Annotated in this window: 53 protein-coding genes, 1 riboswitch and 1 other annotated feature (2 of these 55 running past the window's edge); of the genes, 11 read left to right on the top strand and 42 right to left on the bottom strand. The window is 57.1% G+C overall.

The genetic code is table 11. The features are described from left to right. The 3 genes from H8K20_RS05025 to queA all read right to left on the bottom strand — a co-directional run. Positions 1–1,720: the 5' portion of an ABC transporter ATP-binding protein gene (locus H8K20_RS05025; protein ID WP_341480816.1), read on the bottom strand. 71 nt of this gene lie to the left of the window's left edge; only the first 1,720 of its 1,791 coding nucleotides appear in the window; the start codon lies at positions 1,718–1,720; its stop codon lies off the left edge, out of view. Positions 1,721–1,769: 49 nt separating this feature from the next. Then, positions 1,770–2,666: an AraC family transcriptional regulator gene (locus tag H8K20_RS05020; RefSeq protein ID WP_164998132.1), complete on the bottom strand. Its 897-nt coding sequence runs from the start codon at positions 2,664–2,666 to the stop codon at positions 1,770–1,772. A gap of 547 nt (positions 2,667–3,213) precedes the next feature. Beyond that, complete coding sequence (gene queA, locus H8K20_RS05015) at positions 3,214–4,257, bottom strand: tRNA preQ1(34) S-adenosylmethionine ribosyltransferase-isomerase QueA (RefSeq protein WP_186487665.1); 1,044 nt, start codon at positions 4,255–4,257, stop codon at positions 3,214–3,216. Between the two features lie 169 nt (positions 4,258–4,426). Further along, positions 4,427–4,606: riboswitch (Lysine riboswitch) on the top strand. Between the two features lie 116 nt (positions 4,607–4,722). Here queA and asd point away from each other — a divergent pair. From asd to H8K20_RS04980, 7 genes are all read left to right on the top strand, one after another. Beyond that, entirely contained in the window at positions 4,723–5,802 is a 1,080-nt protein-coding gene (gene asd, locus H8K20_RS05010; protein WP_105203973.1) for an aspartate-semialdehyde dehydrogenase, read from the top strand. A 55-nt stretch (positions 5,803–5,857) separates the two neighbouring features. Continuing rightward, entirely contained in the window at positions 5,858–6,745 is an 888-nt protein-coding gene (gene dapA / locus H8K20_RS05005; protein WP_186487664.1) for a 4-hydroxy-tetrahydrodipicolinate synthase, read from the top strand. Positions 6,746–6,820: 75 nt separating this feature from the next. After that, positions 6,821–7,570, top strand: a complete 750-nt coding sequence (gene dapB / locus H8K20_RS05000; protein WP_186487663.1) for a 4-hydroxy-tetrahydrodipicolinate reductase — start codon at positions 6,821–6,823, stop codon at positions 7,568–7,570. Positions 7,571–7,597: 27 nt separating this feature from the next. Next, positions 7,598–8,050: an ACT domain-containing protein gene (locus H8K20_RS04995; RefSeq protein ID WP_186487662.1), complete on the top strand. Its 453-nt coding sequence runs from the start codon at positions 7,598–7,600 to the stop codon at positions 8,048–8,050. 221 nt (positions 8,051–8,271) lie between these two features. Next, positions 8,272–9,015, top strand: a complete 744-nt coding sequence (locus tag H8K20_RS04990; RefSeq protein WP_105203965.1) for a MerR family transcriptional regulator — start codon at positions 8,272–8,274, stop codon at positions 9,013–9,015. 274 nt (positions 9,016–9,289) lie between these two features. Then, a complete protein-coding gene (locus H8K20_RS04985) occupies positions 9,290–10,006 on the top strand; it encodes an ABC transporter ATP-binding protein (RefSeq protein ID WP_186487661.1) in 717 nt (238 codons plus the stop codon). Beyond that, positions 10,003–10,746: an ABC transporter permease gene (locus tag H8K20_RS04980; RefSeq protein WP_186487660.1), complete on the top strand. Its 744-nt coding sequence runs from the start codon at positions 10,003–10,005 to the stop codon at positions 10,744–10,746. Before H8K20_RS04985 ends, H8K20_RS04980 begins: the two co-directional genes overlap by 4 nt. Before the next feature lie 108 nt (positions 10,747–10,854). Here the strand turns inward: H8K20_RS04980 and H8K20_RS04975 are convergent, their stop codons facing one another. The 33 genes from H8K20_RS04975 to hprK form a co-directional block, all read right to left on the bottom strand. Next, a complete protein-coding gene (locus H8K20_RS04975) occupies positions 10,855–11,688 on the bottom strand; it encodes an alpha/beta fold hydrolase (RefSeq protein WP_105203961.1) in 834 nt (277 codons plus the stop codon). 209 nt (positions 11,689–11,897) lie between these two features. Further along, a complete protein-coding gene (gene tyrS / locus H8K20_RS04970) occupies positions 11,898–13,121 on the bottom strand; it encodes a tyrosine--tRNA ligase (protein WP_105203959.1) in 1,224 nt (407 codons plus the stop codon). Positions 13,122–13,210: 89 nt separating this feature from the next. Continuing rightward, positions 13,211–13,477: a binding site (T-box leader), on the bottom strand. A gap of 77 nt (positions 13,478–13,554) precedes the next feature. After that, a complete protein-coding gene (recN, locus tag H8K20_RS04965; protein WP_186487659.1) occupies positions 13,555–15,228 on the bottom strand; it encodes a DNA repair protein RecN in 1,674 nt (557 codons plus the stop codon). A 57-nt stretch (positions 15,229–15,285) separates the two neighbouring features. Further along, positions 15,286–15,744, bottom strand: coding sequence for an arginine repressor (locus H8K20_RS04960; RefSeq protein WP_154865475.1), 459 nt, complete (start codon positions 15,742–15,744; stop codon positions 15,286–15,288). Next, complete coding sequence (locus H8K20_RS04955) at positions 15,745–16,605, bottom strand: NAD(+)/NADH kinase (RefSeq protein ID WP_105203953.1); 861 nt, start codon at positions 16,603–16,605, stop codon at positions 15,745–15,747. It abuts the gene before it with no gap. A 41-nt stretch (positions 16,606–16,646) separates the two neighbouring features. Then, entirely contained in the window at positions 16,647–17,453 is an 807-nt protein-coding gene (locus H8K20_RS04950) for a TlyA family RNA methyltransferase (protein ID WP_186487658.1), read from the bottom strand. Positions 17,454–17,464: 11 nt separating this feature from the next. Beyond that, entirely contained in the window at positions 17,465–19,297 is a 1,833-nt protein-coding gene (dxs, locus tag H8K20_RS04945) for a 1-deoxy-D-xylulose-5-phosphate synthase (protein ID WP_207721459.1), read from the bottom strand. 183 nt (positions 19,298–19,480) lie between these two features. Beyond that, positions 19,481–20,368, bottom strand: coding sequence for a polyprenyl synthetase family protein (locus tag H8K20_RS04940; protein WP_186487656.1), 888 nt, complete (start codon positions 20,366–20,368; stop codon positions 19,481–19,483). Further along, positions 20,358–20,570: an exodeoxyribonuclease VII small subunit gene (gene xseB / locus H8K20_RS04935; RefSeq protein WP_154865479.1), complete on the bottom strand. Its 213-nt coding sequence runs from the start codon at positions 20,568–20,570 to the stop codon at positions 20,358–20,360. Before xseB ends, H8K20_RS04940 begins: the two co-directional genes overlap by 11 nt. Continuing rightward, entirely contained in the window at positions 20,570–21,781 is a 1,212-nt protein-coding gene (xseA, locus tag H8K20_RS04930) for an exodeoxyribonuclease VII large subunit (protein ID WP_186487655.1), read from the bottom strand. The genes xseB and xseA overlap by 1 nt, the downstream gene beginning before the upstream one ends. Further along, positions 21,774–22,745, bottom strand: a complete 972-nt coding sequence (locus H8K20_RS04925) for a tRNA (adenosine(37)-N6)-threonylcarbamoyltransferase complex transferase subunit TsaD (protein WP_154865481.1) — start codon at positions 22,743–22,745, stop codon at positions 21,774–21,776. The genes xseA and H8K20_RS04925 overlap by 8 nt, the downstream gene beginning before the upstream one ends. 6 nt (positions 22,746–22,751) lie before the next feature. After that, positions 22,752–23,219, bottom strand: a complete 468-nt coding sequence (gene nusB, locus H8K20_RS04920) for a transcription antitermination factor NusB (RefSeq protein WP_178089678.1) — start codon at positions 23,217–23,219, stop codon at positions 22,752–22,754. Between the two features lie 230 nt (positions 23,220–23,449). Next, positions 23,450–23,821, bottom strand: coding sequence for an Asp23/Gls24 family envelope stress response protein (locus H8K20_RS04915; protein WP_154865483.1), 372 nt, complete (start codon positions 23,819–23,821; stop codon positions 23,450–23,452). A 231-nt stretch (positions 23,822–24,052) separates the two neighbouring features. Then, positions 24,053–24,733, bottom strand: a complete 681-nt coding sequence (locus H8K20_RS04910) for a SpoIIIAH-like family protein (protein WP_186487654.1) — start codon at positions 24,731–24,733, stop codon at positions 24,053–24,055. A 131-nt stretch (positions 24,734–24,864) separates the two neighbouring features. Next, the gene (locus tag H8K20_RS04905; protein ID WP_186487653.1) at positions 24,865–25,416 is read right to left on the bottom strand and encodes a hypothetical protein; all 552 of its coding nucleotides are present in this window, start codon (positions 25,414–25,416) and stop codon (positions 24,865–24,867) included. Continuing rightward, positions 25,403–25,885 carry a stage III sporulation protein AF gene (locus H8K20_RS04900; protein WP_105203938.1) on the bottom strand — a complete coding sequence of 161 codons (483 nt, stop codon included), beginning with the start codon at positions 25,883–25,885 and terminating at the stop codon, positions 25,403–25,405. Before H8K20_RS04900 ends, H8K20_RS04905 begins: the two co-directional genes overlap by 14 nt. Before the next feature lie 15 nt (positions 25,886–25,900). Continuing rightward, positions 25,901–27,076, bottom strand: a complete 1,176-nt coding sequence (locus tag H8K20_RS04895; protein ID WP_164998129.1) for a stage III sporulation protein AE — start codon at positions 27,074–27,076, stop codon at positions 25,901–25,903. A 42-nt stretch (positions 27,077–27,118) separates the two neighbouring features. Continuing rightward, positions 27,119–27,505, bottom strand: a complete 387-nt coding sequence (locus H8K20_RS04890; protein ID WP_105203936.1) for a SpoIIIAC/SpoIIIAD family protein — start codon at positions 27,503–27,505, stop codon at positions 27,119–27,121. A 10-nt stretch (positions 27,506–27,515) separates the two neighbouring features. Then, a complete protein-coding gene (spoIIIAC, locus tag H8K20_RS04885; protein WP_105203934.1) occupies positions 27,516–27,710 on the bottom strand; it encodes a stage III sporulation protein AC in 195 nt (64 codons plus the stop codon). Between the two features lie 28 nt (positions 27,711–27,738). Beyond that, positions 27,739–28,245 carry a stage III sporulation protein AB gene (locus tag H8K20_RS04880; RefSeq protein WP_243206327.1) on the bottom strand — a complete coding sequence of 169 codons (507 nt, stop codon included), beginning with the start codon at positions 28,243–28,245 and terminating at the stop codon, positions 27,739–27,741. After that, the gene (locus tag H8K20_RS04875) at positions 28,245–29,183 is read right to left on the bottom strand and encodes a hypothetical protein (RefSeq protein ID WP_178089679.1); all 939 of its coding nucleotides are present in this window, start codon (positions 29,181–29,183) and stop codon (positions 28,245–28,247) included. Before H8K20_RS04875 ends, H8K20_RS04880 begins: the two co-directional genes overlap by 1 nt. A 2,049-nt stretch (positions 29,184–31,232) precedes the next feature. Beyond that, a complete protein-coding gene (gatB, locus tag H8K20_RS04870) occupies positions 31,233–32,663 on the bottom strand; it encodes an Asp-tRNA(Asn)/Glu-tRNA(Gln) amidotransferase subunit GatB (RefSeq protein ID WP_186487652.1) in 1,431 nt (476 codons plus the stop codon). A 15-nt stretch (positions 32,664–32,678) separates the two neighbouring features. Further along, the gene (gatA, locus tag H8K20_RS04865; RefSeq protein WP_154865485.1) at positions 32,679–34,145 is read right to left on the bottom strand and encodes an Asp-tRNA(Asn)/Glu-tRNA(Gln) amidotransferase subunit GatA; all 1,467 of its coding nucleotides are present in this window, start codon (positions 34,143–34,145) and stop codon (positions 32,679–32,681) included. Between the two features lie 15 nt (positions 34,146–34,160). Beyond that, positions 34,161–34,433, bottom strand: coding sequence for an Asp-tRNA(Asn)/Glu-tRNA(Gln) amidotransferase subunit GatC (gene gatC / locus H8K20_RS04860; protein ID WP_105203923.1), 273 nt, complete (start codon positions 34,431–34,433; stop codon positions 34,161–34,163). Between the two features lie 53 nt (positions 34,434–34,486). Beyond that, the gene (gene ligA / locus H8K20_RS04855) at positions 34,487–36,469 is read right to left on the bottom strand and encodes an NAD-dependent DNA ligase LigA (RefSeq protein ID WP_186487651.1); all 1,983 of its coding nucleotides are present in this window, start codon (positions 36,467–36,469) and stop codon (positions 34,487–34,489) included. A gap of 189 nt (positions 36,470–36,658) precedes the next feature. Beyond that, entirely contained in the window at positions 36,659–37,351 is a 693-nt protein-coding gene (yunB, locus tag H8K20_RS04850) for a sporulation protein YunB (RefSeq protein ID WP_164998128.1), read from the bottom strand. Between the two features lie 175 nt (positions 37,352–37,526). After that, entirely contained in the window at positions 37,527–38,507 is a 981-nt protein-coding gene (gene pfkA / locus H8K20_RS04845) for a 6-phosphofructokinase (protein ID WP_105203917.1), read from the bottom strand. A gap of 91 nt (positions 38,508–38,598) precedes the next feature. Beyond that, positions 38,599–42,150: a DNA polymerase III subunit alpha gene (locus tag H8K20_RS04840; RefSeq protein WP_186487650.1), complete on the bottom strand. Its 3,552-nt coding sequence runs from the start codon at positions 42,148–42,150 to the stop codon at positions 38,599–38,601. Positions 42,151–42,174: 24 nt separating this feature from the next. Next, entirely contained in the window at positions 42,175–43,113 is a 939-nt protein-coding gene (gene whiA, locus H8K20_RS04835; RefSeq protein ID WP_186487649.1) for a DNA-binding protein WhiA, read from the bottom strand. A gap of 31 nt (positions 43,114–43,144) precedes the next feature. Further along, the gene (rapZ, locus tag H8K20_RS04830; RefSeq protein ID WP_105203911.1) at positions 43,145–44,008 is read right to left on the bottom strand and encodes an RNase adapter RapZ; all 864 of its coding nucleotides are present in this window, start codon (positions 44,006–44,008) and stop codon (positions 43,145–43,147) included. 78 nt (positions 44,009–44,086) lie between these two features. Continuing rightward, positions 44,087–44,986 carry a UDP-N-acetylmuramate dehydrogenase gene (murB, locus tag H8K20_RS04825; protein WP_243206181.1) on the bottom strand — a complete coding sequence of 300 codons (900 nt, stop codon included), beginning with the start codon at positions 44,984–44,986 and terminating at the stop codon, positions 44,087–44,089. Positions 44,987–45,048: 62 nt separating this feature from the next. After that, complete coding sequence (locus tag H8K20_RS04820; RefSeq protein ID WP_105203903.1) at positions 45,049–45,771, bottom strand: phosphatase; 723 nt, start codon at positions 45,769–45,771, stop codon at positions 45,049–45,051. A gap of 66 nt (positions 45,772–45,837) precedes the next feature. Continuing rightward, entirely contained in the window at positions 45,838–46,797 is a 960-nt protein-coding gene (gene hprK / locus H8K20_RS04815) for an HPr(Ser) kinase/phosphatase (protein ID WP_105203901.1), read from the bottom strand. A 413-nt stretch (positions 46,798–47,210) separates the two neighbouring features. Between hprK and H8K20_RS04810 the strand changes: the two genes are divergently transcribed. Next, positions 47,211–48,377, top strand: a complete 1,167-nt coding sequence (locus H8K20_RS04810) for a glycosyltransferase (RefSeq protein ID WP_186487647.1) — start codon at positions 47,211–47,213, stop codon at positions 48,375–48,377. 328 nt (positions 48,378–48,705) lie between these two features. Further along, a complete protein-coding gene (locus H8K20_RS04805) occupies positions 48,706–50,106 on the top strand; it encodes an NAD(P)/FAD-dependent oxidoreductase (protein ID WP_186487646.1) in 1,401 nt (466 codons plus the stop codon). Between the two features lie 156 nt (positions 50,107–50,262). Here the strand turns inward: H8K20_RS04805 and H8K20_RS04800 are convergent, their stop codons facing one another. The 3 genes from H8K20_RS04800 to H8K20_RS04790 are packed head-to-tail and all read right to left on the bottom strand — an operon-like array spanning position 50,263 to position 53,669. Continuing rightward, positions 50,263–51,099: a hypothetical protein gene (locus H8K20_RS04800; RefSeq protein WP_186487645.1), complete on the bottom strand. Its 837-nt coding sequence runs from the start codon at positions 51,097–51,099 to the stop codon at positions 50,263–50,265. Continuing rightward, the gene (locus H8K20_RS04795; protein ID WP_186487644.1) at positions 51,099–52,175 is read right to left on the bottom strand and encodes a GerAB/ArcD/ProY family transporter; all 1,077 of its coding nucleotides are present in this window, start codon (positions 52,173–52,175) and stop codon (positions 51,099–51,101) included. The genes H8K20_RS04800 and H8K20_RS04795 overlap by 1 nt, the downstream gene beginning before the upstream one ends. A gap of 6 nt (positions 52,176–52,181) precedes the next feature. Then, positions 52,182–53,669 carry a spore germination protein gene (locus H8K20_RS04790; protein WP_207721456.1) on the bottom strand — a complete coding sequence of 496 codons (1,488 nt, stop codon included), beginning with the start codon at positions 53,667–53,669 and terminating at the stop codon, positions 52,182–52,184. 131 nt (positions 53,670–53,800) lie between these two features. Between H8K20_RS04790 and H8K20_RS04785 the strand changes: the two genes are divergently transcribed. Both H8K20_RS04785 and H8K20_RS04780 read left to right on the top strand, forming a co-directional pair. Further along, complete coding sequence (locus tag H8K20_RS04785) at positions 53,801–54,478, top strand: DUF421 domain-containing protein (protein WP_154865495.1); 678 nt, start codon at positions 53,801–53,803, stop codon at positions 54,476–54,478. A gap of 12 nt (positions 54,479–54,490) precedes the next feature. Further along, positions 54,491–54,868 carry a DUF4363 family protein gene (locus H8K20_RS04780; protein ID WP_105203889.1) on the top strand — a complete coding sequence of 126 codons (378 nt, stop codon included), beginning with the start codon at positions 54,491–54,493 and terminating at the stop codon, positions 54,866–54,868. Positions 54,869–54,950: 82 nt separating this feature from the next. On the opposite strand, the gene nrdR is transcribed toward H8K20_RS04780, so the two are convergent. From nrdR to H8K20_RS04765, 3 genes are all read right to left on the bottom strand, one after another. After that, positions 54,951–55,412, bottom strand: a complete 462-nt coding sequence (gene nrdR, locus H8K20_RS04775) for a transcriptional regulator NrdR (protein ID WP_105203887.1) — start codon at positions 55,410–55,412, stop codon at positions 54,951–54,953. Between the two features lie 151 nt (positions 55,413–55,563). Then, positions 55,564–56,520, bottom strand: coding sequence for a protein translocase subunit SecF (gene secF, locus H8K20_RS04770; RefSeq protein WP_186487643.1), 957 nt, complete (start codon positions 56,518–56,520; stop codon positions 55,564–55,566). After that, positions 56,510–57,671: the 3' portion of a preprotein translocase subunit SecD gene (locus tag H8K20_RS04765; protein WP_105203884.1), read on the bottom strand. It continues 239 nt past the right edge of the window; only the last 1,162 of its 1,401 coding nucleotides appear in the window; its start codon lies off the right edge, out of view; its stop codon occupies positions 56,510–56,512. Before H8K20_RS04765 ends, secF begins: the two co-directional genes overlap by 11 nt.

Raw genomic sequence — 57,671 nt, 5'->3', positions numbered from 1 at the left:
ATAAGCCCTGTTGCTGCAACAGCTCCCGGTGTGTGCCGCGCTCGGCAACAGCGCCGTCGCACAGCACCAATATGTTGTCGGCGTCCTGCACAGTAGAGAGCCGGTGGGCGATCATCAGCACCGTCTTACCCGCGGTCAGTTTTTCAAATGCCTTTTGTATGAGCAGTTCATTTTCCGGGTCGGCAAAGGCAGTGGCCTCGTCCAGCACTATGATGGGCGCATCCTTTAAGATCGCCCGTGCCAAAGCGATACGCTGCTGCTCACCGCCAGAAAGATACACGCCTTTGGTCCCCACTACGGTGTCTAGGCCCTGAGGCATTTTGGATAGGATATCATCGCACTGGGCAGCATGGGCTGCCGCCAATACCTGTTGTCGAGTGGCATCGGGCCGTGCGGCGCGTATGTTTTCCAGTAAACTGTCCTTAAATAAATGCGTATCCTGAAAAACGAACGCCACCTTGTCCATGAGTTCGTGGCCTGCCATGTTGCGCACATCGACGCCGCCAATGAGCACCTTTCCCTGCCCTGCATCCCAAAAGCGGGGGATCAAACTGGCGACGGTGCTCTTACCTCCTCCCGAGGGGCCCACCAGTGCCACAGTCTTACCGGCCGGTACCTGAAAACACACATTCTTAAGTGCCGGGCTTTTGGCTCCGGGGTAGGTAAAAGTGACGTCCTTCAGCTCAATATCGCAGCCGGTGGTGCTCTGTGGACGGACGTCTTCAGGCAGGGGATCTACCTCCATGATCTGGTCGAGCTTGCGCACCGCTTCATCTGCCTCCATAACTGCCTGGCTGGCATACATGATGCGGGTCATCATCATGGCGCAAAGCGGTGTGAATAAGATATAAAATACCAGGTCCACCAAAACTGCCCAGCCATTGCTCGCCGCTCCGCACAAGAGCATACCGGCGGGGATGAGTAGTAAAAAAGTGCCGTTGAGCACGGCGGTAAAGGCGGTCATCGGCCGCCCGCAAGACATGGCATAGTCGGTGGCCAGCTTGCTGTAGCGCATAATAGCGCCGTAAAAGCTCTTGAACGAGTACACCGTCTGCTGAAACACCTTGACCACTGGAATACCGCGCACATACTCAGTGGCCTCGGCACTCAGGTCCTCAATGGCTTTTTGGTAGGTGCTGAAAAATCTGGCATTTTTGCCACCCATCATCCGCGTCAACAGGTAGACTGCCAGCACCAGTGGAATAAAGCACAAAAGCCCCATCCGCCAGTCAAATACGAACAGCAGAATAATGGCTGCTACCGGGGTCACTACCGCCCCTACCAGGTCTGGCAGCTCATGGGCCAGCATCTGTTCGGTCATACCGGCATTATCGTCTATCTGCTTGCGCAGCTTTCCCGACTGGCTGACATTTAAATATCCCAACGGCACATCCAGCAGGTGTTTGGCTGCCGCTTTACGCATGTTTTTTGCGGTGCGAAAGGCGGCCAGATGGGTGCACATCAGGGCGGCAAAATAAATAGCCGCACTGCCCAGTGCAAACCACAGTGCATACCAGCCGTAGCGCACCAGATCTCCTGCCTGCCGGTAGTCGGGCATTGCAGCAAACACACCGCGCACCACGTACCAAATACATATGTAAGGTGCCATCGACAGAACTGCCGCTATACCAGACAGCGTACATCCCAATACGGTGAGCCTTTTATGTCCGCCGGCATAGTAGAGTAGCTTGGCGACACTGCTCTTCCCTTTTTCTCTCACATCGAACCCTCCCTTATTATTGTGGTTAGTTATCGCTAACTTATGGTTATTATACTGCTCCATCCCGATTCTTGCCCAGCTCCAAACAGTCGTTTTGCTCCAATTGGGCGGTCCCGCGATAAATTTTAGGGGTCATCCCGTATACCCGTGTAAAAGCGGCCGAAAATTTGCTGGCATTCTGGTAGCCCACCAGCTCGGCAATATGCCCCACCGGCAGCTGAGTGCTCTGCAGCAGTAATGCCGCCTCCTCCATGCGTCGCCGTCGCAAATACTGGTAGGGGGCCTGCCCGTACTGCTGGTAAAACAGCTTTTTTAAAGTTGTTACCCCCATGCCAAATTCTACTGCTAACTCGGTGAGCGAATGTCGGCGGCGCAAATTCTCGGTCATACGGCGCTCAATAGCGGCTACTTTCTCAGCATCATGGCCACAGTGATAGGGACGGGCCATCCGCCCCTGTTGCTCACTGCTCACCGCTAAAAACAGCAGCAGCTCCAGCGCTTTTATTTTGTAATAAGCCAACTGATAATTATCCGGCGGCTGATACAGCTCCAATACGATATGCTGGATCTTGGGGTTGGCCCGTAGCAGCAACACTTCATCGCTGTATAACTGTGCCTCTAAGCAAGCCACCAAATCGGTCGTCTGTCCCAATATATCTCGCCACGAGCGCGCCGCCTCCTTTAGCTGCAGGACTAAACTGATGCCGGTATAATCACCCGATAAAAAAACAGAGTTGCGACACGGCCTCCCCATGTCGCTGATCGAGAGGTCCTGAGCTCCCAGGGTCACCTGCCGGCCGCTCTGCAGTGTACAGCCGTAGCGGCCGCGGCGGCAGTGATTGATCTCGATGATACCCGGCCGCGCGCGCTCATTTTGAAAACCCTGCGCGGTATGAAAATCATTAAAGATGAGTAGTATGCCGGGAAAGACCTCATAGGCCTCCATGACTCCTTTCCCGTCAGAAAAATCTAACTGATATACCATGTGTTGAGCGTGTATTCGGCACAATTTTGCACCCTGTGGAAATATCGCTGTCCAGTCCATAAACTGGTTCCTCCCCCACATGACAGGATGACTGTCTATATTTTTTAGCGCGATGACGATCAGTTTATTTAGACGCAGTATCCAATATTTTATTGTGCGTCTGGCCTGACACGGCTGCCATCTTGATGACTGTGCAGACACGCATGTTTTCGCTGCCGATACTATGTCGGCGTTCCAGTCAGATCAGGCCTTTTTACCTCAGCCACGGGTAACTGGCGACTCTGCTCGACTATCGGTTAGCAATCAGTAACCACACAGTACATCTGTCCATAGCCTAGACTCTATGTGAGAGCAGACTGCGGTCATCACGGCCCAGTCACATCGTAGTACGCCCCGTACCAGCCGTCAATACAGTGTCGGGCAGAAACCCGTTAGAATAGAAAAAGAGCCTATAGACGCCGCTGGTGGCTGGCTATAGGCTCTTTTCATTTTGTAAAACGCACCGTATTTATAATATGAGCATGGCGTCGCCAAAACTGTAAAAGCGGTACTTTTCCTGTACGGCCACCTGGTAGGCGTTGAGAATAGGCTCCCGCCCGGCCAGCGCCGATACCAGCATGATCAGCGTGCTCTCCGGAAGATGGAAGTTGGTGATCATACCGTCGATAACGCCAAAGGTATAACCCGGGTAGATAAAAATGCTGGTATCATCTTCAAAAGGCACTACAGCGCCATTTTTTTGGTAGCAAGATTCCAGTGTGCGGCAGCTGGTGGTGCCCACGGCAATGACCCGTTTGCCGTTTTTTTTGGCCAGCGCGATCGCATCGGCCGTCTCCTGGGGGATCACATAGTGTTCGGTGTGCATCTTGTGGTCTAATACGTTTTCCTCTTTTACCGGGCGAAAGGTCCCCAGCCCCACATGCAGCGTAACACGGGCGATGACCACCCCTTTTTGCCGCAATCTTTCCAGCAATTCCTCGGTAAAGTGCAGCCCGGCCGTAGGCGCCGCCGCCGAGCCGCGCTCATGGGCATACACAGTCTGGTAGCGGTCCTTGTCCTCCAGCTCAGCGGTGATGTAATGGGGCAGCGGCATCTGCCCGATCTGGTCGATTACGTCGTAAAAACTGCGCCCTTTACATGCAAAGCGGATGATGCGGTTGCCGTCATCGCAGACTTTGCACACCTCACCGGTGAGCAGTCCCTCGCCAAATACCAGCTTGGTCCCCTCTCTGATCTTGCGGCCGGGCTTTACCAGGCATTCCCACAGATCCTCAGTGGCCTGCTTTTTTAAGAGCAATACCTCAGCTTTGGCCCCTGTGTCCTCCTTGTGGCCGTACAGCCTGGCCGGCAGCACTTTCGAATCGTTCACCACCAGCGTGTCGCCGGGCTGTAAAACATCTACGATATCGTAAAAGTGCTTGTGGGCGATCTCGCCGGTCGTGCGATCGAGCTGAAGCAGCCGGGAGTGATCGCGCGGGTAGATGGGGTGCTGGGCGATGAGTTCCTGGGGCAGATCAAAGTAAAAGTCTTTTTTCAGCAGTGGTTGTGACATACAAAACACATTCTTTCTATCAGTAAAAGCCGCCCGGCAAAAACAGCCAGACGTACCGCCGGCGCCGGGCGGGAGTGCGGCCCGCAAAAATCGCTGCTACAGGGCGAAATGCGCCGTATTTAAATTGACAGGCAGCTACCGTGGTGCTATGATAAGGGTAAACTTCATAGACCCGGATAGAGGTGCGGATTTGATGAGTACACACAGGCGAGGCCAGCCAGGGCTGCACGAGCGGTGTGAAAAGGCAACTCCGCCGAAGAGAGCGCAGCTGGCAGGGCGGTTCTCTGGTCGCGTGGCCGAACAGGTGCGCGACTGTCATCATGTACTTTGATGGAGAGCTATCGGCCTTTTTGTGTCCATACTTTTCTATTATATTGCATGTACTGCCGGTTTTCAACCGGTTTTTTCTTTTTGCGGGTCTATACGGTCTTTTGGCACATAAACTGAACATAGGAGGAACAGATGATGAAGGAATACAATGTTGCGGTGATCGGTGCGACGGGAATGGTCGGCCAACGCTTTATTACGCTGCTCGAAAACCACCCCTGGTTTCACGTAAAAATGCTGGCGGCCTCGGCCAATTCTGCCGGAAAAACTTATAAAGAGGCGGTGGGCAGCCGCTGGGCCATGCAGTCGCCCATGCCCCAGTCGGTAGCCGATATGGTGGTGCTCGACGCTACCGCCGACGTGGAAAAGATCACGTCGGCAGTCGATTTCGTGTTCTGTGCTGTCAACATGAAAAAAGAGGAGATACGCTCTCTGGAGGAGATGTATGCCCGCCACGAGTGCCCGGTCATCTCCAATAACTCGGCCAATCGCTCGATGCCCGATGTGCCGATGATCGTGCCCGAGATCAACGACGATCACTCCGAAGTCATCACCGCTCAGCGGGCCCGTCTGGGCACCAAGCGCGGTTTTATCGCCGTCAAGTCGAACTGTTCGCTGCAGAGCTATGTGCCGGCCATCCACCCCCTGCTCAAGTTCGGGGTGACCAAAGTGCTGGCCTGCACCTACCAGGCTATTTCCGGTGCCGGCAAGACCTTTGCTACCTGGCCCGACATGGTGGATAACGTGATCCCCTTTATCGGCGGCGAAGAAGAGAAGAGCGAGCAGGAGCCTTTAAAGATCTGGGGCCATGTCGAGGACGGCAAGATCGTAAACGCCGACTCCCCCTCCATCACCACTCAGTGCCTGCGGGTACCGGTGTCGGATGGGCACACGGCAGCGGTTTTCGTCTCGTTCGAGAAAAAGCCCACCATCGAAGAGATCAAAGCCTGCTGGAAAGACTTTAGCGGCGCGCCGCAGGCGTTGGGCCTGCCCTCGGCGCCCAAGCAGTTCCTCCACTACTTCGAGGAGGACGACCGCCCCCAGGCCAAGCTCGACCGCAACCTGGAAAGTGGTATGGCCGTGTCGGTGGGCCGCCTGCGCCCCGACACCCAGTACGACTATAAATTCGTCTGTCTCTCGCACAACACCCTGCGCGGCGCTGCCGGCGGCGCGGTACTGATGGCTGAACTGCTGGCCGCCCAGGGCTATTTAGACTAACGCTGTCAGCGGGGGAGCACTGCTGCTCCCCTCTTGTGGATATGGGAGGTTTTTTATGAAAAAGACCGTATTTACCGGCGCCGGCGTGGCGCTCGTCACTCCGTTCTTGCCCGATGGTTCCATCAACTACCCCAAGCTGAAAGAGCTTATCGAGTGGCAGATCGCCTCCGGCACCGACAGCATCATCACCTGCGGTACCACCGGCGAGTCGGCCACCATGACCGATAAAGAGCACGTCGACGTCATCAAATTCACCGTCGACACAGTGGCCGGCCGGGTGCCGGTAGTGGCGGGTGCCGGCTCTAACGACACCGCTTACGCCGTGAACCTGTCTAAAGAAGCCGCCGCTCTGGGTGCTGCTGCGCTGCTGCAGGTAACGCCCTATTACAACAAGGCCTCTCAGCGGGGCCTCTACCAGCACTTTGTCGCCATCGCCGACGCAACTGATCTGCCGGTCATCCTGTATAATGTCCCCAGCCGTACCGGTACCAATATCGCGCTCGATACCTATCTCAAGTTGTCCGAGCACCCCAATATCGTGGCCACAAAAGAGGCCAGCGGCGACATCTCGGCCATTGCCAAGATCTTTGCCGTCTGCGGCGATAAACTGGATGTGTATTCGGGCAACGACGACCAGATCGTACCCATCATGGCGCTGGGCGGTAAAGGGGTCATCTCGGTGCTCTCCAATGTGCTGCCCAAGCAGACCCACGAGATATGTGCCGCCTTTTTGGCCGGCGATACCCAGAAGAGCGCCCAGCTGCAACTGCACTACCTGGCGCTGGCAAACGCCCTGTTTATGGACGTAAACCCCATCCCGGTAAAAGATGCGCTCAATTTGATGGGCAAAGAGGTGGGCGGCTGTCGGTTGCCCCTGTGCCCCATGGACGACGCCGGGCAGCAAAAGCTGGCTGCTGTGCTCAGACAGTACGACCTGATGTAAAAATATACGGCCCCTCCCCTACATATACCGCGCCGAGGAGGAGCCACAGATAAAAAGGTTGGTGAAATAATCTCTATGACCAATATACTGCTCTTTGGCGCTATGGGTAAAATGGGCCGGGTGGTCAGCCAATGCGTGGCCCAGCGGGACGACTGTCAGATCATCGCCGGTATCGATAAGTTCAGTGATGGCAGTGCCGATTTTCCGGTCTACCCCACGATCACCGATTTTAAAGATACCTGTGATGTGATCATCGATTTTTCGCATCCGTCCGTATTTGATGAGCTGCTGCGCTACTGTATACAAAATAAAGTACCGGCCGTCATCTGTACCACCGGTCTCTCGGCCGAGCAGATTGCGGCGATCCATACCGCCGCCGAGACTGTGCCGCTGTTTTACAGCGCCAACATGTCATTGGGTATCAATCTGCTGCGGGCACTGGCCCAAAAGGCGGTGGAGGTGCTGGGTGGCCAGTACGATATCGAGATCATCGAAAAGCATCACAACCAAAAAGTCGATGCCCCCAGCGGCACGGCCCTCATGCTCGCCGACGCGATCAACACCGCCGCCGGCGGCCAGTACGAGTATGTGTACGACCGCCACAGCGTGCGGAAAAAGCGCGATAAGCGGGAGCTCGGTCTGCACGCGGTCCGCGGTGGCACCATCGTGGGCGAGCACGAGATCCTATTTGCCGGCCGCGACGAGGTGATCACGCTCTCCCACAGCGCCGCCTCTAAAGAAGTCTTTGCCGTGGGAGCTGTGCAGGCGGCACGCTTTATGCAGGGTAAAGGCCCAGGCCTTTACGATATGGCAGACATGATTTAACGGTAACCAGATAAGGAGGGACTTGTTATGCTCGGCGTTTCCAGTGTATCGGTGATCGAGGACCAGATGGTCTTGACTTTCAGCGATGTGCAGAGCGGCTCAGATTTTGTACAGGTGGTCTTTGGCCAGATGGCAGAGAGCGCGGTCAATGTAGATATGATCTCTCTCATCCCCGACCAGAGCGCCAGCTACAGTCTGGCGCTGACCACCTCAAATCAGTACTATCCCCAGCTCATGCAGCTGTTGGGCTCGCTGCGGGGCCGGTTTCCCCAGGTCAAGTTCGGCATTTCCGACGGGTATGCCAAGGTCATCTCCGCCGGCGAAGAGATGAAGAGCCAGCCCGGCGTGGCAGCTGCCGTCATCACCGCTGTACGCCGGAGCGGGGTCGATATCCAGATGATCACCACCTCCGAGACCGATATCTCGCTGCTGGTGCAATCGGTACACGCCGACACGGTAAAATCCGCATTAGAGGGCTAGCGGCTCCCCTTTCCGCTTTCATTTCACCAAGTTTGCCCCCAATATAAATTGAAGGTGTCTCCCCCTGTGGGCGACGCCTTTTTTATGTCACTTTATCGGCCATAGCTCCGCCTGGAAAAAGATAACGATCTACGGCCAAACACTCCACTATAACACCAAACTCTGTGCCTGTGCTATGATCGTGGTAGTGGATAGTATAAGAGCAGAGAGGTGTATCTCCTATGAAAACATATACTACGGCCCAGGTGGCCAAGATCATCGGCGTACACCCCAACACCGTACGGCTCTACGAAAAACTGGGGTTGATACCGCCGGCGCCGCGGCAAAAAAATCGCTATCGGGTATTTACCGACCGCCACATAGCCCAGTTTCGCTTGGCCCGCACCGCCTTTCAGGTAGAGGTGCTGCAAAATGGGCTGCGCCAACAGATGGTACAGATGGTCAAAACCGCCGCCACCGGCAAGTATGATGCCGCCATCGAGCAGTGTCGGTGCTACCTGCAGATGGTGCGACAGGAATTTGTGCGCGCACAAGAAGCGGCCTCTATCGTCACCGCACTTTTGCACGGCGACTCACCATCCTCCTACCCGGTGCTGCTCGGCCGCCGTCAGGTCTCGCAGCAGCTGCATATCTCGATGGATGCCCTGCGCAACTGGGAGATGAACGGGTTGCTCACCGTAAAGCGCCGCCAAAATGGCTATCGTGTGTACACCAGTGAAGATCTGCGCACGCTAAGAGTTATCCGCGCTCTGCGCGGGGCCAACTACTCGCTCGAGGCCATCCTACAGCTGCTGCAGCAGCTCTCCGTCGATCCGCAGACCGATGTGCCGGCAGCCCTCGATCTGCCGGCTCAAGGTGATATCGTCTCGGCCTGTGACCATCTGCTCGACTCGCTAAGCCAAGCCGAGATCAATGCCCAGACATCGCTGCAGCTGCTGTATGAGATGCGCCGTAGATTTTCGTAGCCGCCAGGGGCGGTAAAGCACTGTCTTACGATCTGGTATCGCATCGCCTTTAATCAGGCTGTGTCCCGCACGCGTTTAAGGTCTACAGCAATTTTTAAGCCCCCATACCTGCCAGGCAAAAATGCGGTCAACACCAGATGTCGGTTTTATGATCTGCAGCCAAAGTAATGGTGATTTTCCCGTTCTACCTGTCCCAAATATATAACGCTCCACTTTACCACCAGTCTTTTAGCTGGTGGTATTCTTTTTTTATCGAAAAAAGGAGGTAGAGACCATGTCACCAGTTATTCAAACAAGCCGGCTCACCAAGTCCTACGGGCCGCTGCTCGCCCTGAAGGGGTTAGACCTGTCGGTAGAACGCGGTACCGTCTGCGGTCTACTGGGTGCCAATGGGGCCGGTAAGAGCACCGCGATAGCCTGTATGCTGGGGCTGCAACGGCCCAGTAGCGGCGCCGTACAGATATTGGGCCAAGACCCCCGGATCGCGCGCAAACAGTTGTTTAAGCAAGTCGGTGTTCAGCTGCAAGAGACTTCTTTTCAGGAAAAGATAACCGCCGAAGAGCTCTGCCAGGTAAGTGCTGCGCTGTACCACCGCCCCCATGATTACCGGCAATTGCTGGCTCAGTTTGGCCTGGCTGATAAAGCTGGCCGCCCGGTAAAGGAGCTGTCAGGCGGACAACGGCAAAAGCTGTTTATTACGCTCGCGTTGCTGCCAAACCCACAGGTGGTGTTTTTAGATGAACTCACCACCGGTCTCGATCCGCGGGCCCGGCGAGAGGTCTGGGCCATCCTCTCCTCGCTAAAAGCGTCGGGGGTGACCATCCTGCTCACCTCGCACTTCATGGATGAAGTGGAGGCGTTGTGCGACCACATCTGTATTTTAAAGCATGGCAAAACAGTATTTTCCGGCACCGTCGGCCAGGCGGTAGCCGACAGTCCATACACCGCGTTCGAGGATGCCTACCTGTGGTATACGGAGGAAGATCGATGAGAGCTTTTCGCACGATGCTCAAAGTAGAGCTCAAACTTTCTCTGCGAGGAATGGATATGTTCATCTTTTCTATCTGTCTGCCGCTGGTGGTGCTGGCCGTCGTCGCCATGCTCTACGGGACTCGCCCTGCCTTTGCCGGTGCGCCTTATACCTTTGTCGAGCATTCTTTTCCGGCACTCGCCACCATCTCTATTTGTGCCGGCGGAGTAATGGGGCTGCCGCTGGTAGTATCCGATTACCGCAGCCGTGGCATCCTGCGCCGCTTTCGGGTCACACCGGTCAGTCCGGCACTGATCCTGCTGGTCCAGGTCGTCATCTATGCCCTGTATGCGCTGGGCTCGTTGTTTACGCTCTGGGCAGTGGCGGTGCTTGTCCTGGGTCTCCAACTGCACGGCTCTATTCCGCTGTTTTTACTCAGCTATCTGCTGGTCATGGCTACAATGTTCTGTATCGGCGTGCTGGTGGGCGGCGTGGCCGCTAACAGCAAAAGCGCCGGGATCTTCACCAGTATCCTCTACTTTCCCATGCTGCTCTTTTCCGGGGCAACGCTCCCCTACGAGGTGCTGCCTGCCGCTGCTCAAAAGATCGCCGATCTTCTGCCGCTCACGCAGGGCATCAAGCTGCTCAAGGCGGCCCTGCTGGGTCTGCCGATAAAAGAGGTGTGGATATCTATCCTGGTCATGGTGGTGCTCATCGTCGCCTGCGCCGTGCTGGCTATCCGCCTATTTAGGTGGGAATGACCGCGCTCTTATCATATTGCAGCGCAAAAAAGGGACCGCCCCTCTATATAGAGGGGCGGTCCCTTTTTTAATACCAGATGAGCGGTATTTGATCTCGCCGATATCGTTTTAGCCGTTTTGTTGGGGCACTTCCAGCTCCCACAGCCACGACTTCACCATCTCGCAAAAAATATTGGGGTGTTCGATATCCAGGTTGTGGCCGGCATTTTCCAGCAGCAGCACCGAGTGTTTGCGGTAATAAGAGAGGAGGCTCAGCGTCTCGGCAAATCCGACCACATTGTCCTGTTTGCCGAGCAAAAACAGCGTGGGGGTATCACAAAAACCAAAACGTTCTTCCGGGGTCACGGCATAGCCATAGCCGCGGTGCAGAATATCGGCCAGGTAATCGGCGTCATAGGCCTCCTCAGCAGGGACGATCTCATCCAGGTAGCGGTTAAAGGTGTACTGGTTTTGAATGACCATCGTCTTGGTAAATCCCTCGCGGTGCTGCTGGGGAATAGACTCTAAAAACTGGTAGTTGGTAAAGCCGGTAGTAAACTTGGGCAGCAAACGGTTTTCGTGTACCGGGTTGCTCACCGGGCAGATGAGCACGCCGCCCAACACTCTGTCGCGCAGCTTGCTGATGAGCCCGCGCACCAGATAGCCGCCATACGAGTGGCCGATCACAAAAAACGGCGTGTCGCTGCCGATCACCTGGTCAATGAAAGCGATGACAAAATCGAGCATGTCGTCGGTATTTTTAATGCGCTCGCAGCGGGGCGTGTCGCCCATACCGGGCAAGTCGGGGTAGATGCGGCGGTGGTGAGAGAGCAGATTGAACACCGGCTCAATGCTCTCTCGCATGTGCAGGTGGCTGCCGGTCCAGCCGTGCAGGGCAACGACCGGGGTGCCTTTGCCCAGCTCCTCGTAATATACTGGCGTATCCCAAACGGTGGCTGTCATGATCGATTACTCCTTTGGCGTTTTTCAAAACACAGGTGTCGATACAGATATCTATACTTCTAGTGTATCAAAAAACACCGTCAGTGTAAACGCATTTTCCCCAAAGCGCGGCCAAGCTCCGCAACACAGCGCAAAACGGCGGTACAAAAGTGCAAAAAAGTCTGGCCAAGGCATTACTGCCCCGGCCAGACTCTATGAAAGATACTATTTTACAGCGTGATCTTATGGAAGGTTTTTTTGCCCTTTTTGATGACGATGAATCCGTCGGCAAAATCCTCTCTGGCCACCATGTGCTTGACCGAGGTCACCTTCTCATCGTTTACCGAAACTCCGCCCTGATCGACCAGCCGCCGGGCCTCCCCGCGCGAAGGAGAGAGCCCTGCCGCCAGCATCAGGTCGACGATGCCGATCCCCTCGTCGCTCATCAGGTCGGCCGGCAGCTGGGTGGTGGGCATGTTCTGCGATACACTGCCCGCCGAAAACAGCGCCTGCGAGGCTTCCAGCGCCTTCTGGGCCTCCTCCTCACTGTGCACCAGTTTGGTCAGCTCAAAGGCCAGTTTCTCCTTGGCGCGGTTGATCTCCTGGTCTTTCAGGTGCTCGTACTCGGCGATCTCCTCCAGCGGCATAAAGGTCAGCATCTTCATGCAATTGATAACGTCGCCGTCATCGATGTTGCGCCAGTACTGGAAAAACTCGTAAGGAGAGGTCTTTTCCGGATCCAGCCATACTGCGCCGCTCTCGGTCTTGCCCATCTTTTTGCCCTCTTTGGTGGTGAGCAGGGTAAAGGTCAGGCCATAGGCCTCCTCTCCTTTTACCCGACGGATCAGGTCTACGCCGCCCAGGATATTCGACCACTGGTCGTCGCCGCCCAGCTCCATGGTGCAGCCCACTGCATCGTACATGTGCAAAAAGTCGTAGCTCTGCATGATCATGTAGTTGAACTCGATGAACGACAGGCCTTTCTCCATACGGGACTTAAAGCACTCGGCTGTCAGCATCTTGTTGACCGAGAAGTACACCCCTACATCCCGCAGAAAATCCAGGTAGTTGAGCTCGCACAGCCAGTCGGCATTGTTGAGCATCAGCGCCTTGCCGTCCGAGAAGTCGACGAACTTCGACATCTGGCGCTTAAAGCACTCTACATTGTGGCCAATATCCTCTTTGGTCAGCATTTTGCGCATATCGGTCTTGCCGGTGGGGTCGCCCACCAAGGTCGTACCGCCGCCCAGCAGCGCAATGGGCCGGTGCCCGGCCTCCTGCAGGCGCTTCATAATGGTAAGCTGCAAGAAATGCCCGACATGCAGGCTGTCGGCCGTGGCGTCAAACCCGGTATAGAAGGTGACACCGCCGCCATTGAGCAGTTCTTCGACCTTTTCCATATTGGTCGACTGGGCGATCAGGCCACGGGCCTGCAGTTCGTTAAAAATTCCCACAGTACATTCTCCTTTGATAAATTGTAATTGCGTGCAAGGTAAGAGGCAAACAGGTGAAAAGAAAATGCCCCCCGCAGACCATACGGTCTACAGAGGGCACAAAGTCAGCTCTTTGCGCGGTACCACCTCATCGGTCGCTGTCGCCTTGCGGCACACAGCCTCACAGGCTTCTAACAAAGCCCTGCACTGTAACGGGTGCTGCCCGTCCTCCCCTACTAATGGCCCGCTAAAACACAAGCCCTGTTGAGGGAGGCTGCTCGTGAGGTGTATTCCCGCCGATAAACGCTGCCCCTTCTCACCGACCAGAGGCTCTCTGAAGCTACATCGGAGGTACTCTTCCCCGTCTACGCCTTTTGCACGATATGTCTTTACTATACCCAGCCGAGACCAGAAAGTCAAGGCCCGCCCCCAATTTTATAAACATTTATCTCTTTTAGCGGGCGCCACCGTGGGCAAAAGCCAGTATCTCACGGGCGTTTTCCAGCGCCAGTGGGGTGATGTGATCGCCCGATACGATGCGCGCCAGCTCGGTGATGCGCTCGTCACTGCCCAGCGCCCGCACATCGGTAAAGGTCTGGCTGCCGTCGGTTGTCTTTTGAATGAGCAGGTGGCTGGCGCCGTATGCCGCCACCTGGGCAGAGTGAGTGACACAGATGATCTGGTGGCTGGCGGCCACTTCGCCCAGCTTTTGGCCAATGCGCTGGGCGGCACTGCCGCTCACCCCAGTATCGATCTCGTCGAAGATCAGCGTGTCGATACCGTCTTTATCGGCCAGTATGCTCTTGATCGCCAACATAATGCGCGAGAGCTCACCACCCGAGGCGATCTTCGAGATCGACTTGGGCTCCTCCCCCACGTTGGCCGAGATCAAAAACCGCACCTCGTCCATACCTCTGGGGTGCAGTTTGTCGGTGGGTTCTACCTGCACCACAAAGCGCACGCCGGGCATATTCAAAAAGGCCAGCTCCCGGCATACGGCCTGGGCCAATCGCTGGCCCACTTTTTTGCGCTTGGCCATCAGCTGCAGCGCCAGCTCCTTGCAGCTGTGCAGCTCGATCTTCATCCTGTCGCGCAGCGCCTCCAGCTGCTCACTGCCACCCTCTATCTGCGCCAGCTTTTGCCGACAGCTGTCGCCATAGGCCAGTATTTCCTCAATGCTCTGGCCGTACTTTTTCTTCAGGCGGTAAATGGTATCCAGCCGCGACTCGATAAAGTCGATGTCCAAATATTCCTCGTCATCCAGCTGCTGGGCCGAAATATCCCCGGCGTACTCCTCGATCTCATACCGCAGCGACTGCAGCTTATCACACACCGCCCCCAGTTCCGGCAGGTAGTCGCGAATGTTCTGCAGGGCCAAAACAGCACCGTCCAGCAGCTCCAGGGCGCCCGGGGCGTCCTCCCCCTGCAAGCTGCCCAGCGCCGTGTGCAAGTTCTGTGCGATGAGTCCGGCATACCGCGCCCGGTCCCGCTGTCCCTCCAGCGTACTGTCCTCCTCCGGCTGCAGCTGGGCGGTCTCGATCTCGCTGATCTGGTACGAGAGGATATCTATCTGTCGGTCCCGGTCGGCCTGTGCCTGTTCCAGCTCCCGCACCTGTTTTTTCAGCTGTCGCACCTTGTCAAACTGCAGGTAGTACTGCCCCAGCAGATCCTCTAGCTGGCCGTACCTGTCCAGCACCTCTACGTGGCGGCTCTCATCTAAAAGCTGCTGGCTGTCGTGCTGGCCGTGTACGGTGATCAGCGTCTCCCCCAGCTCTTTTAAAATGGTCACGTTGGCCGGTCGACCGCCGATCTTGCAGATATTGCGGCCGTCCTTGAGTATTTCCCGGGTAATGAGCAACTGCCCGTCCTCGCACAGGTAGCCCAACTGTTGCACCTTGGCTATCGCCGCCGGCGAAATGTCCTCGAATACGGCACTGATGAGTGCGCGGTCGGCACCGCGGCGAATGATATCCTTAGAGGTGCGGTTGCCCAGGATAGCGTTGACCGCTCCGATCAGCATCGACTTGCCGGCGCCGGTCTCGCCGGTCAACACGTTGAGACCGGCGATCAGCTGTAAGCTGGCCCGCTCGATCACTGCTATATTTTCGATGTAGAGTTCCCGCAGCATCTAAATCCCCCTATCGGTGGTGTGGCGGCAGGTCCACTTTTTGATCTCTTGTCTTATCTATCGGCTGATATATTTCTTTAATTCCTGGCACAGGTCTTTGGCACACTGCTCGTTGCGCATGAGGATAAAAAAGGTATCCTCTCCCGCCAGCGAGCCCACAAAACCGTTCCAGTGCATCTCGTCAAAGGCAGCGCAGGCGGCTTGGGCCAACCCCTTATAACAGGTCACACACACCATATTCATGGCGTAATCTACCTCTCGCAGAGCCTCCGAGATGATCACCGAGTAATTGAAGTCGGTGGCCTTGTTGTCGGTGCCCCGGTGTGGGACCGAGTAGCGGTAGGTCCCGTCCGACGACATCGATTTGACCAGGCGCAGTTCCTTGATATCGCGGGATATCGTGGCCTGTGTCACCTCAAAACCCTCTTTTTGCAAAAGGCCCAGCAACTCTTCCTGGGTGTTGACGGCGTACTGTCCGATCAGTTCCAGTATTTTTGCATGGCGTTTGGCTTTCATTTACCGCCACCTCCCTATAAATTTTGTCTTGAGCACCTTAAAAAATTCCCGGTCCGAGAGCATGATGAACTGCAGTTTTTTCTTGGCCGCCTTCACCACCACCGCATCGGCGTTCTGCAACTGGACCGAGCGCTCACCGTCGATGGTCACGTACATGTCACCGCCCCGGCTGATGGGCCGTATGGTCAGCGCATCGTTTTGCGAAAACAGGATGGGCCGCGAAAACAGCGAGTGGGGCGAGATGGGGGTGAGCTGCAGTGTGCGGATGGTCGGGTCGATGATGGGGCCGCCCGCCGACAGCGCATAGGCAGTCGAGCCGGTGGGGGTCGAGACGATGATGCCGTCGGCCCGATAGCTGGTCACCAGCTCCTCACCCGTATATACGTCCAGGTCCAGGATCTTCGACACCGTGCCGTTGGAGACCACTGCGTCGTTTACGGCGATATAGTGCTTTTTGCCGTACTGGCTGCAGATGCAAACGTCCAGTACCAGCCGCTTTTGGATCGAGAACTCGCCGGTGCACAGCTTTTCGAGCATATCCAGCTCATCGGGCTCTATCTGCGCTAAGTAGCCCAGCCGGCCGGTATTGATACCGATGAGCGGTTTGTCGTGCTGCAGCGCGTGTTTGGCCTGGTGCACCACCGTACCGTCTCCGCCGATACAGATGATGGCATCACATTTTGCCAGCGCCGTCTCCGCCGCGACATACTTTACCCCGGCAATGGGCAGCACCTCCTGCATGGCTTTAGCCATGTACAGGGTACTGCCGTGCTGTAGCAGCACCGCACAGGCGTCTGGCGTACACTCGGCAGTGCCGGTTTTTTCCAGGTTGGGCACCACAAAAAAGGTAGACATCTTCATAGCAAATCGCTCCGTATGTACAAAAAGAGTCAGGGAACAGATCAGGCCAGCACCTGGTGCGACTGCTCCACCACCTGCGCCGGGGCATCCAGATCAAACGGCGATACCTCTCCCTCGGTGCGCTGCAGCCACAAGAGGTACTCGATGTTGCCTTCCGGCCCCTTTACCGGTGAAAAGGTCAATCCCTTTACACAAAAACCGTGCGTCTGCGCAAAGGCGACCACTTTCTCGATCACTTCCCGGTGGGTGCTCTGCTCCCGCACCACTCCTTTTTTGCCCACCTTTTCCCGCCCCGCCTCGAATTGGGGCTTGATCAGGCAGACGATCTGTCCTGCCGGGGCCAAGAAGTCGCGGACCACCGGCAACACCAGCGTCAACGAGATAAACGACACATCGATGCTGGCCAGGTCTACCGGCTCGGTCACCTGCTCGTGGGTCAGGTGGCGGATATTCTGCCGCTCCAGATTCACCACTCGCTCGTCGGTGCGCAACTTCCAGGCCAGTTGTCCGTACCCCACGTCGATGGCATAGACCTTTCGCGCGCCGTTTTGCAGCATACAGTCGGTAAAGCCGCCGGTAGAGGCCCCCACATCCATGCACACGCTGTCTTGCAGGTCGATAGCAAAGCAGGCCATAGCCTTTTCGAGCTTTAAGCCGCCCCGGCTCACGTAGGGCAGCGCGGTACCGCGCACCTCTACCCGGTCGCCTTCCTTTACCACGTCACCGGCCTTGTCGGCTTTCTGTCCGTTTATATATACGGTGCCGGCCATGATGTAGGCCTGGGCGCGCTGCCGCGACTCGGCCAAATTGTTCTGAGCCAGATATACATCCAATCTGGTCTTCTGCATGCTCTTCCCCCCTATTGCCGCAAAAAGTCTGTCAGGCTCGCGGCATCCAGTCCCAGCTGGCAAAAGTTTCGCTCCACCGCCGCCTGGGGCACAATGCCGTTATCGATCGCGCGGATGCGCACCTCGCCGCGGTAGCCGCGCTCCATCAGCGCCGCCGCTATAGTCGCGGCAACACCGCCGGCGCGAATGCCTTCCTCCACCAAATACAGGTGGTCATACTGCTGCATCATGTCCAGCATCTCGTCACTTACCGGCCAAATGCGGCACAGCCGCAAAATATCAGCCGGCTGCTCGGCCGTAGCCGCCAGCACCTGCGAAAAAACACGCCCGTAAGTGACGACCAGCCGATCGCTGCCACATTTTTGCAGCTGATAGCCCTTTTTCAGATCGGTATCGCTCACCGGCAGCGACTCATCCTCCTTGCCGCGGGGGTAGCGCAGCGCACAGGGCCCCTCGATCTCGTAGATACAGTGCCGCAAACACTGCGAGAGCTCACGGTAGTTGACCGGCGAAAAGATCTGCATCCCCGGCACCTGGGTGAGCAGCGATACATCGTAGATGCCCTGATGGGTCTCTCCGTCCTGTCCCACTAAGCCCGCCCGGTCGATGGCGAACACCACGTGTGCCCCCTGTAGCGCCGTGTCGTGTAGGATCTGGTCAAAGCTGCGCTGCAAAAAGGTAGAGTACACCGCAAATACCGGCAACAGCCCGCCGGTGGCCAGCCCCGAGGCAAAAGTCACTGCGTGTTGTTCGGCAATGCCCACATCGTAAAACCGGTTGGGGTACTTGTGCTTAAAAAACTGTAAGCCAGTGGCGTATTTCATGGCGGCGGTGATCGCGCAGATACGGCTGTCCTTTAGCGCCAGTTTTACCAAACTCTTGCCAAAAGCCGAGGAAAACGAGTTTTCCAGGGAAATATCGGGGTTTCCTTTTTCCAGATCAAAGCTGGGCACACCGTGGTAGGCTCCGGGGTTCTCCTCGGCCTTGCTGTAGCCTTTTCCCTTCTGGGTAGCCACATGGATGACCACCGGCCGCGCCAGCCGCTTGGCCCGCTCCATCGCGGCGCACAGCTTATCGATGTCGTGGCCGTCGATGGGCCCCAGATAGTCAAAGCCCCAGTCCTCAAAAAAGGTGGTGTGATAGATCATAGTCTTCAGCCGCGACTTGGAATTCTGCAGCACTTCTTTTACCTGCTTGCCCACTACCGGCGTGTGCTCCAGCGTGTTCGAGAGCCGGTCTTTAAATCGGTAATAGGCCGGCTTGGTGCGGATGTCCGACAGGTAGTTGGCCACCGAGCCCACGCTCTTGGAGATAGACATCTCGTTGTCGTTTAAGATCACGATGAGGTTTCCCGGCGTCTTGCCAGAATTGTTGAGCGCCTCATAGGCCATACCGCCGGTCAGTGCCCCATCGCCGATGACCGCCACCACATAGCCCTCGTCGCCCTGCAGGCGCTTGGCCTCCGACAGGCCCAGCGCCGCCGAGATGGAGGTGCTGGCGTGGCCGGCCACAAAGGCGTCGTGTTCGCTCTCATACGGCTTGGGAAAACCCGACAGTCCACCTTCGGTGCGGATGGTGTCGATGCGCGACAGCCGGCCGGTGAGCATCTTGTGGGTGTAGCACTGGTGCCCCACATCCCAGACGATGGCATCTTTGGGGGTGGTAAAGGTCTTGTGCAGCGCCAGCGTAAGCTCCACCGCCCCCAGGTTCGAGGCCAGGTGCCCACCGTTTTGCGACACCACCTGAATAAGCTTTTGGCGTATCTCGTCGGCCAGAGCGTAGAGCTCGGCAGTATTGAGTTTTTTTACGTCGGCCGGACTGCCGATCTTCTCTAATCTAGACAAAAGCGTCACCTTGTTTTATATAGTCACCGGCGGCAAGATCTTCTTGGGGCAAAACCGCTACCCAAATCTGCCGGTACTCTTTAAAATACTGCGCTGCAGCCTAGGGCTGGGCGCGCAGGGCGCACCAGATCGGTGCGCGGGCCGTGAGCCGCCGTGTTTCGGGTCGTCACCGCGCGGCGGTCATCAGTTCTCTCTGTCGGTCAGCCGCCAGCACAGCGAGGCCAGATATTTGCCGCTTTCCGGAGCTACCACCTGATATAGCTTTTCGATGGCGTCGCTGGTCAACTGGCGCACTGCCTCCTGTGAGCGCTCTAAGCCGTACAGGGTAATAAAGGTTGTCTTGCCCTGTTGGGCGTCGCTGCCAATGGGCTTGCCCAGCTTTTGCTCGTCGCCGGTGGCGTCCAGAATATCGTCTACGATCTGAAAGGCCAGCCCCACCATGCGGGCAAAGTCGCCCAGTATCTCCAGCTCTTCATCACCAGTATGGCCGGCGGCCACTGCACCCAACTGGGCGGCCACCGCGATAAGCGCCCCGGTCTTTAACCGGTGCATCTGCTCCAGTACCTCGGCCGGCGTGTCGCGGTTTTCCCACCCCAGATCGATGACCTGGCCGCCGATCATGCCGTGGCAACCGGCAGCCTCAGCCAGCAGCTTTACCGCCAGCAGGCCCTGCCGGACTCCGGTGTCGGCTGTGGCCAGCGTGTAAAAGGCGTGGGTGAGCAGCCCGTCGCCGGCCAGCAGCGCATTGGCCTCGCCAAAAACCTTGTGATTTGAGGGCTTGCCCCGGCGCAGATCGTCGTCATCCATACAGGGCAGGTCGTCGTGGATGAGCGAGTAGGCGTGCACCATCTCCACCGCGGCGGCAAACGGGAGCGCCGCCTCCACTTTGCCGCCAAGCGCCCGGCACACCTCCATACAAAACAGCGCCCGCACCCGTTTGCCACCCGACAGAAGGCTGTAATTCATGGCGTCTATCACATCCCGGTACAGCGGGCTGCCGGCACTGATACTGCCGCGCAGATAAACTTCCAACAGGTCTAGGTCGGTCTTGGTGATGGTGTCAAAGTCCATTGGTATCCTCCCCCAGGGCCACTTCTTCTATCTTTTCCTGCGCTTTCTGCAGTGTGCTGTAACAGCTGGCAAGCAGTTTCGCCGCCTGGGCGTAAGCCGCAAGCGACTCATCCAGCTCCATCTCTCCCTGCTCCAAACGGGCTACGGTCTGTTCCAGCTGGGCCAGATCCTCTTCAAAACTGGCTTTTTTCTTGGCCGGCATCAATCTTCCCCCTTCCAGGTCTGCTGCACTGTACAGTCGGCGCCGCCGCGGGCAAAGCGCAACAGCAGCTTGTCCCCCGGCTGCAGTGTCGCGGCATCGGTGATGGTCTTTCCATCTTTGCTGGCAATAGCCCAGCCCCGCGCCAACACACCGGCTGGGTTTAGGCTCTCCAGCTTGCCGGCTGCCGCCTGTAGCTGCAACTTCTTTTTTTCAGTCAAGCGCGCCACCGCCAATGCCAAACGCTCCTTTTGCAGGTCCAGCTGCCGGCGGTAACGGTCGATATCCTTTTGTGGGTGCTGGGTCTGGCAGCGCCGGCGCAGTGCGTCGGTCTGCTGCACACACAGCTGCAGTTTCCCCTGTATAGCCGCCTGGGCCCGTCGCCCCAACTGTTCCAGCCGCAGGCGAATATCCCCCAGATCGGGCACCGCCAACTCCGCTGCCGCCGACGGGGTGGGGGCCCGCATATCGGCTACCAGGTCGGCCACTGTAAAGTCGATCTCGTGTCCAATGGCCGAGATGATGGGTACCGGGCAATTGTAGATAGCCCGGGCGATGCGCTCGTCATTAAACAGCCACAGGTCCTGCTGGCTGCCGCCGCCCCGGGCTAGGATCGCCAGATCAAAATCCGGACGCTGCGACAGGTATTCGATGGCCCGCACGATCGTCGGCACCGCCCCCTCCCCCTGTACAGTGACCGGCAAAAGAGATAGCTGGCACAGATCGTACCGGCGGCCGATCACCTGCAAGATATCCTGCAGAGCCGCCCCAGATTTAGAGGTGATGAGCGCGATGTGGCGGGGGAACGCCGGCAGCGGCTTTTTGTGGGCCGCATCAAAAAGCCCCTCTGCCGCCAGCCGCTGCTTGAGCTGCTCAAGTGCCATCTGCTGGGCGCCGACCCCGTCGGGGATGATCTCTCTGGCGTACAGCTGATAGGCGCCGTCGCGCTCAAATACGGCTATATCGCCGCGCACGATGACCTGCATGCCGTCCTGCGGGTCAAACTGCAGCTGGGCCGCCGCCGAGCGGAACATCACCACTTTCAGCGAGCTGCCCCCATCCTTGAGCGAGAAGAACAGGTGCCCGGTCTTAAAATGCCGGTGAAAGCTGTGTATCTCGCCCCGAATGAGCACGTCGTGCAGCTTGCGGTCCCCCTCCAGCAGCGACTTGATATAGCGGTTGAGTTGAGTGACGGTGAGCGCAGAGCTAGGCATAAACGTTCTCCCCCTCGGTATCGCGCCGCCCGGCATGGGCGCGCCGCGCTAGCAGCGCCACGCCGGCCGCGTTGTCGGCCGAGAAATCAGCCGGGGCAAAATAGCCGCCGTACTTCTCCCCCATCGCCGCGGCGATCAGGCTGTTGCTCATCACGCCGCCGGCATACACCACCGGCAGGTCGCCGTAATGCTGCAGCAGTCTCGCGGTCATGCCGTCCAGCGCAGCGCATATGTACTCGATGCAGTAGCGGGCCACGTCCTCTGCCGGCGCCCCCTGGTCCACCATTTTCTGGCACTGGTTCTGCACACCCGAAAGGCAGCAGTCAAAGCCTTTGAGCACCGGCTTTATATGAAAGCGCGCCCTGCTCTGGCAGGCCAGCGCATCCAGCTGCTTCCCGGCGGGAAACGGCAATCCCAGCATACCGCCCACCCGGTCTACCGCCTGCCCCGCCTTTAGGTCGAGCGAGCCCGCCACCTGGCTGGTCTTTAAAATACGCGTGTCGTCAGGGGTCACCAGCACCGCCTCGGTGGTGCCGCCCGACAGGTGAAAAGCCAAAAACGGTGCCTCTAACAGGGGCATGGCCCCCGCCCCATACAGGGCGGCCATAATGTGCCCCTGCTGGTGCGCCACCCGGTATACCGGCCGGCAAAGCAGCTTGCCAAAAACGTTGGCCAGCCCCTCCCCCACCAAAAAGCAGGGCATGTACGAGCCCTCGATATCCCGCGGCCGGGCCGATACGCCGATAGCAGAGATCTCCCCGGCGGAGAGATCAGCCATCAGCTCCTGCTGTAGCAGCGAGAAGTTCTTGGCGTGCAAAAAGCAGGCGTCGCTCTGGCGCAGCCCCAGCTGACCGTCTTTGACCGGCAGCGGCAGGCGAACGTTTTTGCACACCTGCCCGCCCTCATCACACAGCGCCAGCGAGGTGGTGTAGTTGCTGGTGTCGATCCCCAAAAAATAGCGCATCGCCGGTCACTGCTCGCCGGCAGTTGCGGGCTCCGGCTGTTCATCGGCCTCTGTAGCTGCCGGCTGGGGCAGCTCTTTAGAGATTGCCCCCAGTATCCCGTTGACAAACGAGAAGTCCTCGTCGTTGCCGTATTTTTTAGCCAGCTCCACCGCCTCGTTGATCGCCACCCCGACCGGGGTCAGCGCAAAGGTCATCTCGCACACGGCAATGCGCAAGATCGCCAGGCACACGTGCGAGAGCCTGTCCATTTTCCAGGCCTTCAGGTGGCTGCTGATCTTCTCGTCGATCTGCTCCTGATGGTTATTGAGCTCACTGAGCACCGTGAGCGCATAGGTGCTCATCTGCAGTTCTCCGCACTCCTCAGCTTTCTGCACGATCTCGTCAATGGTCTCCTCGGTGAGAAACGACTTCTCAAAGGCCAGTATAAAGGCGGTCTCTCGCGACTGGGTACGGGACATGGGTAAGGTGGTCATAATCATTTCCTCGCTTGATGGGTTTTGGTTTACAGGCGATGCGCGCCGCCGGCCGGCAGGTCCCCACATAAAACACACCCCCCGGTCGGCTTCGGCGGGAGGGTGGTTTTCTAGGGTGCCGGCGCACCTCAGGCGCAAAATACACTTCCGGCCCACCGGGCGTTGTACCGTCAGGCGGCGTCGCATCCCATATATTCTCTGTTTTTTATGTCTGCTGGCAGCGGTCCGCTCTAGCTCTGGGGAGCGGCGTCAGCGGGCTGCGCGATGCCCTGCACCACGATATCCACTTTCGATACGGTGATGCCGGTCATGTTCTGGATGGCGCTCTTCACGCCGTTTTGTACCGCCAGCGACACGTCAGGGATGCTGGCCCCCTGGTACAGGTCCAAAAACAGCTCCACGGTGGCAATGTCGCCGTTTAGCTCGATGTGCACCGGGTGCTGTTTAGCCGCCTTGGCCAGCAGCCCGGAAAAATTTTTGTTCTCGGTGGTGACTGCGGCCACCCCCTCGACCTCCTGGGCGGCGAACTGGGCAATAGTGGCCAGCACGTCCTCCGAGATCTTCAGGTTGCCAACGGTCTCTCTGGTGACATTTTCACTCATGAAGGTAGTCCCCCTTTTTGATCGGCGTCATCCGCCCGACGCACGGCGCGGCGGTCCGCCCTTTACTGGCAGCAGTTGGGCCCAGCCCAACACGGCACTATACAGCTGCTGTGTATAGATTTTGTCAAAAATGCATACAGGCCCACTTGGGGCCATGTCTACAGCCGGCTATCTGCATAAAGTACGGCTGTATGTATGCAACTATTATACCACAAAAAGCACGGGAGACAACTAATTTACCTCAACAATTGAAATATTTTCTGCCTCCACGCTGGCCTCTCTGATCACGATCTCCTTGATCTGATTGGCGGTCTCCGGCGTCAGGCCCTCGGTCTTTACCACGATATCGGCCTTTTCGTCGTTTAAATAGACCAGGCAATCCTCAAAGCCTTTGGCCTTCACCAGCGACTCGATCTTGCTCTCGCTCTCGATGGCCTTCACAATGTACGAGAGCTCGGCGGTGAGCTTCTCCTTCTCGTCGGCGGTGATCGAGGCGTCTTTCAGCGACTTCTGCAGCTTATCCAGCGCCTCGTCGCGGGTCTTGGTGCGGTTGGTGCGCGCCTCGGTAAAGTACTTAGTGCTGCTCTTGGCGGTGCTGGCCTGTTCTTTGGTGCCCATGTTTTCGTCTTTTTCACTCTTCTTCGAGCTGGCTTTCGACTTGGAACTGGACTTTTTGGCCGCGGTCTCCTCGGCCTCTTTCGAGCTGTCGTCGGCACTGGCGGTACCGTCTTTTTGCTCGTCGCCGTTTTGCGTGTTCACGTACTCGGCCTCCCCGTAATTGGCACTTACATCCAGCGAGTCGGTGATGGAGAAATCGTTATCGGCTTTGGCAAACTGCCAGTTCAGATAGATCGCCACGCTGAGCGCCAGCACCAGCGCCCCCAAGATGACCTGCTTTTTTCCTGCTTTCATAATCGAGCTCCTTTCTTTCCAGCGGCGTTTTCAGGGTGTGATACCGCGCCCGATCGACCGCCGCTGGGGACAATCGGAACAATCTATGCCAAAAGCGGGAGAGACCCGCTCCGAGGCCGGTGTTTGATCGCCTATTTTTTCTGGGTGATGCACACCCGGTTCGAGGGGATATCCAGCAGCGTGGTCACCGCGTCGAGCACCTGGCTCACCACCTCGCTGTCGCCACCGCCGGCGCACACGATGAGCACGCCTTTTACCAGCGGCTCCGAGGTGCTCTGGACCAGCGCGTCCTTTTGCCCGTTCTCCCCGTCGATGAGGATACAGCTCTTCTCCAGGCTCTCGCGGCTCGACACCCGGCTGCCGTCCGAGGAGTCGGTCGACTTTTTCTCCTCGTACACGTAATTTTTTTCCTCCGAGCGCTCCAAAGTGATCATGATCTCCACCTCCCCCACGCCGTCGATATGCGAGAGGATATCCTGCAGCTCGGTCTGGGTCTTATCCAGGTAGCCCTGCTGGCTCTGGCCCGTTTCTGCCGTGTCGCCGGCGGATGTCTTTTTGCCCGCTCTCTCCCCGCCGAGCACGCTCGACAAAAATATGAGGAGGATGCCCACGATGCCCAGCAGCACGATGAGCTTGGTCTTATCTACCTTTTTAAAGAGAGCTGCCAGTTTACCCGTCATCATCTTGCACATCCTCCTGTACCGCCGTGGGGATCGAGAAGTGATCCTGTACCTTTTGGGCAGTCTGTCCGCCCTGCCCGTCCGGGGCGGTGATTTTGATTTCTCTAATATCTATGCTGCCATCCTCTAAAGCATGAACAGACACCTCTACTTTTTCATAATCGAGCCCCTCCTGCTGCAAATAGCGCTCTACCTGTCCCGCCAAGTTTTGGGCGGTCAAACGGGCGATCTGGTCGCTCACAGCGGTGGTGTCGGCGCTGATGGTGCCGTCCTGGTACACCGCCGGCATATCCGGCAGCTCGCCGTTTTTCAGGTACACCAGCGGCTGCAAAAGGCAGGTGATGAAAAAGATATTGACCGCCACCTTATATATGGTCTCCATCCCCTTCGAGGGGGCGATGATGTGCAGCGTGCCGGCACAGATGCAGGCGATGCACAGAGAAAATCCCCACTGCTTAACGGTCTCGATCATGTCAGTCCCCCCTGTCTATCCGCTCACTGCCGTCATCATAATGGTGGTGGTGATGACGATGAGCAGACTGTATGTCACGCACAGCGCCGTCACCACCGACAGGCAGTTGCCAATGCCCTGTAAGCTCTCTTTCATGCTGTTTACCCCCAGCGTGTCGCAGAAGAACCCGCCGATCCACAGGGCCAGCTTATACAGCAGACAGCGGCACAGCAGCGGCAAAAAGGTGATGAGCACCGCCAATATGCCAAATACCCCCACCCCGTTTTTGAGCAGGTGCAGGCAGGAGTAGACCGATGTCATCGCGTCGCTGACGGCGCTGCCCACGATGGGCACCAGATTGCCCACCAGCAGTTTGCCGGTCTTTAGCGCCAGCGAGTCAGAGGCCCCGCCCACAAAGGTCTGCATCGAGAGGATCCCACAGAAAATGGTCAGTAGCGCCGACAGCAAAAAGATGATGGTGTTTTTGATGCCCCGGGTCAAGCTGGCGATGTGCAGCCCATCGTACAGGCTGCCAGTCACCGAGAAAGCCAAAAATAGTCCCAGCAGCGGCACGATGGTGTTGGTGCAGATCGCGCTCACCCCCTGCACCACCAGCATGAGCAGCCCTGAGTAGGCCGAGCCGGTGATGGGTTGCCCCGAGGCGGCGATGACCGTCCCGTATACCGGCACAAAACTGGCGATGAACTGGTTGCAGGAGCTCAGCGCCTGCTGCAGGTCCTTGATGAGCGAGAACACCGGCGCAATGGCCGAGGTGGCCACGCACAGCGCCGCCACCGCCGAGATGACCGAGGAGTAGTTGGCCGAAAACAGTGTGGTCTTCATACTCTCGGCCACCGCACACACCAAAATGGTGATGATGACGATAGCCAGCAGGGCCAGCGGTTGGGTCACCGCCTCTTTTAACTGGGTGTAGATGGTGTCGAGCACCTTTCCCGGCTGCAAAAAATCCAAAAAACTGCCGCTGTCCGCGGGGTCGTCCAGCCCCTGCTCATCCAAAATATCTCTGGTCTGGTCGGGCAGCTGGTCAAACAGCTCGCCCACACCGGTGTCGTCATACTGCTGCTGTAAAATATCCTGGGTGTCGGGGGCGGTATCTCCCTGCTCCCCGGCGGCCGCCACCCGGCAGCTGCCGGCCGCCCCCAGTACCAGCAGCAGTAGCAGCACTGCCAGCTGTCTTACGGCTCTCTGCATCGCGGGGTCCCCCCTCTTTGGTCGCTTACACATCTTTTGCTATTAAAAGATCAGGTCGTCCATCAGCCCAGCTATCGTGCCCAGCATCGGCATCGCAATGGCCAGTACCGCCACCTTGCCCGCCAGCTCCACCTTGGTGGCGATGGCCTGCTGACCGGCATCTTTGCAGGTGTCGGCAGCCAGCTGGGTGATGTAGCAGATGCCCAGCGCCTTTAAGAGCACCTGGATGCCCTGACTCACCTGTTCGCTCAGCTGCGCCACCGCCAGTACCTGCCGAATGACCGGCAGCAGTGTCAGCAAGATGTAGCCGAATATCAGTACCCCGGCGCCGATGGTGATGGCCAGCGAGGTCTCGGGGCTGTACTTTTTTAAGGTGAGCGCTAAAATGGCCGCCACCAGCCCAAACATCGCCACAGAAAAGATGTTCATAGCCCCTACCTTACAGGTCAAAAATGCTCTTGACGGTATCAAACAGCGTACTGATCTCGCCGATGAGCATCATCAGCACCACGATAAGGCCGGCCAGTGTGGTGAGCATGGCCTGCTCCTCCCGCCCCGAGCGTATGAGTACCTGGTTGAGCACCGCCACGATGATGCCGATGGCAGCGATTTTAAAAATAAGATCTACATCCACTGCTTTGCTCCTTTTCTCCCGCCGCCCCTTACAAAATGACGATGGCGGCTGCCAGCCCGCCCAACACGCCCAGCGTGCGGTACATCTTCCCGTTTTTTTCATAGCGCTGGCGGCTCTCCGCCAGCAGCTGCTCCAGTCGGCTCACCGCCAGCGCCGTGCGGTCTACCTCCACCTCGCTGATCTGCGAGCCAAAGCTCTGCCCAAACTCCCGCAAAATGCCCCGCAGCGCCTCGGGCTGTCCCTGCAAACAGCTGCAGCTGTCAAGAGCCTGTAAAAAACTGCTGTCAAAAGGCTCCTCCCGCATGTACTGCAGCGTCAGCGGCAAAAAGTCCAGCGCGTCAAAGCGCTCATCTTCCCGGCACCGCTGCAGCAGCGATGGGGCCGGAGCGCCGCCGTATCGCAGCTCGTCTTCGATCTCGCGAAAAAACTTGATGAGCGTCTGCACCAGCGCCACCTGCCGCCGCAGCTTGCCCGAGCACTGGATGCCCCACAAGCTGCCGCACAGCAGCAGGCAAAAGCCGCCGGCCAGCCGCATCACGATACGCCCTCCAAAAAACGCCCGGTCACGGCAAAGCTGCCGGGCTCCACCTGCAAGATGCGCTGAAAGTAGCCCTGCCGCAGCAGATCGCGCAATACCGGGTTGCGCTGTAAGTCCTCCAGGTCACGGCCGTGGGCGGTGGCGATGACCTGTACCCCCGATACTGCACACCGCTGTAGCGGCAAAATGTCCTGCTGGCTGCCGATCTCATCGCAGATAGCAATATCCGGCGACATGGTCCGCACCGCCTGCTCCAGCCCCCGCACCTTGTCAAAATAGCTGAATACAAAAGCCGAGGCGCCCAGGTCGTTTTGCGGCTGACCGTAAAAACAGTTGGCGATCTCCCCCCGCTCGTCGATCACCGCCACCTTGTAGTAGCGCTCCTGCCCCCCACACAGCCAGCGGATGATGCCCCGCAGCAGGGTGGTCTTGCCGCTGCCCGGCGGGCCCACTACCAGCGTGCTGCCCATGCCGTAACGGCGGTAAAAGGCGGGCACCTCTTGGCAGAGGGGGATATCGCCGCGGGCGATGCGGATGTTGACGGCCGAAAATTCCTGCATGCTGTGCTCGCCGGCTGCCGTCTGTATGTATTTACCGGCCAGACCGATGCGGTGCCCGCCCTGGATGGTCACGAATCCCTGCGCGATCTCGCGCTGGTAGGAGTAGAGCGAATACTCACAGGCGGTCTTTACCGTCCCCTGTATCACTTCAGAGCGCGCCACCGGCCCATCTGGGTGGGGCCGCGGCAACACCCGGCTGTCCGGCCCCAAAAAGTAGAGGCCTTGTCCCATAAATAAGCCCACTGGGGCCCCCATCTGCAGCCGCACCTCTTGGCAGCGCTGTCGCCACTGGGGCTCTATGTCCAAAAGCTGTTGCCGCAGCGCCCGGGGCACGACGCGCACTGCCTGGGCAAATGCCTGTACGTCATACATCATTCATCGCTCCCCTCTCTGGTAGTACTAACAATATATGTACAAGCCCTCAAAATAGAACTGGTACCAGCCCCGCACCTATCTGGTATTTCGCTGTATCCTGTACCGGTGTATCTTTCGCATGCAAGGCCTGTCTTTCTCCCCATATTTATGCTGCGATGGGCCCACAGATACCTGCCAAAAAGGTCCGTATCGCGGCCGGCCATCTCTTTTCCCTGCCGGCGGTGCGGCCAGCGCCTATCGCCGCCTGCGCCCCTGTCTCCATTCGGCAAAAAACGGTCGGCGCAGTACTGCTGGGTACTGTTGGGTGCTGCTGAGTCCGGCCTGTTTCACAGTCTTTCAGCTGTTCACCCGGCCGCTGTTCTACTTGCTACAAGCAGTCAGCTGGTCTTGTACTGCCGCCCACAAAGCGGTCGGTGCTCTGTTGGGTGCTGCCCGCGCTCCCGGCCGACCTGTTCCAGGAGCGTTGCTGCACTACCCGTTTATGCGGCTGCTCTTTAAAAGCGCCCCCACAATATGGCCGGTCCGACCCCAACAGACGGCACGCCGACCACTGCCCACCGCCCACGGGGCCTCTGCCGCCAACTCTCTTGGCCTTGGTCACGGTGCGGTCGAGTCGGTCTCTCCGGCGGGGCTGCAGTTCCTCGCCACCAGTTTTCCGGCTCCGCCAACGTCGCTGCCGCCAGCGGCCCCTTAGCGCTGGCCGGGGCCGAGCGCCTTTTTAACATCTCCATCCGGCCGGGTATGTCGGAGCTGATACGGCAGTGGGTATCCCGGCACAAGCCGCTGTCGCCGCTGGGCTCCGCTAAACTGGTATCGGTCCCCATCCTGTCGAGGGAGCCGTTGCCTCTTCGCCGCTATCGCGCTCTGTTATGCCTTTAAGCTCTGCTGCTGCCGTCGAGGATCTCCTTTAAAATTCTTTGCAAACTATCCTCGTGCCTCGCCTGTCTCACCTACAGTCTGGCCCTGCTGTGTGCCGCTCGCCGTCCAAATCGCCCGCTGGTCTCACTGAAGGGCAGGTGCCCGCCCCCAAAAGTCGTCTCACAGCTCTTGGCGACTGATTACCAGAGGAGTACCGGCTGCTCTCGTGCCGATCTATCCACCCAGCCGGGTGCCGCCGCTCTGCAACGGGTATTGGGCAGTTTAAAGCCCTGCCGGTCCACTGCCATCAGCGGTGCTCACGGCGATCACACCGGCGATCACGGCGATGGCCGCACTGGTCTGGTGGCATGTAAATAGCCGCGCCGCCCACATCATCAATAGCGACAACGGCGGCGATATTTGCGGCCTGTATCTGAAGTAAATATGCCTTTTGCTGTAAGATCAGGACCGGATCTCTGCCAAACACAGCGCGCGCTTTGAGACTACCGGCCCCACGCCCCAACCGGTTTCCCAAGCAGCGCCGCGCTTTACCCCCCTTCACTGTCGGCGATCAGCGCCGCCCCTATTGGGTCGCCCGGCAAAGTGGCGAAAATTTTACCACATGCTCTATAGCCGCCCTATAAAGGCGGTGTAGATCTGCCGGCCATACCGTAAAGCTATGTATCCAGGTGTGATCTGCCCCCATGAGGACTATCCACGAAAACGCAAAAAACACAGCGTGCATCTCGCATTTTTAAAGCTGTTTTCAGGTTACTTTGTGGCTGCTTTCAGGTCGGGCAATTTCCCCCAAAACAGTTGCCGCTGTCCCCGGCACCCCCTATGTCGGCCATCCCACCAAACTGCCCGTAAAGCCCAATGGCCACCGCTCCTTTAGCCGTGTTTCATTATTTACATTTACTTCCCCCGGCGGCTACCCTCCCGCCCCTTTTATCCAGACGATACCCCACCTGCGGTCGCTTCGGCCCTTGCCGCCATTTGGGCCAGCCAAAGCGCCCACGATCTCAGCCCAAAAGCACACCCGCCACCAGGTACACCTCTATCAGAATTTTTAATATAGGCAGGTATCCGTGCCCCGCTCCGCATCCCACCGCTTTCCCTTTAACAACAAAAAAGCGGCGAGCTCACGCTCGTCGCTTTTTACATTCTCGGTATGCTCTTTCAGTACAGCTGTCAGATCTTTTTCTCCAGCAGCTCGCGCAGCACCGCAGGGTTGCCTTTGCCTTTCGACAGCCGCATACATTGGCCCACCAAAAAGCCCAGTACATTGGTCTTGCCGTTATGGTAGTCCTCCACCGCTTTGGCATTGTCGGCCAATACCTGCTCCACCACGCCCTCCAGAGCGGAGGTATCGCTGATCTGGGCCAGCCCTTTTTCCTTCACAATAGCCGCCACATCGGCGTCGGCACAGTCGATGATCTCCTCCAGCACCGTCTTGGCAGCGGTAGAGGAGATGGTCTTGGCCTCTGCCAGTTTGATCATCTCGATGAGCGCCGCCGGCTGTAGCGCCAGCTCATCTATCTCGCAGTTTCGCTCGTTGAGCGTTTTCGAGATATCGCCCAGTATCCAGTTGGAGATCGAGCGGGGGCTCACGCCGCCAATAGCCAGGCAGGCCTCAAAGAACTTGGATTTCTGGATGTTTTCTGCCAGCAGCGTGGCCTCGATCTGGGGCAGCTGGCAGTCTTTCATATAGCGCTCTATTTTCTGGTTGGGCAGTTCGGGGATCTGCGCTTTCAGCTCCGCCACATGTTCCTCGGTCACATAAATGGCCCGCAGGTCCGGCTCGGGGAAATAGCGGTAGTCCTGGGCATCCTCTTTCGAGCGCAGCAGCACGCTCACACCTTTGGCGTCATCCCAGCGGCGCGTCTGCTGCTCCACAGTGCCGCCGCTCTCCACCAGTTCTATCTGCCGGGCGATCTCGTACTCAATGGCCCGCACCGCGCCGCTAAAGGTGTTTACGTTCTTCATCTCGCACCGGGTGCCAAATTCCTTCGATCCCTTGGGCATGATGGAAACGTTCACATCGCAGCGCAGCGAGCCCTCCTGCATCTTGCAGTCCGAAATATCCAGGTACTGCAGGATCGACTTGATGGTCTCCAGGTATGCCTTGGCCTCCTCCGAAGAGCGGATATCCGGCTCCGACACGATCTCGATGAGCGGTACACCGCAGCGGTTGAAGTCCACCAGCGATCCCGAGAATTTCTCGTCGTGGATGAGCTTGCCGGCATCCTCCTCAATGTGGATGCGGGTGATGCCCACCCGCTTTTTTTCACCGTTTAGCATAAAGTCCACGTAGCCGTGCTCGCAGATGGGTATGTCGTACTGCGAGATCTGGTAGGCCTTGGGCAGGTCGGGGTACATGTAATTCTTGCGGTCCTGCTTGGTGATGTTGTTGATCTTGCAGTTGGTCGCATGCCCCATAAGGATGGCGTAGTCCACCACCTGCTTGTTCAGCGTGGGCAACGTCCCGGGCATGCCCAGGCAGATGGGGCACACCTGTGCGTTGACCATACCGCCAAAGGCGTTTTTACAGCTGCAGTAGATCTTCGATTCAGTAGAGAGCTCGGCGTGAACCTCAAGACCGATAACTACCTCGTATTCCATATTCTCTCTCCTCCTCTAACCGATCTGGGGCAGCGCATAGTGCCAGCCGGTCGCTTTTTCATAGGCGTGTCCCGCCGACAGCAGCTTGTCCTCGCCAAATTTGGGGCCGATCAGCTGCATGCCGATCGGCAGCCCGGCGGCGTCCTTGCCGCAGGGCATGCTCAGTGCCGGCAGCCCGGCTATGTTCACCGTAACCGTACAGATATCCGATTTGTACATGGCCACCGGGTCGTCCACGTTCTCGCCTAACTTAAAGGCGGTGGTGGGCACGGTGGGGGTGATGAGAAAATCACACTGTGCAAAGGCCTGCTCAAACTCGCAGCACAGCTGCCGCTGAAAGGCTTTGCCCTTTTTGTAATAGGCGTCAAAGTAACCCGAGCTCAGCACATAGGTGCCCAACATGATGCGGCGCTTTACCTCATCGCCAAAGCCCTCGGTACGCGAGTTGACGTACATATCCGTCAGGCTCTCATACTCCTTGGCGCGGTAGCCGTACTTCACCCCGTCAAAACGGGCTAGGTTCGAAGATGCCTCCGCCGACGAGATAATGTAATAGGCAGACAGCGCATGTGCCGTCGAGGGGATCGATACCTCCACCACCTCGGCGCCCAGGCGGCGATATGTATCGGCCGCTGCAAGCACCGCGCTCTGCACCTCCTGCGACACGCCTTCGCCAAAGTACTCCTTTGGCAGGCCAACGCGCATCCCGGCCACGTCTTGATCCAGGTAAGCGCGGTAGTCGTCGCGGTGCGCACAGTCTGTCGAGGTGGCGTCCAGCTCATCCTTGCCGGTGATCACGCTCAGCAGCATGGCCACGTCCTCACAGCTGCGCCCCATCGGGCCGATCTGGTCCAGCGAGGAGGCAAAAGCCACCAGCCCGTAGCGGGATACCGCCCCGTAGGTGGGCTTTAGCCCCACGACACCGCAAAACGCAGCCGGCTGGCGGATCGAGCCGCCGGTGTCCGAGCCCAGCGCCAGCGTGGCCTCGCAGGCAGCCAGCGCCGCCGCGCTGCCGCCCGAAGAGCCGCCCGGCACTCTCGTCAGGTCGTGGGGGTTCTTTGTCTTTTTAAAGTGCGAGTTCTCGCAGGAAGAACCCATGGCAAACTCGTCCATATTCACCTTGCCAATAGTGATGAGTCCCGCCTGGCGCAGCTTGTCCACCACCGTGGCACTGTAGGGGGGCACAAAATTTTCCAGCATCTTCGAGGCGCAGGTAGTGCTCACCCCCTCGGTGCAGATGTTGTCCTTCACCGCAATGGGCACCCCGGCCAGCGGCGGCAGTTTCTCCCCCGCCGCCCGGCGGCGGTCGATCTCGGCCGCCTGGGCCAAAGCGTCCTCCCGGCACAGGGTCAAATAGGCGTCTACCTGTCCCTCTACTGCGTCGATCTGCGCGTAGATGTCCTCCACGATCTCGGTTGCCGTGCAGCTGCCGGCAGCGAGCATCTCGGCCAGTTCGGCCGCTGTCTTTTTATAAAGTTCCATCTCGGTCTCTCCTCCCTACTCGCTCACCGTCTTGGGCACGACCACACAGCCGGCCTCTACCTGCGGCGCACCGGCCAGCAGCTTCTCCCGGGGCATCGAGGGCTTTACAATGTCCTCGCGCAGCTCCATGGCATCGGCCGGGTCGGGCCGCTGGTCAAAGTCCTTTTGCTCCGGCAGTGATTCCACCATGGCGATAATGTCCTGCATCTGTTTCTGGTAGCGGGCAAAGTCTTTTTCCTCGATCTTCAGGTTTGCCAACTTGGCGATATGCCGAATATCGATATCCATACATAGACCTCCTGTATTTTGTGCACGCAAACGCGGCCTTGAGACTGCCAGCACTACTGCTGGCCGATCATCTGCAAAAATTCATCCTCGCTCAGCACTGGTACGCCCAGTGCCTGGGCCTTCTCCAGCTTGCTGCCGGCGTCCTCTCCGGCGATCACGTAGCTGGTCTTTTTCGATACGCTGCTGGCTGCTGCACCGCCGTTTTGCTTAATAAAGGCGGTGATCTCGTCGCGGGTGTAGTGCGATAGCTTGCCGGTGACTACAAATTTCTGCCCGGCCAGCGCATCGCCTTTTTGGCTCTGTGCGGCAGTGGTGTTCACCCCGCCGGCCCGCAGCCGCTCTATCAGTTGCCGGTTTTTTTCCTGGGCAAAGTAGGCGACGATGTTCTGGGCCATTATGTCGCCGATGTTGTCGATGGCGCTCAGCTCCTCCTCGGTGGCTGCCATCAGCTGGTCGATATCGCCATACCGCTCACATAGCAGCTCCGAGGCCCGGTGCCCTACATTTTTAATGCCCAGCCCAAACAGCAGCCGCGGCAGATCGTTGTGGCGCGAGCGCTCGATGGCGTCGATGAGGTTTTGCGCCGCTCTCTCTTTAAAGCCCTCCAGTGCCAGCACCTGATCAAAAGTCAGGCCATAGAGGTCGGCGAAATCGCGCACCAGTCCCGCCTCCATCAGCGCCTTGACGATAGCCGGTCCCAGCCCGTCGATATCCATGGCCGCCCGAGAGGCAAAATGTACCAGACTGCGGTAGATCTTGGCCGGGCAGTCGGGGTTGGGGCAGATAATGGCCGATTCCTCTTCACTGCGCCGCGTCTCGGTGCCGCAGGCCGGGCAGTGGTGGGGGATGGTATAAACCTGACTGTCGGGCGCGTGCTCTTTTACCGCCACCACCTCGGGGATGATCTCCCCCGCCTTGCGCACCACGATGGTGTCGCCGATACCGATCTCTTTTTCAGAGATAAAATCCTGGTTGTGCAGCACCGCCCGCGACACGGTGGTGCCCGCCAGCTCAATGGGGTCAAACAGCGCCGTTGGCGTCAGTGCACCGGTGCGCCCCACATTGATTTCAATGTCCCGCAAAACAGTCTCTTTTTCCTCGGGCGGGTACTTGTAGGCCACCGCCCATTTGGGGCATTTGGCTGTCGAGCCCAGCTCCTCGCGCTGGTGCAGGTCGTTTACCTTTACCACCGCGCCGTCGGTGTCAAAGGCCAAACTGCCGCGTAGCTGGCCGATCTGCTCAATGCGGTCGACGATGTCGTCAGTGTTGCGGCACACCACAAACTCGGGCGATACCAAAAAACCCTGTTCGGCCAGCCATTCCAGTGTCTGGCTGTGGGTGGCAAAGGTCTTCCCCTCTATCCGCTGCAGGTTAAATACAAAGATCGACAACTTGCGCGCTCTGGTGATAGACACATCTTTTTGCCGCAGCGAGCCCGCCGCCGCATTGCGGGGGTTTTTAAAGGGCTTTTCCTCGTCCTCCAGCTGCTGTTTTACCAGCGCCGCAAATACCTTTTTGGGCATGTACACCTCGCCGCGTACCTCCAGCGGCCCCTTGAACGCGATCGTCTTGGGGATACTGCGGATGGTGCGCAGGTTCACCGTGATGTCCTCACCGACCACGCCGTTGCCGCGGGTCGAGCCCCGCACCAGTTTGCCGCCGTCGTATTCCAGCGAGACCGACAGCCCATCGATCTTCATCTCCACCACGTAGTCGCCGTCATAGCTCTCCTGCAGCTTGTCGCAGAACTCCCGCACCTGCTCCACCGAGAACACATCCTGCAAGCTCTCCATCTTTACTGCGTGCGTTACCTTTTCAAACTGCGACGAGCTCTCTCCCCCCACCATCTGGGTGGGCGAATCTTGGCTTTTCAGCGCGGGGTATTCCTCCTCCAGCGCGCGCAGCCGCTGGGTCAGCTGATCGTAGTCGTAGTCGTCTATCTCCGGGTCATCTCGGTTGTAATAGCGGTCGTTGTGGTAGCGGATCTGCTCCTCCAGCTGCCGCATCTCCTGCTGTATCTTTTCGGTATCTGTCATGGCTGTGCCTCCCTGCGTACATACTTGTATAGTATATCATAAGCAGTATGGTTTTTCCAGTGGCCCAGTATACCAAAAATACCGTGTGCAGCACCGCTCGCACCTATCTGTGTCCACCCGCCTAAAAGCCGCCTGCAATCGGTCCGGCAGGCGGCTAAAAAAGGCGTTATTTACAATTTAGTAACAATTTCACTGCTGCTGCGGCCGGTTGGCATAGTCGTTTATTTTGCCGATCGTCGAGCTCTCGTCCCCAGTCACATGGGTAAACTGGCTGGGTGCCGCGCCCACGATGACCGTCTCTACCAGCGGGTAGCTGGTGGTAAATTCGGTGGTAGTGATGTAGCCGGGAATGACCGCCGTCAGCGATATATTTACCTTTAACACCATCTGATGGCGTGTCTGGTTGATGCCCGCCGAGTCAAACTGGTCCACCACTTCGCTCTCCACATAGGTGGCCGGCTGTACCCGCAGGTTCACTTTGGGCCCTACGCCCTGCAAGATCTGGGTCCCCAGCAGCGACCCCACCGGTATCTGGATGTTCTGCATTTCCAGTTGGGCCATCCCCTCATTGATCTTTTTGACGATGTTGGCCTTAAAGGTGTTGATAGCCACCGAGTTGGCCTCGATGCCGATGATCTTGTGGTCTTCATCGTACAGGATCTCCGAAAATTTGTCGTAGGTCAAGTGCTCCTGTTGGGTGTAGTAGAGGATGGCATCGTTGACCACGTCGGTGGCGTAGCTCTTGGCCTGGTAGGCGGCAAACGACTGGACCACCGGCCGCAACTGTCGGTCGATCAAAAAAATGCCCACTCCCAAAATGCCAAATAGCAAAAGTAACCGGCACAGCCATGCCCGGCGGTGTGCGCGTTTTCTCCGCTGCAATGCGATCCCTCCCCACTGGTGTTTTATACCCCAGTCTATACAAAAACACAGAGTTTGGTACCGCTTTTTTGCGTTTTTCTCCCCTTAATGGCTCAAAACCGCTCTCAAACTGCCCCAGATCACACAAAAAAGCCCCGGCGCTCATGCCCGCCGGGGCTCTTTTTGGCTCTATATTTTAGATAGAAATGCAGTGAGCGATCTCCAGCAGCTTGGTCTCGATGCCCTTTTTCATGGACAGTGCCTCGTTGATCTCGTAATCGACGATCTCACCGTTTTTCATGGCCACTACCCGGTTGCCGATGTTCTGGGTAAGCAGCTCCACTGCGTGGTAGCCCATCTGGGTCGCCACAACGCGGTCGCGCAGCGTGGGACTGCCGCCGCGCTGTACGTGACCGAGCACGGTTTTGCGGGTGTCGATACCGGTGTTGTCGCGAATGATCTGAGCGATCTCCTCCGCCTTGCCCACGCCTTCGGCCACCATCACGATAAAGTGGTGTTTGCCGCACTCCTGGGCGTAACGGATACGTGCCAGCAGGTCGCGCTCGGGGTCAAAATCCTGCTCGGGAACTAAGATCACCGCGGCGCCGCAGGCGATGCCGGTATTCAGGGCGATATGCCCCGCCCGGCGGCCCATTACCTCTACTACGCTGCAGCGGGAGTGAGAGTTGGCAGTATCGCGCAGTTTGTCCACCATCTCAACGACAGTGTTCATGGCGGTGTCATAGCCGATGGTATACTCTGAGCAGGCGATATCGTTATCGATGGTGCCGGGAATACCAATACAGGGGGTACCTACATTAGAGAGGTCCTGGGCGCCGCGGAAAGAACCGTCGCCACCGATGACCACCAGACCGTCGATGCCGTTTTTCTCGCAGATCTCGTGTGCCTTGATCACGCCGGCCATCTCTTTAAATTCTAAGCAGCGGGCAGTGTAGAGTACCGTGCCGCCGCGCTGAATGATTTCCGAAACCGAGCGCATTCCCATATCGATAAACTCTTCGTTGAGCAGACCGGCATAACCGTGCATGATGCCCTTGACCTTTAAGCCCTTGGACAGAGCGGTGCGCACCACTGCGCGGATGGCCGCATTCATGCCCGGCGCATCTCCGCCACTGGTGAGAACGCCAATGGTCCCAATCTCTTTGTTGCTGTTCATTTTAAATACCCTCCTATAAGGTATAACATTATCCCATAGAATTTATTGTACACTGTGAAAAATCATACTGTCAAGATGGACGACTGCGAATTCACTTGCATTTGACAAATTTTTCACCAAATTGCTGCCCCATCTCCTGCAGCAGTGCATCCGACAGGTCCACAAATAAGTTGCGGCTAGCTTTGAGCGCCTTGCGGGTGTCGGCAAAACAGATGATCAGGGGATGTGTGCCCCGATGGCGCAGCGCGATCTGCCGCACCTGCTCCAGCCCCTCCGGCGTGTTCTGCGGCAGCATCACATACAGCGCCTTGGCCGGGACCGTTTCCACAGGTACCTCTGCCGGCCCGGCGCGCCGCTGTCCTGGTGACCGGCCCTGCCTGGCACCGGCAGGTGCCGGGTCGCGCTTAGCTTCCTCGGTCGTCTGCACATATTCGCAGATGATCTTGGGAGATTCCTCCTCCCTGATCGAGAGCCGCCCCCCCACCACCAGGATCGCATTCTCCTGCAGCAGGCCTTTACATCGCTGCACCACGTTGGGAAAAACCAGCATCTCCAGGCTGCCGGTACGGTCCTCGATGTTGCAAAACATCATGGTGGTACCGCTCTTGGTAATTTTTGTACGAGCGGTGTCGATTACTACCAGCAGCTTGACCAGTGTGTTATCGCGGCTGTCGTCGGCGTCCAAAAGCGGGGCGATCTGCTGAAAACGGTGCTTTTTTACGTAGTCGCGGTACTCATCTAAGGGGTGCGCTGACATGTAACAACCCAGTATCTCCTTTTCCATGCGCAGTTTTTCGTGCAGTGGATAGTCCTCAAGCTCCCGATGGATAAAGCTGTCCTCCAGCCGGTCTCCTTCAGCTCCATCTTCTGCCGGCACCTCGAACAAGTTCAGCTGCCCCTCTACATTTTTGCGGTCCCGCTCCTCGATGTAGTCAAAGATCGGCTCGATAGCAGCCGCTTGCGCACGCCGGTTGGGTTCCAGGCGGTCAAAGCAGCCGCATAGCACCATGCTCTCTACCGATTTGCGGCTAAGCTGCCTGGTCAGCACTTTTTTCATGCGATTTATAAAATCATAGAGCGACAAAAAGGGGCCGCTGCTCTGGCGTTGGGCCACGATCTCCTCGATAATGCCCCGACCAAGCCCCTTAATACCCAGTAAACTGTACTGGATAGCCTTCTGGTGCACAGCAAAGCCGAGGTCGCTCTCGTTGACCGTGGGCGGCAATACCTGAATGCCCAGTGTGTCGCACTCGGCAATGTATTCAGCCACCTTGTCGGTGTTGCCCAGTACACTGGTCAGCAGTGCCGCCATAAACTCCCGCGGGTAGTGGCATTTTAAGTAAGCGGTCTGGTAGGCCAAAAAGGCGTAAGCTGCCGCATGTGATTTATTAAAGGCATAGGAGGCAAAGCTCTCCATTTCGCTCCAAATATCCAGCGCTGTCTGCTCGTCGATGCCGTTTTTGATGCAGCCCACGCACTGACTGTCTGGGTCATCATCGCCGTACAAAAAGCGCTGTTTCTCCCGCATCATCACGTCGTGCTTTTTTTTAGACATGGCCCGGCGGACCATGTCTGACTGGCCGTAAGTAAAGCCGGCCAGTTTGCGGCAGATCTCCATCACCTGCTCCTGATAGACGATGCAGCCGTAGGTCACGTCCAAAATATCTTTGAGCAGGGGGTGCTTATAAGTCACATCTTGGGGGTGTTTGTTGTTGTGGATATAACGCGGGATCGAGTCCATCGGTCCCGGCCGGTACAGCGAGATAACGGCGATCAGGTCCTCAATACCGGTGGGCTGCAGGTCGGCCAGCACCCGCTTCATTCCGCCCGATTCAAACTGGAAAATACCCACACAGGCGCCCGATGAGAGCATTCGATAGGTCTTTTTGTCGTGCAGATCGATGTCGTTTAAAACAAAATCGGGCTGCCATTTTTTGATCGCCCGCTCGGCGTCGCTGACCACCGTCAGAGTGCGCAGCCCCAAAAAGTCCATTTTTAAAAGGCCCAGCTCCTCCAGCGTGGTCATGGTGTACTGGGTCACGATCTGCCCGTCGGTAGACTGTAGCGGCACGTAGTAAGATACCGGCATACGGCTGATCACTACCCCGGCAGCGTGGGTAGAAGCATGCCGCGGCATCCCCTCTACTTTGCGGGCCATATCGATGAGTTCCTTGGCAGTGGGATTTTCATCGTACATCTGCTTTAGGTCAGAGGATAGCTGCAGTGCCTCGTCGATGGTGATCTTCAGCTGCATGGGTACCAGCTTGGCAATCTGATCGCAGGTGGCATAGGGCAGCCCCATCGCACGGCCCACATCGCGCACGGCTGCCCGCGCAGCCATGGTGCCGAAGGTAATGATCTGCGCCACGTGATCCTCACCATATTTCGAGATGACATAGTCGATGACCTGCTGGCGCTTCTCATAGCAAAAGTCAATGTCAAAATCGGGCATACTCACTCGTTCGGGGTTTAAAAACCGCTCGAAGATCAGATTGTACTGGATGGGGTCGATTCCGGTGATCCCAATACAATAAGCTGCTAAGCTGCCGGCGCCCGATCCGCGCCCCGGTCCCACCGGGATATCGTGGCGTCGGGCGTAATCGATAAAGTCGTGCACGATGAGGAAGTAGTCTACATACCCCATCTGGGTGATTACCTGCAGCTCGTAATCCAGCCGCTGGCGTATTTCGGGCGGGCAGTCCTCCCCGTATTTTTCGGTAAGACCCTGGTAGCACTTATCGAGGAAGTACTGCTGGTTGTCGCCGGTAGGCGAGTGGAACTCCGGCAGCTTCGTCACGCCAAACTCGAACTCGATCTCGCACATATCGGCGATCTTGCGGGTGTTGGCTATGGCCTCAGGCAGGTAGCCGAACAGGTTCTCCATCTCCTGCTGGCTCTTCACGTAAAATTCCTGCGTCGAAAACTCCAGCCCGCTCTCGTCATCCACTGTTTTGCCCAGCTGGATACAGGTCAGCACATGCTGCATCTTGCTATCTTCCTGCTCTAAGTAGTGGCAGTCGTTGGTGCACACCAGCGGCAGATCCAGGTCTCTTGCCAGCTTGATAAGCTGGGGGTTTACTTCCATCTGCTGCTGAATACCGTGGTTTTGCAGTTCGATATAGTAGTGGTCTTTGCCAAACAGCTCTTTATAAAATTTGGCCGTCTCATAGGCTTTGTCAGCATCTCCCTGTAAAAAATAGCTGGGTACTTCCCCGCTGATACAGGCCGACATACAGATAAGCCCCTCAGAATGTTCTCGGAGCAGCTCGTGGTCGATGCGGGGCTTCTTATAAAAGCCATCGATATAGGCCTGGCTTACCATATAGATGAGATTTTGGTAGCCGGTGTAGTTTTCGCACAGCAATACCAGATGATAGTTCTGGCTGTCCCGTCCGCCTGTCTTGTCCTGACGGCTGCGGGGGGCCACATAGCACTCACAGCCAATAATGGGTTTTACCCCTTTTTGCTTGGCTGCCTTGTAAAACTCGATAGCGCCGTACATCACCCCGTGATCGGTGATGGCCACTGTGTCCTGTCCCAGGGCCAGCACCCGGTCCATCAGCCGGTTTATGCGGCAGGCGCCGTCGAGCAGGCTGTACTCGGTATGCAGGTGCAGGTGGACGAATTGGTTGGTCTTTTCCATGATCGCGCCTTTCTGTGGGGTGTGTCAGTCGATGGGCTTGTCCGCCCGTTCCTCCCGCAGCGCCTTGGCGATGCTGCGGATCTTGGCCAGCCGGTGATTGAGGCCGGATCTGCTGATAGAGAGCCCACCTGTCGCCAGCAACTCTGCCAGCGACATGTCGGGGTTTTGCAGCCGCAACATAGCCACTGCGCGCAGTTCATCGCTCAGCCGATCTTCAGCGTGTTGGTCCAGAAGATACTGAATGTCCTCCACCTGCCCCGCTGCCGCCGACACGGTCTTATCGATGTTGGCGGTCTCACAGTTGGTAATGCGGTTCACCTGGTTGCGGATCTCTTTGTAGATCTTCACATTCATCAGCTGCACGGCTGACATAGGGGCGCCAAATAGGGTCAGCAGTTCCTCTATCTCGCCGCTGTCCTTAAAATACAGCACATGGCTGCCCTGCCGCCTGGCATATTTGGGCACTAGACCCACTTTTACAAACTGGGGCATCAGGTCTTTTGTCAGGTTGGTGCGGCTGGTGACCAACTCCAAATGATATTCTTTCTGCGGGTCGGTCACTCGCCCACAGCTCAAAAAGCAGCCAGCCAAAAAAGCGCGCACACAGTGCTCACAAACAAAATTCTGCTCCTTTATACGCACCGACACTTCTCCCGGCTGGTGCCCAAACGCGGCCAGCAGCCCTCTTACCTCTTCGCGGTCGACGATATGCAGCGCAAATACCGTGCGCCCACTACTGCTGCTCCGCTCGATAACATATACACAAAAGCCGTCTCCAAACAACTGCTTAACAAAAGTCTTAGCAGTGGTGGCGACAGCCTCGTTATCGGTAGTCAGCGCTATACCCTCCTCGCCAAAGCTGTGGCTGCACAGCAGCAGGCCATACAGCATGGCCCGCACACAGCAGTCGCCAGAGGGCAGGTTTTTGCAGATCTCGTCTTTTACATCTCTCGAAAACGACATGGACACTCCTTGGGGTAAGCGGTACGGCAGCTCAGCGGTCTTTCAAAATATCGCGGTGGGTCACTTTTGACTTATAGCCCTTTTCGCCAAAGTGTCGGCAAATGGTCTCGGCTATGGCTACCGAGCGGTGCTTGCCGCCGGTGCAGCCAATGCCAATAACCAGCTGGCTCTTGCCCTCCTGCTGGTACAGCGGCACCGTAAAGTCCAGTAGATCCAGCAGCTTATTCATAAAGTCGCGGGTGACCTGCCGCTCAAACACATAGTCGTATACCGGTTGGTCCAGCCCCGTCTGGTGCTTGAGCTCGTCGATATAAAACGGGTTGGGCAAAAAGCGCACATCAAATACCAGGTCGGCCTCTACCGGCACGCCGTATTTAAATCCAAACGACAGCGTACTCAGCTGAAAAAACTCACTGGACGACTCGGCAAATATATCGATGATGCGCTGCTTGAGCTGAGAGATGGATAAAAGCGAGGTGTCGATGACATAGTTGGCACGCTCTTTGATGGGCGAGAGCATCAGCTGCTCGGCCTGCACCGCCTTTTCCAGCGATCCCTGGGCCACATCCAGAAGTGGATGGCGGCGCCGGGTCTCTTTGTACCGGCGTACCAGCACATTGGCAGCACAGTCCAAAAACAGTATCTTCACATCGATGCCGGTGCTCCTGATCTGGTCCAGCTGTCCCACCAGTTCATAGAAAAAATCGCCCGAGCGGGCATCTGCCACCACGGCGACTTTGCTCACCTTGCCCTCGGTCTGGATGCAGACCTCAAAAAAGCGGGCGATCAGGGCCGGCGGGATGTTGTCTATACAGTAATAGCCCATATCCTCCATCACGTTTACAGCCTGCGACTTCCCCGCCCCTGAAAGGCCGGTGATAACGATCAGTTCCACGGTGTCTATGCCCCCCTTATCTCTTCTATATCCCGGCAGCCGGTGCCCGGCCACACATCTCATCTCGGCTCTCACGCTCTAGTGGAGGATCTTTACCTCGCGCTCCAGCTTGATGCCGGTCTTCTCTTTTACGATGGCCTGCACGCGGCGGATGAGCTCCAGCACATCTGCACAGGTGGCGCCCCCGGCATTTACCACAAAGCCACAGTGCTTCTCGCTCACCTGGGCGCCGCCGACCTTAAACCCGCGCAGGCCGCACTCATCGATCAGCGCCGAGGCATAACCGCCTACCGGCCGCTTAAAGGTGCTGCCGGCGCTGGGCATATCCAGCGGCTGCTTGTCATAACGCCGTCCCAGCAGGTCGTCCATCTTGGCCCGTATCACCGCTGTTTCGCCCGGCTGCAGCTGGTACTCCACGCTGGTGATCACGCATTTTTTACCGGTGAAGTAGCTGTGTCGGTACGAAAAATCACAGGTCTGTCGGTCGATACATCCGGGTCTCCCGTCCTCCACATACCACACCCGGCTAATGACATCTTTCATCTCGCCGCCATAAGCACCGGCATTCATATAAGCTGCGCCCCCGGCGCTGCCGGGTATGCCCCAGGCAAATTCCAATCCGGTCAGACCACCTGCATAGGCGGTGTAGCAAACTCTGGAAAGCGAGGCCCCGGCCGAGGCCACCAGCGCATTGCCCCGCACGGAGACCTGCGCATAGCGGTTGGTACAACACAGGATCACCCCGCGGTACCCCTCGTCGGGCACGAGTATATTCGAGCCGTTGCCCAGCACAAAAAAGGGCAGATCACTGCGCTGCAGCCAGCTGGCCAGCTGCTCCATAGCCGCATCGGTCCGCGGCACAACATACCAGTCGGCTGCGCCCCCTAAGCAAAATGTGGTGTGTCGGCTCAGCGGCTCATCCTGCAAAAGCACACAGTCCTGACCGCTGGCAAAATCGATAAAGTTTTGATAGTTCAAGTAGTTTCCTCCCGATCGCGTCATATCCTGCCCGCCTCAGCGCGGGGTCACTGTAACTGTATTTAGTAGACCACCGGGATATGCCGGTTCGACAGAGCGCGCTTAAACCGCTCCAGATCGGTGTTGATGATGAGTTCCGGCGGAAAATCCACTTCCCGCAGAAGATCCAGGGCGATCTGTACGTCCCCCACGTTAAACGGCGAGTGAGAGTCGGAATTTACCACGACCTCCACTCCATGCTTTGCGCACAGTTTTGCCACATAGCGCATATTTTCCTTGGCGCCGGCACGGAAAGTGAAAGAACTGGCGTTAAACTCGATATATTTGCCGCTATCTTTAAATTTGGGCACCACATAGTCGTAGTCAAACTTAAAATTGTTGGGGCCGGGGTGACCAAACACATCGATGTACGGGTTTTTGAGCATTCCCAAAATCGCCTCGGTGTGCTGTTCGACGGTACCGGGCTTTATGGCCTCGGGGTGAAAAGAGGCCACCACCCAGTCCATCTTTTTGAGCAGGTCTTCCGGCAGATCGATGTGCCCCTCGTAATCGATGATGTTGGTCTCAGCCCCAGTGAGCACCCGCACCCCCTCGATGTAGTTGGGGATGAGGTGCAGGTTAAAAAAGTGCCACACATGAGCCGCGTCGTCCATGGCCGGGGCGTGGTCGGTCATGGCGATGCACGACAGCCCGTGTTTGGCCGCATAGGTGGCCATCTCGATGATGGTCCCATAGGCGTGACTGGAGGCGATCGTATGGGTGTGCGTATCTGCGACGATGTTCATATTTTACATTCCTCCGGGAGCGTTATCTTCCTGTATTTTGTGTGGATAGCGGGCTGTATCGGCATACTAAAAGAAGTCGATATCCTGTTCTTCGGCCTTCTTCACGTCATCGAGCATACCCAAATTGGTGAGCAGCTGCCTTGCGGCGTTGTAACCCATGCGTTTCTGGCGGTTGTTCATGGCCGCCACCTCGATGATGATGGCCAGGTTGCGCCCGGGCTTTACCGGAATATCCAGCGACGGGATATTGATGCCCAGTATTTCGGTGTGGGTGTTTTCCAGACCGATGCGGTCATAGTTTTTTCCCTGCTCCCAGGGCTCTAGGTGAATGATCATATCCACCTTCTCGCTCATTTTGACCGAGCCGATACCAAATATGCGGCGCACGTTGACGATACCGATACCTCGCAGCTCCACAAAGTGGCGGATGTTGTCCGGCGACTGGCCCACCAGCGTGGTGGCCGAGGTGCGCCGCAGCTCCACCGCGTCGTCAGCTATCAGCCGATGGCCGCGTTTTACCAGCTCTATTGCCGTCTCGCTCTTGCCTACGCCGCTCTCGCCTAGCAGAAGGATTCCCTCGCCGTACACCTCAACCAGCACCCCGTGCCGGGTGATGCGGGGCGCCAGCTCCACGTTCAGGTAAGAGATCAGCCCCGACATAAAAGCCGAAGTGGCCTCGCGGGTGCGCAGCAGCGGCACCTGGTACTCTTTGGCCGCCTCGATGGCCGCCGGAAAGATCTCCAGCCCGCGGGTAAATACCACCGCTGCCGGCTTGGCCTTAAAAAAGCGAAAGAGACTCTTCTCGCGAAATTCCTCGGTGCAGTCCTGCAGGTACGAGTACTCCAGATTGCCGATGAACTGGATGCGCCCCGCGTCAAAAAAGTCGTGGTGACCGGCCAAGTACAGGCCGGGGCGATTGATATCAGGGGTGGTGATGAGCAGCTCCTCGGGGTTTTGGGGCATATTCACCGCCTCTAAATTGAATTTTTGTATCAAGGTAGAGAGCTTTACACTAAAAGTCGCCATTTTATGGCCTCCTTATCCGTTATGACAACGGGCATTTGTCCCTTCTATAAAAAGCATCGCGCAAAAAAATGCAGATATATACAAATCTATTATATAGTAGTTGTCCCCCGCTTTCAACAGATAGTTTGCCGCCGCCAAACAGATTTTGTCACTTCCGTAAGAAAGATTTTACCAGATCGTAAGAATTGCCGATTTGTCTTGCATTTGTCAGTATGGTATAATGTGTAAAGTCAAAATGATAGCTAAAGCCTGTTTGCCTCTACAGTGTGGCCAACAGGCCTGTACCGAGGTCATGTAAAAGGTTTTGCGGCACCTGCCCCCGGGCGGGAAAAGCCTGACCACAAGCAGTTGGCGACCGACAGCGCCGACCGTTTCACTTTTAGCACACTGCCGGAGAATGGATCGTTTAAGTTATGAGGATAGCGCTGTTTGTAGAGACGTACCTGCCCTATATCAACGGTGTCGTCACCCACGTGCACGCACTGAAGACCGGGCTGGAAATGCTGGGCCATAAGGTGCTGGTGGTCACCGCCGACCCGGCCGTACACCACCACAAAATGGAAGACGGCGTGCTGTACTGCCCCTGCAAAAAGATCAAAAAGCTGTACGGCTACGGCCTGGCCAGCCCCATGAGCCGCCGTCGCGAGAAGTTGTTGAGCGAGTTTCACCCCGACATCATCCATGTCCACCAGGAATTTGGCATTGGCCTGTTTGGCTTTCAGTACGCCAAGCGCCACAAGATCCCCATGGTCTACACCATGCACACCATGTACGACGACTACCTGTATTACGTGGTGCCCAAAAAGCTGATACCGGCAGCCAAAAAGATCGCCGGCAAATACCCCCGCATGTTCGCCCGCCGCGCCGTGCAGGTCACCGGTCCCTCTAAAAAGGTGTCCGAATACCTGCACAGCCACGGGGTCACCAAGTCCATCAATGTGGTGCCCAATCCGGTAGAGCTCGATATGTTCAGTGTCAAAAAGGCAGATTTAGATCAGGTGGCGTCCATTCGGCAGCGCTATCACTACGCCGAGGATGACTTTGTGGTATGCTTTGTGGGCCGTATCGGTCGTGAAAAAGGGCTCGATAATCTGTTCGAGATGTGGGCTGAGAGTCTCGCCGATCAAAAACACCTCAAGCTGATGATCGTCGGCGACGGCCCCGACCGCCCCCGTCTCGTCGAGCTCAGCCGCCAGTTGGGTATTGGCGACCAGGTCAACATGATCGGCAAAGTCGAGCACGAGGATCTGCTCAACTATCTGGTGGCCTGCGACCTGTATGTCACTGCCTCTACCTCCGACACCAACTCCATCTCCATGTTGGAGGCCATGGCTGTGGGCCTGCCGGTGGTGCATATCCGCGATGATCTCAACCGCGGCCAGGTGGTCGAGGGGGTCAACGGCTTTATCTTCAGCGATGCCAAGAGCCTGCGCAAAAAAGTGATGGGTTACTGGCAGATGCCCGAAAAAGAGAAAAAAGCATTTAAAAAGTCAGTGGTGGCCTCGGTGCAGGATTCCGGTGCCAAGACCCTGGGCGAAAACCTCGAGCGGGTGTACCGCAACGCGCTGCAGGGCAAATGATCATAAAATATCTTTAGAGCGGGCCGATCAGCTGTATCGGCCCGCTCTTTTACAGCCAATTTCGACACGGCTGTACCCATACCCGTCTGTCATCAGCACACAGTCTTGCCTTTTGCCCGCAATTCATGTACATCACACAGCAAAAGGCTAAAATTGTGTCATTTTTTTGAGAATTTACTTGATTTGTTCACATCTGCTGCTTATAATAATAAACCGTGTGTGAAAACTTGGCGCTATCAGCGGGCAGTGATCTGGGTGCGACTCCCGTATCTTCTGCCCGCTTTTTACGGGAAAAGCGCCACCGTCTCTTGTACAGGAGGAAACGCTCATGAACAAAACGTACGATGTCGCCGTTATCGGCGGCGGTCCCGGCGGGCTGATGGCCGCCTACCGCATCGCCCAAAACGACCCCTCTCTCTCGGTGGTGCTCTTTGAAAAAGGCCATGCGCTGAGCGACCGGGTCTGCCCCCTGGTCAGCAAAAAGGTCGACAAGTGCATCAAGTGTCGCTCCTGTGCCATCATGGAGGGGATGGCTGGCGCCGGTGCCTTCTCCGACGGCAAATACGTCATCTCCACCGAGTACGGTGGCTGGCTGACCGATTTTCTCGCCCCCGAAACAGTCATCAATTACATCGAGCAGGCCGATGCGATCCTGGTCTCCTTCGGCGCCACGACCGAGCGCTTCATGCCCAATAACGAGCTCAAAAAGCTATGTATCCAAAACGATCTGCACATGTCGCAGGCCCAACTCAAGCACCTGGGGACCGACGCCAACTTCGAGACCATGTTGCACCTCATCGACAGCCTGCAGGGCAAAGTCGATATCCGCACCGATACCTGTGTCACCGATGTCGACCGGCACACCCATCAGATCAGCTTTACCAGCGGTGGACAGGCCGATACCGTCTCTGCCGACAAGATCCTGTTCGCCGTCGGTCGGGTAGGCAGTGGCTTTTTCTCTGACTGGTGTCAAAAAAATGATATTCCTCTCGAGAATAACCAGGTAGATGTGGGCGTGCGGGTCGAACTGCCCTCCATGATCTGGGAGGACTTCTCCCGCAAGATCTACGAGCCCAAGATCTGGTACCGCTCCAAAAAATACGGCGATGTCACCCGTATGTTCTGCTTTAACGAGCGGGGCCATGTGGTCACCGAAAATACCGCCGGCATCCTCACCGTCAACGGGCACTCCTACCGCGATGAGGCCCGCAAAACTCAGAACTCCAACTTCGCCCTGCTCTCTACCACCCGTTTCACCCAGCCCTTTAACGCCCCCATTGAGTACGCCCGCCACGTGGCCAAGCTGGCCAACATGGTATCTGGCGGCAGCGTGCTGGTACAGCGGCTGGGCGATCTGGAGGCCGGCCGCCGCACCGATGAGAAGCGGCTTCGCGACTCCACCACCAAGCCCACCCTAAACGCCGTGGCCGGCGACCTCAGCCTGTGCATGCCCAAGCGCCAACTCGACAATATCATCGAGACGCTGCACGCCCTCGATAAGATCGCCCCCGGCACTGCCAACCACGATACGCTGCTCTACGGCATCGAGTGCAAGTACTACTCGGCCCGCCCGGCCGCCGACGATTTTGAACTGACCGGATGCCCCGGCATCTATGCTCTCGGTGATGGAGCTGGCTTTACCCGCTCTCTGTCGCAGGCCTCGGCCAACGGTCTCTACATTGCCGATAAGATCTCGGCCAAAAATAATTTTTGCTTATCCCATAAATAAAAAACGCCGCTGTACGACACAGAGCTGTCCGCAGCGGCGCTTTTTTGCCAATCGGTTTTCGTCTTAACGACAACTATCCATTTTTAGGTGCAGCCGATAGGCTCTCCCCATCACTGTCCGGCGAGCTCCAACGCGGATATATCCTATCCTCCTCGCTCACTCTTTTTGCACCTTTACCTCAAACGATATGGCCTGTTCATCTCTGCCCTCTAGCGGCGGCCAGCCCCGGCGGCGGCACTGCTGTAAGTATTCGGCAACCGCCCCTTCCAGTGGTTTGGCCTCTATCTCCTGGGCCGTATCGGTCCACACCGTCACTGCCGGGGTCCCGGCAGTCAGATCGGTAGTGGGTAAAGACGACACCACCAGCCCCCACCGGCTCTTGTAGTCGTGCAGGCGCCGGTTGAGCAGCAGATACCCCAAATAGGTGTCCTCCTCCAGCAGTGTCACATCTTCACCCTGTACTCGCAGCGCCTGAGGTGTAGACAGTCCCAGTGGGCTGCTATTCAGTACCGGCAGTACGCAGACCTCCCCGGCGCAGTCGATGAGGTCACAAAAACCCAATCGGCTGCTCTGTTGTTGGGTGATCTGGGTCAGTGCCTGGTCAAAATCGCCGGTGTAAGCGTACAGCTTGGCCCCCGGTCGCAGGTCCATCTCCTCAATACAAAAGCGGCGTAGGACCTCACGTCCCCGCTGCCGCAGCAGTTGTTCCTGTACAAAGATCTGGTCGATACCGTCAAAGAACACCTCTTTGTAGCGCAGATTCTCTACCAGCTCATGCACGTCGCTCCCCACAACGGTCAAGAAGGTGTTTTCCTCTGGTTGGATGATTTCCAGCTGCGCTTGCAGTCCGCCATCTGATACCTGCGACAGCGCCAGCGACTTGACGATCTTGCGCTCACCGATCTCGGTGCTGCTCACACAGCCGGTAAGCGACAGCGCGGTAAGTGCGGCGAGTAACACTGCCGCGAGCTTACCTTTTTTTCTGCCCATCATCAGCGCTCCCCCCTTCGCCTCTTAACAGTCGCCAGCAGGTAACAGACCGGCAGCAGCACCAGTAGTAAGCTGGGATAGCCGCTTTTAAACAGCAGCGAGATCAAGTCGTAGATGCGCTGGCTGCTGCAGCCGATGATCGCCGCTGCAGTCACCACTGCCAAAAAGACGATCGCCGTCTTTTTATATGCCCGCTGCGGCACCGCCGTCTGCAGTACAGAGGCCATTGCTGTCAGCAGCAACACGACCCGCACAAACGATACCATCACCCACACCACCAAGTAAAACGAGTCCAGCCGCTGCAGTACCGACAGATCCGAAAAAACCGCCAGCGCATAAAACGGGTAGTTGCGGGTGGCTGCATAGGGCCCCAGCGCCAGGTGGACCAGCAGCGACAGGCCCACCGCTGTCCCGGTAGATAAAAAGAAGTATTTCTTAAAAACGCGGCTGCTCTTTTTCTCCTGGTGCTGCATCAACAGCAGTGCAACGAGCAGGTCTATATTTCCCCGCAGCGCCCCCCAAAAAGCAGTGGCGGTATCGCCCAGATTAACCGAAGAATAGCTGTACAGCGACGGCGGGTCGATGTTGGGCAGCGTGCCCAGCAGCACGATAGCCAGCGATACCGCCGTCAGCGCAAAGATCAGCGTGCCGGTACGTGCCAGACTCTCTATCCCCACAAGCAGCCCAAACAGCGCCACCCCCAAAAAAGGCAGCAAAAATACCAGGTAGTTGGTCTGGGTATAGATCTGCCGGTGGATGAATGAGGTGAACCCGCACACTGAATGTACAGCTGCCAAACCCAAAAATACTGCCGCCAGCCAGCTGAATACAATGCCCACCACACGGTTTTGCTCCAACAAAAACTCGCCGAGGTTATGCCCCAGCCGTCCGCGGATGGCAAAGTACAACATCCCGATACCCAGTGCAGCCAGATTTCCCAAAACCAGCCCTACGATCGAGGAACCAAACCCGACTTTGGCGCCTTTGGGGGTATAATAAGTCAAGTAAGAAAATAAATTCGATAAAAACAGCAGCAGCACCAGCTGATTTTGGCTGATGTACTGTTTACCTTGTCGCACAGCTGCTCACCTCCCCTGCTCGCGTCCATCTTTGGGCGCTGTGCGGATAGACGAGCCGGGCATATTTTGTACTTTCGAACGGCTGTTTTGCAGTTGCCGCCACCCAACGCGAAAAAATACATCCCGAAATACCGAGTGCCCAAACGGCGAGATGGGGCTGGTATAGGGGATACCGAAGGTGTTGATGGAACACAGATTTAACAGCAGCACCACCAGCCCCAGCGAGATGCCGTAAATGCCTAGCAGTCCGCCCAGTAAAATAAAGGCGAATTTTAAAATGATGACCGGCTCGTACAAGTTGGGCACCACAAAAGAGCTCACCGCTGTCAGCGCCACGATCAGCACCATCGGCGTACCTACCAGCCCGGTCGATACCGCTGCATCGCCGATGACGATAGCCCCCACGATGCTCACCGCGTGGCCTATAGCCTTAGGCAACCGCAGCCCAGCTTCCCGCATGATCTCAAATACCACATGGATGATGAGCGCCTCCACCATCAGCGGGAACGGCGTGTTTTTCTGTGCCTCGATAATGTTTTGCAAAAGCTCCCGATGGATCAGTTCCGGGTGATGGGTCACCACCGCCACATAGCTGCCCGGCAGCAAAAAACTGATGAGAAAGGCAAAGAATTTTAAACAGCGGATGAACGAGGCATAGTAGGGCCGCTGGGTGTAGTCGTCCATCGACTGAAAATTCTCCGAAAACAGGTATGGCGCCACCAGCGCAAACGGGGTGCCGTCAACAATGATGCCCACCCGGCCCTCCATGATCTTGCCGCACAGCGTATCCGGCCGCTCAGTGCTGCCCACCCCCGAAAACAGCGACACCGAGTGCCGGTCTAAAAATGGGGTGATATAGCCGCTGTCCAGGATAGCCTCCAGCTTTACCGAGGCCAGGCGCCGCCGCAGCTTTTTCAGTACCGCCGGGCTGGCCTTGTCGGTCAGGTAAACCAAAAACACATCGGTCTTTGATTTAGTGCCCAGAGAGAGGTACTCAAATTTTAAGGTGGGGCTCTTCATGCGGCGACGCACCAGCGTCAAGTTGATGCGCGCCGCCTCCACAAAACCCTCGCGAGAGCCGCGCATGTTCTGCTCCCCCGACGGCTCCGACACCGAGCGAAAGTTAAACCCCTGCACCCCCATGGCAATACCTTTGTCACAGCCATCGATGAGCAGTACCGCAAAGCCAGACATCATAAACTGCATCACCTCGTCGGTGGTCAGTACGATCTTCTGGTCGGCGGCCAGATAATCGGCCGTCGTCAGCTCCACATATAGCTGTTGGGCACTGGGGTATACCTGATCCCGGTACTCCCGCAGCGGCTCTATGATCAGCTCGGCCAGCGTACTGATGCTCACCATCCCCTCACAGATGAGCAGCTCACAGCGAAAACCGCCCAACTGCAGCGGCTTATTGATAAAATCAGAAGAGTTCTGCATAGCAGCACGCATCGATACGATGTTTTTCGTTATGTCGGTCGACAGTCGATCCATCCTATATCACCTCGCCTGGTAGTGTAGACGAAAAGCACGCGGCTCATACAGCGGCAGCCGCGCCCGCCCACCGCCAAATATCAGGTGCATAATCTATTCGGCGGCAGCCGATACTAGCTGCAGGTGATGTTATGTTAGTATTGATCATACGCACGACCATACTTTATCTGGTGATCGTGGTAGCTCTGCGGCTGATGGGCAAACGGCAGATCAGTGAGCTGCAGCCGTCCGAACTGGTGACGACACTGCTCATTTCCAACATCGTGTCTCTGCCCATCGAGAACACCGATATCCCGCTCCTGGCCGGCATCCTGCCTATCCTGCTCATTATCTGTTTCGAAGTGTTCCTCTCCTTTTTCTCCCTCAAGAGCCGCGGCTTTCGCAAATTGGTGACCGGGTCGCCAGTGGTGGTCATCCGTGAGGGAAAAATCGTCCAGCAAGAGCTCAAAACACTGCGCATGACAGTAGAAGACCTGATGGAAGAGCTGCGCCTCAAAGATATCTTTAAACTGGAAGACGTCTACTACGCCATTGTCGAGACCAACGGGCAAATGAGCGTACTGCCCCGCTACTGTGTCACCCCCGTCAACAACAAAGACATGCAGCTTCAGGGCAGCGACGACTCCCCGGACATCGTGCTGGTGAGCGATGGAAAAATGCTCTACCACAACATGCAGGAGATCGGGGTCTCCTCCGACTTTATCCTCGAAAAAGCCGGTGCCAGCAACTGCCGGGTCGAAGACATTTTTCTCTTGACCTGCGACGACCACCGCAATATCAAACTGGTCAAAAAAGAGCAGGTAAAGTAAGGAGGTACACCAATGAAGCGCATACTGATCTCGCTGCTCATCTTTTTGGGTTGTGTGGCCATCGCAGTTACCTCCACCACAATTCTCACCCAAAAGTACGAAAAGCTCAGCGAGGAGCTCGATGACGTGGTGCTGCTGGCCCAGTCCGAGGACGAATCGCTGTACCGGCAAAACGAAAAACTCCTCAAGACATGGGAGGAGTGCAAGCCCACTATCAGCCTGTTCATCAACCGCAAATACGCCGAGGAACTGGCTACCTCCATCTACAAAATGCAGGGCTATCTCGAAAAGGGAGACTATGCCCTTTATCTGGGCGAGACGTACTCCCTTAAATCCAGTCTCGATCACATCTTAAAAGGCGACAACATGTCTCTCGAGATATTTACCTGATCGCCAACTAAAAAAGAGAGCGAAACTACCGGCTGACTCGCCGGTAGTTTCGCTCTCTTTTGCTCTTTTTTAATCCGTAAAACTACTTCTGGCTCTTCTCCCGCAGTGCCTGCAGCTCGGCCATAAAGGTATCGATATCACGAAACTGCCGATAGACCGAGGCAAAGCGCACATAGGCCACTTCGTCGATGTCCTTGAGTTTTTGCATCACACATTCGCCGATCTCGGTAGAGGTCACTTCCCTCTTCATCGAATTTAAAAAGCTGTTCTCGATCTCAGCCACCAGATTTTCCAGCTGGACCAGCGCAATGGGCCGCTTTTCACAGGCATGGACCAGCCCGTCGAGCAGCTTGGCGCGGCTGAAAAGCTCTCGCGACTTGTCCTTTTTGATCACCATCAGCGGCAGACTCTCCACCACCTCGTAGGTAGTAAAACGGTTGTGGCAGCTTAGGCACTCCCGGCGTCGGCGTATCTTCTCGCCGTCGTCGGTGGGGCGCGAGTCGATCACCTTGCTCTCGGGGTGGGCGCAATACGGGCATTTCATGGCGGGTAAGCATCCTTTCCGGGCAGCCGGCAGGCCAGTTGTCCAGTTTTTAATAAGAAAACCATATGCGACTATTATAACACGCGGCGTGTCCCCACGTAAACAATAAAAGAGAAGTGCTGTACGTAGACGGCACTTCTCTTTTATATAGCTATTTCTTTTTGGCTTTGGGAGCCAGCTTTTCCGCTGCTTTTTTCTTGGCTTTGTGCTCCTGCCAGGTTACCCACAGCGGGCCGCTGATGCACACGCTCGAGTACAGGCCCGAGATCATACCGATGATCATGGGGAAAGCAAAGGTAAAGATCGAGTCCACACCGTAGATCAGAGCGATGATACACACAATGACCATTGCGGTCACTGTAGTGATGGTGGTGTTTACTGTGCGGGTCATAGTCTGGTTGATGCTCAGGTTCACCCGCTCGGCAACAGACATCGATCTGTGTATGCGACTGTTCTCGCGGATGCGGTCATAGATCACGATAGTCGCATTGATGGAGTAGCCCAAAATAGTCAGCACCACGGCGATAAAGCTGTCGTTGAGCGGTATGCGGCACAGCACGAACACCGCAAAGATCACGAACACATCGTGCATCAGCGCCACGACCGACATAACACCAGCCGACCAGCCGCCGATCTTGCGAAAGCGGAAAGCGATGTAGAGGATCATCAAAATAGCGCCCACCGCCACCGCGGCGATACACTTGATAAAGAACTCACTGCCCATTGAGGCGCTCACCGAGTTGATGGACTCCTGCTGGATGTTGTTGTCGGGAAATTTCTCCTGCAGCGTCTGCAGCGCCGCCTCTACCTTGTCGGCCTTCACATTCTTTTTGGCCCCCAAGGTGACGATGATGTTGTCTTTCTTGGTGACGGTATTTTCCGACAGCTGGGTCTTCAGCTGTGCGTCCAGCGCCGCCGAGAGCTCTTTGGCAAAGGCGCTCTCGTCCAGCTCGCCGTCAAACGAGTAGGTGATGATAGAGCCGCCGGTAAACTGGATGTCCATCTTCACCCCAAAGATCAGGGCAAAGACCACCGTAAAGACGACGATGAGGGATGAGATGGCAAAGAATATCTTCTTCTTTCCCACGATATCGAGATTACGCTTCATCTTTTTTACCTCCAAACAGCCATTTTTTATCAAAACACCTAAACTTGGAGAGCGAGCGGACCATCAGCCGCGAGGCGGTCACGCCCATGATGAAGTTCATAACCACACCCACCAGCAGCGTGTAGCCAAACGAGTAGATGGCGCCGGTGATAGCTGAGGGGAAGAACTGGAAGATGGGGTTTAGCAATTTGGCAAACAGGCTCGACGGCGGGCCAAAAGCACCCATCAAGATCACCGCCACGATGACCATGGTGATGTTGCTGTCAAAAATAGCCGAAAAACTGTTTTTAAAACCAGAGGTGACAGCCGCCCCCACCGATTTGCCCGCGCGTATCTCCTCTTTGATGCGCTCGGAGGTGACGATGTTGGTGTCTACGCCCATACCCACCGCCAAAATGATACCGGCAATACCCGGCAGAGTCAGCGTAAAGCTGGGGAACGGTCCAAAATAGCCCGATACGGCGGCAAAGGCGCCCGCCACCTGCCCCACCAGAGCGATGCAGGCCACCACGCCCGGCAGCCGATATACAGCGATCATAAAGATGCACACCGCCACAAAGGCGATACCGCAGGCCAGTAGCATCGCGTCTTTGGCGCCCATGCCCAGGGTCGGGTTGATGGAGTTATAGTTGTCGGCAGTAAGAGCAAAAGGCAGCGCGCCGGCATTGATCTTGTCGGCTAAGTCCTTGGCGGTCTCGGCTGTAAAGTTGCCCGAGATGGTGGCCACCCCGTTGGGGATCTCCTCGTTTACCGCCGGCGCGCTGATGCGGGTGTTATCGAGCCAGATCGAGATCTGCCCCACACCGGCCAGTTTTTTCGTGGCGGCGGCAAACTTCTCCTTGCCGCTGTCATTGAGCTCCAGCTGTACCACGATCTCCTGATTGTTGGGGTTCTGGCCGGCCTTGGCGCTCTTCACGTCCGAGCCGGTGAGGATGATATTCTCCGCCGTCACCCCGGTGGGGTTGCCGCTCGAATCGCGGTTGTCCCCCTCACGGAAAGTGAGCTCGGCCGTCTCGCCCAGCTCCTTGATGGCCGCCTCGGGGTTAAAATCGGTCTCGTCGTCTTTCCAGGGAAAACGCACGATGATGCGCTGATTCTGGTAGTCGGTGTAGACCTCGTTGTCGGTGATGTTCTGGGCGATGAGCCGCTGC

Source organism: Neobittarella massiliensis (ex Bilen et al. 2018), from assembly GCF_014269355.1.
Classification (GTDB): domain Bacteria; phylum Bacillota; class Clostridia; order Oscillospirales; family Ruminococcaceae; genus Neobittarella; species Neobittarella massiliensis.
Note: the sequence above shows the minus strand (reverse complement) of the source record. Positions and strands in the feature narration are given on the sequence as shown.

Coding starts and splice junctions, on each gene's coding strand:
- H8K20_RS05020 (WP_164998132.1), bottom strand. CDS start 2,666: ATGGAGGCCTATGAGGTCTTTCCCGGCATACTACTCATCTTTAATGAT.
- queA (WP_186487665.1), bottom strand. CDS start 4,257: ATGTCACAACCACTGCTGAAAAAAGACTTTTACTTTGATCTGCCCCAG.
- asd (WP_105203973.1), top strand. CDS start 4,723: ATGAAGGAATACAATGTTGCGGTGATCGGTGCGACGGGAATGGTCGGC.
- dapA (WP_186487664.1), top strand. CDS start 5,858: ATGAAAAAGACCGTATTTACCGGCGCCGGCGTGGCGCTCGTCACTCCG.
- dapB (WP_186487663.1), top strand. CDS start 6,821: ATGACCAATATACTGCTCTTTGGCGCTATGGGTAAAATGGGCCGGGTG.
- H8K20_RS04995 (WP_186487662.1), top strand. CDS start 7,598: ATGCTCGGCGTTTCCAGTGTATCGGTGATCGAGGACCAGATGGTCTTG.
- H8K20_RS04990 (WP_105203965.1), top strand. CDS start 8,272: ATGAAAACATATACTACGGCCCAGGTGGCCAAGATCATCGGCGTACAC.
- H8K20_RS04985 (WP_186487661.1), top strand. CDS start 9,290: ATGTCACCAGTTATTCAAACAAGCCGGCTCACCAAGTCCTACGGGCCG.
- H8K20_RS04980 (WP_186487660.1), top strand. CDS start 10,003: ATGAGAGCTTTTCGCACGATGCTCAAAGTAGAGCTCAAACTTTCTCTG.
- H8K20_RS04975 (WP_105203961.1), bottom strand. CDS start 11,688: ATGACAGCCACCGTTTGGGATACGCCAGTATATTACGAGGAGCTGGGC.
- recN (WP_186487659.1), bottom strand. CDS start 15,228: ATGCTGCGGGAACTCTACATCGAAAATATAGCAGTGATCGAGCGGGCC.
- H8K20_RS04960 (WP_154865475.1), bottom strand. CDS start 15,744: ATGAAAGCCAAACGCCATGCAAAAATACTGGAACTGATCGGACAGTAC.
- H8K20_RS04955 (WP_105203953.1), bottom strand. CDS start 16,605: ATGAAGATGTCTACCTTTTTTGTGGTGCCCAACCTGGAAAAAACCGGC.
- H8K20_RS04950 (WP_186487658.1), bottom strand. CDS start 17,453: ATGCAGAAGACCAGATTGGATGTATATCTGGCTCAGAACAATTTGGCC.
- H8K20_RS04940 (WP_186487656.1), bottom strand. CDS start 20,368: ATGGACTTTGACACCATCACCAAGACCGACCTAGACCTGTTGGAAGTT.
- xseB (WP_154865479.1), bottom strand. CDS start 20,570: ATGCCGGCCAAGAAAAAAGCCAGTTTTGAAGAGGATCTGGCCCAGCTG.
- xseA (WP_186487655.1), bottom strand. CDS start 21,781: ATGCCTAGCTCTGCGCTCACCGTCACTCAACTCAACCGCTATATCAAG.
- H8K20_RS04925 (WP_154865481.1), bottom strand. CDS start 22,745: ATGCGCTATTTTTTGGGGATCGACACCAGCAACTACACCACCTCGCTG.
- nusB (WP_178089678.1), bottom strand. CDS start 23,219: ATGACCACCTTACCCATGTCCCGTACCCAGTCGCGAGAGACCGCCTTT.
- H8K20_RS04915 (WP_154865483.1), bottom strand. CDS start 23,821: ATGAGTGAAAATGTCACCAGAGAGACCGTTGGCAACCTGAAGATCTCG.
- H8K20_RS04910 (WP_186487654.1), bottom strand. CDS start 24,733: ATGAAAGCAGGAAAAAAGCAGGTCATCTTGGGGGCGCTGGTGCTGGCG.
- H8K20_RS04905 (WP_186487653.1), bottom strand. CDS start 25,416: ATGATGACGGGTAAACTGGCAGCTCTCTTTAAAAAGGTAGATAAGACC.
- H8K20_RS04900 (WP_105203938.1), bottom strand. CDS start 25,885: ATGATCGAGACCGTTAAGCAGTGGGGATTTTCTCTGTGCATCGCCTGC.
- H8K20_RS04895 (WP_164998129.1), bottom strand. CDS start 27,076: ATGCAGAGAGCCGTAAGACAGCTGGCAGTGCTGCTACTGCTGCTGGTA.
- H8K20_RS04890 (WP_105203936.1), bottom strand. CDS start 27,505: ATGAACATCTTTTCTGTGGCGATGTTTGGGCTGGTGGCGGCCATTTTA.
- H8K20_RS04880 (WP_243206327.1), bottom strand. CDS start 28,245: ATGCGGCTGGCCGGCGGCTTTTGCCTGCTGCTGTGCGGCAGCTTGTGG.
- H8K20_RS04875 (WP_178089679.1), bottom strand. CDS start 29,183: ATGATGTATGACGTACAGGCATTTGCCCAGGCAGTGCGCGTCGTGCCC.
- gatB (WP_186487652.1), bottom strand. CDS start 32,663: ATGGAATACGAGGTAGTTATCGGTCTTGAGGTTCACGCCGAGCTCTCT.
- gatA (WP_154865485.1), bottom strand. CDS start 34,145: ATGGAACTTTATAAAAAGACAGCGGCCGAACTGGCCGAGATGCTCGCT.
- gatC (WP_105203923.1), bottom strand. CDS start 34,433: ATGGATATCGATATTCGGCATATCGCCAAGTTGGCAAACCTGAAGATC.
- ligA (WP_186487651.1), bottom strand. CDS start 36,469: ATGACAGATACCGAAAAGATACAGCAGGAGATGCGGCAGCTGGAGGAG.
- pfkA (WP_105203917.1), bottom strand. CDS start 38,507: ATGAACAGCAACAAAGAGATTGGGACCATTGGCGTTCTCACCAGTGGC.
- H8K20_RS04840 (WP_186487650.1), bottom strand. CDS start 42,150: ATGGAAAAGACCAACCAATTCGTCCACCTGCACCTGCATACCGAGTAC.
- whiA (WP_186487649.1), bottom strand. CDS start 43,113: ATGTCGTTTTCGAGAGATGTAAAAGACGAGATCTGCAAAAACCTGCCC.
- H8K20_RS04820 (WP_105203903.1), bottom strand. CDS start 45,771: ATGAACATCGTCGCAGATACGCACACCCATACGATCGCCTCCAGTCAC.
- hprK (WP_105203901.1), bottom strand. CDS start 46,797: ATGGCGACTTTTAGTGTAAAGCTCTCTACCTTGATACAAAAATTCAAT.
- H8K20_RS04810 (WP_186487647.1), top strand. CDS start 47,211: ATGAGGATAGCGCTGTTTGTAGAGACGTACCTGCCCTATATCAACGGT.
- H8K20_RS04805 (WP_186487646.1), top strand. CDS start 48,706: ATGAACAAAACGTACGATGTCGCCGTTATCGGCGGCGGTCCCGGCGGG.
- H8K20_RS04800 (WP_186487645.1), bottom strand. CDS start 51,099: ATGATGGGCAGAAAAAAAGGTAAGCTCGCGGCAGTGTTACTCGCCGCA.
- H8K20_RS04790 (WP_207721456.1), bottom strand. CDS start 53,669: ATGGATCGACTGTCGACCGACATAACGAAAAACATCGTATCGATGCGT.
- H8K20_RS04785 (WP_154865495.1), top strand. CDS start 53,801: ATGTTAGTATTGATCATACGCACGACCATACTTTATCTGGTGATCGTG.
- H8K20_RS04780 (WP_105203889.1), top strand. CDS start 54,491: ATGAAGCGCATACTGATCTCGCTGCTCATCTTTTTGGGTTGTGTGGCC.
- nrdR (WP_105203887.1), bottom strand. CDS start 55,412: ATGAAATGCCCGTATTGCGCCCACCCCGAGAGCAAGGTGATCGACTCG.
- secF (WP_186487643.1), bottom strand. CDS start 56,520: ATGAAGCGTAATCTCGATATCGTGGGAAAGAAGAAGATATTCTTTGCC.